General features: G+C 69.5%; 57 protein-coding genes and 1 pseudogene (2 of these 58 only partly in view). 30 read left to right on the top strand and 28 right to left on the bottom strand.

Annotated features, from left to right (window positions below):
• The 19 genes in view from JI746_RS19955 to JI746_RS19865 are tightly spaced (at most 28 nt apart) and all read left to right on the top strand, a layout consistent with a single transcriptional unit that may run on beyond the window.
• On the top strand, window positions 1–638 hold the 3' portion of the coding sequence (locus JI746_RS19955) for a hypothetical protein (RefSeq protein ID WP_201692024.1). Its footprint begins 208 nt before the window's first position; only the last 638 of its 846 coding nucleotides appear in the window; its start codon lies off the left edge, out of view; its stop codon occupies window positions 636–638.
• The gene (locus JI746_RS19950) at window positions 635–1,210 is read left to right on the top strand and encodes a flagellar basal body L-ring protein FlgH (RefSeq protein WP_201692023.1); all 576 of its coding nucleotides are present in this window, start codon (window positions 635–637) and stop codon (window positions 1,208–1,210) included. The genes JI746_RS19955 and JI746_RS19950 overlap by 4 nt, the downstream gene beginning before the upstream one ends.
• Before the next feature lie 2 nt (window positions 1,211–1,212).
• Window positions 1,213–2,328, top strand: coding sequence for a flagellar basal body P-ring protein FlgI (locus JI746_RS19945; protein WP_201692022.1), 1,116 nt, complete (start codon window positions 1,213–1,215; stop codon window positions 2,326–2,328).
• Between the two features lie 11 nt (window positions 2,329–2,339).
• Window positions 2,340–2,723, top strand: coding sequence for a flagellar basal body rod protein FlgB (gene flgB / locus JI746_RS19940; RefSeq protein WP_201692021.1), 384 nt, complete (start codon window positions 2,340–2,342; stop codon window positions 2,721–2,723).
• A gap of 3 nt (window positions 2,724–2,726) precedes the next feature.
• Complete coding sequence (gene flgC, locus JI746_RS19935) at window positions 2,727–3,155, top strand: flagellar basal body rod protein FlgC (RefSeq protein WP_201692020.1); 429 nt, start codon at window positions 2,727–2,729, stop codon at window positions 3,153–3,155.
• Complete coding sequence (fliE, locus tag JI746_RS19930; RefSeq protein ID WP_236599986.1) at window positions 3,152–3,469, top strand: flagellar hook-basal body complex protein FliE; 318 nt, start codon at window positions 3,152–3,154, stop codon at window positions 3,467–3,469. The genes flgC and fliE overlap by 4 nt, the downstream gene beginning before the upstream one ends.
• Window positions 3,470–3,497: 28 nt before the next feature.
• Window positions 3,498–4,958, top strand: a complete 1,461-nt coding sequence (gene fliF, locus JI746_RS19925) for a flagellar basal-body MS-ring/collar protein FliF (RefSeq protein WP_201692019.1) — start codon at window positions 3,498–3,500, stop codon at window positions 4,956–4,958.
• A complete protein-coding gene (locus JI746_RS19920) occupies window positions 4,955–5,494 on the top strand; it encodes a hypothetical protein (protein WP_201692018.1) in 540 nt (179 codons plus the stop codon). Before fliF ends, JI746_RS19920 begins: the two co-directional genes overlap by 4 nt.
• Window positions 5,491–6,225, top strand: coding sequence for a FliH/SctL family protein (locus JI746_RS19915; protein WP_201692017.1), 735 nt, complete (start codon window positions 5,491–5,493; stop codon window positions 6,223–6,225). Before JI746_RS19920 ends, JI746_RS19915 begins: the two co-directional genes overlap by 4 nt.
• Window positions 6,222–7,550, top strand: a complete 1,329-nt coding sequence (locus JI746_RS19910; protein WP_201692016.1) for a FliI/YscN family ATPase — start codon at window positions 6,222–6,224, stop codon at window positions 7,548–7,550. Before JI746_RS19915 ends, JI746_RS19910 begins: the two co-directional genes overlap by 4 nt.
• A complete protein-coding gene (locus tag JI746_RS19905) occupies window positions 7,547–8,047 on the top strand; it encodes a hypothetical protein (RefSeq protein ID WP_201692015.1) in 501 nt (166 codons plus the stop codon). Before JI746_RS19910 ends, JI746_RS19905 begins: the two co-directional genes overlap by 4 nt.
• Window positions 8,044–8,616, top strand: a complete 573-nt coding sequence (locus tag JI746_RS19900; protein ID WP_201692014.1) for a hypothetical protein — start codon at window positions 8,044–8,046, stop codon at window positions 8,614–8,616. The genes JI746_RS19905 and JI746_RS19900 overlap by 4 nt, the downstream gene beginning before the upstream one ends.
• The gene (locus tag JI746_RS19895; protein WP_201692013.1) at window positions 8,607–9,005 is read left to right on the top strand and encodes a flagellar hook assembly protein FlgD; all 399 of its coding nucleotides are present in this window, start codon (window positions 8,607–8,609) and stop codon (window positions 9,003–9,005) included. Before JI746_RS19900 ends, JI746_RS19895 begins: the two co-directional genes overlap by 10 nt.
• 11 nt (window positions 9,006–9,016) lie before the next feature.
• Complete coding sequence (locus tag JI746_RS19890) at window positions 9,017–10,195, top strand: flagellar hook protein FlgE (RefSeq protein WP_201692012.1); 1,179 nt, start codon at window positions 9,017–9,019, stop codon at window positions 10,193–10,195.
• Window positions 10,192–11,007: a FliM/FliN family flagellar motor switch protein gene (locus JI746_RS28250; RefSeq protein ID WP_201692011.1), complete on the top strand. Its 816-nt coding sequence runs from the start codon at window positions 10,192–10,194 to the stop codon at window positions 11,005–11,007. The genes JI746_RS19890 and JI746_RS28250 overlap by 4 nt, the downstream gene beginning before the upstream one ends.
• 12 nt (window positions 11,008–11,019) lie before the next feature.
• Entirely contained in the window at window positions 11,020–11,376 is a 357-nt protein-coding gene (locus tag JI746_RS19880) for a FliM/FliN family flagellar motor switch protein (RefSeq protein ID WP_201692010.1), read from the top strand.
• Between the two features lies 1 nt (window position 11,377).
• Window positions 11,378–11,788 (top strand): flagellar biosynthetic protein FliO, encoded by a 411-nt coding sequence (locus tag JI746_RS19875; protein ID WP_201692009.1) that lies wholly within the window; start codon window positions 11,378–11,380, stop codon window positions 11,786–11,788.
• The gene (fliP, locus tag JI746_RS19870; RefSeq protein WP_236599985.1) at window positions 11,785–12,543 is read left to right on the top strand and encodes a flagellar type III secretion system pore protein FliP; all 759 of its coding nucleotides are present in this window, start codon (window positions 11,785–11,787) and stop codon (window positions 12,541–12,543) included. Before JI746_RS19875 ends, fliP begins: the two co-directional genes overlap by 4 nt.
• A gap of 7 nt (window positions 12,544–12,550) precedes the next feature.
• Window positions 12,551–13,336 carry a sigma-70 family RNA polymerase sigma factor gene (locus JI746_RS19865; protein WP_201692008.1) on the top strand — a complete coding sequence of 262 codons (786 nt, stop codon included), beginning with the start codon at window positions 12,551–12,553 and terminating at the stop codon, window positions 13,334–13,336.
• A 22-nt stretch (window positions 13,337–13,358) separates the two neighbouring features.
• Here JI746_RS19865 and frdD read toward each other — a convergent pair whose 3' ends face one another.
• The 9 genes from frdD to JI746_RS19820 form a co-directional block, all read right to left on the bottom strand.
• The gene (gene frdD / locus JI746_RS19860) at window positions 13,359–13,724 is read right to left on the bottom strand and encodes a fumarate reductase subunit FrdD (RefSeq protein WP_201692007.1); all 366 of its coding nucleotides are present in this window, start codon (window positions 13,722–13,724) and stop codon (window positions 13,359–13,361) included.
• The gene (locus tag JI746_RS19855) at window positions 13,721–14,119 is read right to left on the bottom strand and encodes a fumarate reductase subunit C (protein WP_201692006.1); all 399 of its coding nucleotides are present in this window, start codon (window positions 14,117–14,119) and stop codon (window positions 13,721–13,723) included. Before JI746_RS19855 ends, frdD begins: the two co-directional genes overlap by 4 nt.
• A 1-nt stretch (window position 14,120) precedes the next feature.
• A complete protein-coding gene (locus tag JI746_RS19850) occupies window positions 14,121–14,876 on the bottom strand; it encodes a succinate dehydrogenase/fumarate reductase iron-sulfur subunit (RefSeq protein ID WP_330893044.1) in 756 nt (251 codons plus the stop codon).
• Window positions 14,860–16,689: a fumarate reductase (quinol) flavoprotein subunit gene (gene frdA / locus JI746_RS19845; protein ID WP_236599984.1), complete on the bottom strand. Its 1,830-nt coding sequence runs from the start codon at window positions 16,687–16,689 to the stop codon at window positions 14,860–14,862. Before frdA ends, JI746_RS19850 begins: the two co-directional genes overlap by 17 nt.
• A gap of 119 nt (window positions 16,690–16,808) precedes the next feature.
• On the bottom strand, window positions 16,809–17,288 hold the full coding sequence (locus JI746_RS19840; RefSeq protein WP_201692005.1) for a Csu type fimbrial protein: 480 nt from the start codon (window positions 17,286–17,288) through the stop codon (window positions 16,809–16,811).
• Window positions 17,281–19,734, bottom strand: a complete 2,454-nt coding sequence (locus JI746_RS19835; RefSeq protein WP_201692004.1) for a fimbria/pilus outer membrane usher protein — start codon at window positions 19,732–19,734, stop codon at window positions 17,281–17,283. The genes JI746_RS19840 and JI746_RS19835 overlap by 8 nt, the downstream gene beginning before the upstream one ends.
• Entirely contained in the window at window positions 19,709–20,458 is a 750-nt protein-coding gene (locus JI746_RS19830; RefSeq protein WP_201692003.1) for a fimbrial biogenesis chaperone, read from the bottom strand. Before JI746_RS19830 ends, JI746_RS19835 begins: the two co-directional genes overlap by 26 nt.
• Before the next feature lie 27 nt (window positions 20,459–20,485).
• Complete coding sequence (locus tag JI746_RS19825; protein ID WP_201692002.1) at window positions 20,486–20,989, bottom strand: spore coat protein U domain-containing protein; 504 nt, start codon at window positions 20,987–20,989, stop codon at window positions 20,486–20,488.
• A gap of 59 nt (window positions 20,990–21,048) precedes the next feature.
• The gene (locus JI746_RS19820) at window positions 21,049–21,528 is read right to left on the bottom strand and encodes a spore coat protein U domain-containing protein (RefSeq protein ID WP_201692001.1); all 480 of its coding nucleotides are present in this window, start codon (window positions 21,526–21,528) and stop codon (window positions 21,049–21,051) included.
• Between the two features lie 402 nt (window positions 21,529–21,930).
• Here JI746_RS19820 and JI746_RS19815 point away from each other — a divergent pair, with 402 nt between their 5' ends.
• From JI746_RS19815 to JI746_RS19805, 3 genes are read left to right on the top strand one after another with little or no spacing between them, the layout of a single operon-like run.
• Window positions 21,931–22,260: a cupredoxin domain-containing protein gene (locus JI746_RS19815; protein WP_201692000.1), complete on the top strand. Its 330-nt coding sequence runs from the start codon at window positions 21,931–21,933 to the stop codon at window positions 22,258–22,260.
• A gap of 10 nt (window positions 22,261–22,270) precedes the next feature.
• Window positions 22,271–23,089 carry an FTR1 family iron permease gene (locus JI746_RS19810; RefSeq protein WP_201691999.1) on the top strand — a complete coding sequence of 273 codons (819 nt, stop codon included), beginning with the start codon at window positions 22,271–22,273 and terminating at the stop codon, window positions 23,087–23,089.
• Between the two features lie 43 nt (window positions 23,090–23,132).
• Window positions 23,133–23,885, top strand: a complete 753-nt coding sequence (locus JI746_RS19805; RefSeq protein WP_201691998.1) for a hypothetical protein — start codon at window positions 23,133–23,135, stop codon at window positions 23,883–23,885.
• A 21-nt stretch (window positions 23,886–23,906) separates the two neighbouring features.
• Here the strand turns inward: JI746_RS19805 and JI746_RS19800 are convergent, their stop codons facing one another.
• Window positions 23,907–24,095 (bottom strand): hypothetical protein, encoded by a 189-nt coding sequence (locus tag JI746_RS19800; RefSeq protein WP_201691997.1) that lies wholly within the window; start codon window positions 24,093–24,095, stop codon window positions 23,907–23,909.
• A gap of 169 nt (window positions 24,096–24,264) precedes the next feature.
• On the opposite strand from JI746_RS19800, the gene htpG reads away from it, so the two are divergent.
• Window positions 24,265–26,172 (top strand): molecular chaperone HtpG, encoded by a 1,908-nt coding sequence (htpG, locus tag JI746_RS19795; protein WP_201691996.1) that lies wholly within the window; start codon window positions 24,265–24,267, stop codon window positions 26,170–26,172.
• 110 nt (window positions 26,173–26,282) lie between these two features.
• Here the strand turns inward: htpG and JI746_RS19790 are convergent, their stop codons facing one another.
• Genes JI746_RS19790 through JI746_RS19780 form a run of 3 tightly spaced genes read right to left on the bottom strand, consistent with a single transcriptional unit; the run spans window position 26,283 to window position 28,944 of the window.
• Window positions 26,283–26,978: a molybdate ABC transporter substrate-binding protein gene (locus tag JI746_RS19790; RefSeq protein WP_201691995.1), complete on the bottom strand. Its 696-nt coding sequence runs from the start codon at window positions 26,976–26,978 to the stop codon at window positions 26,283–26,285.
• Complete coding sequence (locus JI746_RS19785; RefSeq protein ID WP_201691994.1) at window positions 26,978–27,958, bottom strand: Bug family tripartite tricarboxylate transporter substrate binding protein; 981 nt, start codon at window positions 27,956–27,958, stop codon at window positions 26,978–26,980. The genes JI746_RS19790 and JI746_RS19785 overlap by 1 nt, the downstream gene beginning before the upstream one ends.
• Window positions 27,959–27,978: 20 nt before the next feature.
• Window positions 27,979–28,944 carry a tripartite tricarboxylate transporter substrate binding protein gene (locus JI746_RS19780; protein ID WP_201691993.1) on the bottom strand — a complete coding sequence of 322 codons (966 nt, stop codon included), beginning with the start codon at window positions 28,942–28,944 and terminating at the stop codon, window positions 27,979–27,981.
• Between the two features lie 74 nt (window positions 28,945–29,018).
• Between JI746_RS19780 and JI746_RS19775 the strand changes: the two genes are divergently transcribed.
• Window positions 29,019–29,894 carry a fumarylacetoacetate hydrolase family protein gene (locus tag JI746_RS19775; RefSeq protein WP_201691992.1) on the top strand — a complete coding sequence of 292 codons (876 nt, stop codon included), beginning with the start codon at window positions 29,019–29,021 and terminating at the stop codon, window positions 29,892–29,894.
• 131 nt (window positions 29,895–30,025) lie between these two features.
• Here JI746_RS19775 and JI746_RS19770 read toward each other — a convergent pair whose 3' ends face one another.
• From JI746_RS19770 to JI746_RS19760, 3 genes are all read right to left on the bottom strand, one after another.
• Entirely contained in the window at window positions 30,026–31,033 is a 1,008-nt protein-coding gene (locus JI746_RS19770) for a serine/threonine protein kinase (protein WP_201691991.1), read from the bottom strand.
• Window positions 31,034–31,058: 25 nt separating this feature from the next.
• Complete coding sequence (locus JI746_RS19765; RefSeq protein WP_201691990.1) at window positions 31,059–31,478, bottom strand: organic hydroperoxide resistance protein; 420 nt, start codon at window positions 31,476–31,478, stop codon at window positions 31,059–31,061.
• 91 nt (window positions 31,479–31,569) lie between these two features.
• On the bottom strand, window positions 31,570–32,379 hold the full coding sequence (locus tag JI746_RS19760) for a crotonase/enoyl-CoA hydratase family protein (RefSeq protein ID WP_201691989.1): 810 nt from the start codon (window positions 32,377–32,379) through the stop codon (window positions 31,570–31,572).
• Between the two features lie 71 nt (window positions 32,380–32,450).
• Here JI746_RS19760 and JI746_RS19755 point away from each other — a divergent pair, with 71 nt between their 5' ends.
• Entirely contained in the window at window positions 32,451–34,106 is a 1,656-nt protein-coding gene (locus tag JI746_RS19755; RefSeq protein ID WP_201691988.1) for a GMC family oxidoreductase, read from the top strand.
• Here JI746_RS19755 and JI746_RS19750 read toward each other — a convergent pair.
• On the bottom strand, window positions 34,046–34,837 hold the full coding sequence (locus JI746_RS19750; protein ID WP_201691987.1) for an ABC transporter permease: 792 nt from the start codon (window positions 34,835–34,837) through the stop codon (window positions 34,046–34,048). The genes JI746_RS19755 and JI746_RS19750 overlap by 61 nt on opposite strands.
• A gap of 172 nt (window positions 34,838–35,009) precedes the next feature.
• Window positions 35,010–35,936, bottom strand: coding sequence for an ATP-binding cassette domain-containing protein (locus JI746_RS19745; RefSeq protein ID WP_201691986.1), 927 nt, complete (start codon window positions 35,934–35,936; stop codon window positions 35,010–35,012).
• Between the two features lie 126 nt (window positions 35,937–36,062).
• Here JI746_RS19745 and asd point away from each other — a divergent pair, with 126 nt between their 5' ends.
• Window positions 36,063–36,926 (top strand): archaetidylserine decarboxylase, encoded by an 864-nt coding sequence (gene asd, locus JI746_RS19740; protein ID WP_236599997.1) that lies wholly within the window; start codon window positions 36,063–36,065, stop codon window positions 36,924–36,926.
• A gap of 36 nt (window positions 36,927–36,962) precedes the next feature.
• Here the strand turns inward: asd and JI746_RS19735 are convergent, their stop codons facing one another.
• On the bottom strand, window positions 36,963–38,456 hold the full coding sequence (locus JI746_RS19735) for an AMP nucleosidase (RefSeq protein ID WP_201691985.1): 1,494 nt from the start codon (window positions 38,454–38,456) through the stop codon (window positions 36,963–36,965).
• Window positions 38,457–38,630: 174 nt separating this feature from the next.
• On the opposite strand from JI746_RS19735, the gene JI746_RS19730 reads away from it, so the two are divergent.
• Entirely contained in the window at window positions 38,631–38,888 is a 258-nt protein-coding gene (locus JI746_RS19730; RefSeq protein WP_201691984.1) for a hypothetical protein, read from the top strand.
• On the opposite strand, the gene JI746_RS19725 is transcribed toward JI746_RS19730, so the two are convergent.
• Together JI746_RS19725 and gorA are read right to left on the bottom strand one after the other, a co-directional pair.
• Window positions 38,881–40,593, bottom strand: a complete 1,713-nt coding sequence (locus JI746_RS19725) for a hypothetical protein (RefSeq protein ID WP_201691983.1) — start codon at window positions 40,591–40,593, stop codon at window positions 38,881–38,883. The genes JI746_RS19730 and JI746_RS19725 overlap by 8 nt on opposite strands.
• Before the next feature lie 114 nt (window positions 40,594–40,707).
• Window positions 40,708–42,075 (bottom strand): glutathione-disulfide reductase, encoded by a 1,368-nt coding sequence (gene gorA / locus JI746_RS19720; RefSeq protein WP_201691982.1) that lies wholly within the window; start codon window positions 42,073–42,075, stop codon window positions 40,708–40,710.
• A gap of 99 nt (window positions 42,076–42,174) precedes the next feature.
• Here gorA and JI746_RS19715 point away from each other — a divergent pair, with 99 nt between their 5' ends.
• Genes JI746_RS19715 through JI746_RS19705 form a run of 3 tightly spaced genes read left to right on the top strand, consistent with a single transcriptional unit; the run spans window position 42,175 to window position 44,722 of the window.
• Window positions 42,175–42,978, top strand: coding sequence for an MlaE family ABC transporter permease (locus JI746_RS19715; protein WP_201691981.1), 804 nt, complete (start codon window positions 42,175–42,177; stop codon window positions 42,976–42,978).
• Between the two features lie 2 nt (window positions 42,979–42,980).
• Window positions 42,981–44,039, top strand: coding sequence for an MlaD family protein (locus JI746_RS19710; protein WP_201691980.1), 1,059 nt, complete (start codon window positions 42,981–42,983; stop codon window positions 44,037–44,039).
• Window positions 44,036–44,722 carry a hypothetical protein gene (locus tag JI746_RS19705; protein ID WP_201691979.1) on the top strand — a complete coding sequence of 229 codons (687 nt, stop codon included), beginning with the start codon at window positions 44,036–44,038 and terminating at the stop codon, window positions 44,720–44,722. The genes JI746_RS19710 and JI746_RS19705 overlap by 4 nt, the downstream gene beginning before the upstream one ends.
• A gap of 185 nt (window positions 44,723–44,907) precedes the next feature.
• Here JI746_RS19705 and JI746_RS27805 read toward each other — a convergent pair.
• From JI746_RS27805 to JI746_RS19670, 7 genes and pseudogenes are all read right to left on the bottom strand, one after another.
• Window positions 44,908–45,303 (bottom strand): annotated as a pseudogene (locus tag JI746_RS27805) (alpha-ketoglutarate-dependent dioxygenase AlkB); the annotation flags it as partial.
• A gap of 247 nt (window positions 45,304–45,550) precedes the next feature.
• Window positions 45,551–46,183: a histone H1-like repetitive region-containing protein gene (locus JI746_RS19695; RefSeq protein WP_201691978.1), complete on the bottom strand. Its 633-nt coding sequence runs from the start codon at window positions 46,181–46,183 to the stop codon at window positions 45,551–45,553.
• Window positions 46,184–46,374: 191 nt separating this feature from the next.
• Complete coding sequence (locus tag JI746_RS19690) at window positions 46,375–47,664, bottom strand: ribonucleotide-diphosphate reductase subunit beta (protein ID WP_201691977.1); 1,290 nt, start codon at window positions 47,662–47,664, stop codon at window positions 46,375–46,377.
• A gap of 187 nt (window positions 47,665–47,851) precedes the next feature.
• Window positions 47,852–50,767, bottom strand: a complete 2,916-nt coding sequence (locus JI746_RS19685) for a ribonucleoside-diphosphate reductase subunit alpha (RefSeq protein ID WP_201691976.1) — start codon at window positions 50,765–50,767, stop codon at window positions 47,852–47,854.
• A 370-nt stretch (window positions 50,768–51,137) separates the two neighbouring features.
• Entirely contained in the window at window positions 51,138–51,719 is a 582-nt protein-coding gene (gene ampD / locus JI746_RS19680; RefSeq protein ID WP_201691975.1) for a 1,6-anhydro-N-acetylmuramyl-L-alanine amidase AmpD, read from the bottom strand.
• Complete coding sequence (locus tag JI746_RS19675) at window positions 51,712–53,211, bottom strand: sigma-54-dependent transcriptional regulator (protein WP_201691974.1); 1,500 nt, start codon at window positions 53,209–53,211, stop codon at window positions 51,712–51,714. The genes ampD and JI746_RS19675 overlap by 8 nt, the downstream gene beginning before the upstream one ends.
• Window positions 53,211–54,020: the end of a sensor histidine kinase gene (locus JI746_RS19670; protein ID WP_201691973.1), read on the bottom strand. Its footprint extends 894 nt past the window's final position; 810 of the gene's 1,704 nt are visible here — the last part of the coding sequence; its start codon lies off the right edge, out of view; its stop codon occupies window positions 53,211–53,213. The genes JI746_RS19675 and JI746_RS19670 overlap by 1 nt, the downstream gene beginning before the upstream one ends.

Genomic DNA, 54,020 nt, shown 5'->3' with positions numbered 1-54,020 from the left:
AGCCCGCCTTCGTGCGCCGTGAATCGCTCGCCCGATGGGTGCAGCGCGAGACCGGACTCGGCGAGGGCGAGCTCGCGTGGCAGGGACCGGAGCTCGTGCGCGTAAACCGCGCGACGCGCCAGGTGCGGGGTTCCGAACTCGCGCAGGCGGCGACCGAGGCCTTGCGCGCCTGGCTGGCGCAGCATGGCTGGGGCGCGCAATTGCGGGTCGCCCGGGCACCGCATGACCTCGCAGTGCCCGCCGGCGAAGTGCAGTTCCGCCCGCGACCGATGGGAGATGCGGCCCTGCGCAACCGCATGCTGGTGTGGGTCGAGGTGTGGTGCGAGGGGGCCTTCGTGCGCGCCGTGCCCGTGCCGCTGGAAATCGAAGCGACGCTGCTGGCCGGATCGCCGGCGGCAGCCCCTGCGTCCGCCGCGCCCCCGCTGGAAAGGTCGCCGGCTGCGCAGGCGCAAGTGCTGGTGGAACGCGGTGGCTGGGCGACCTTGCGCAGCAGCGACGGGGTCGTGTCGCTGGAAAGCAAGGTGACGGTCCTGCAGGATGGGCGCGCCGGCGAGCACGTGCGGGTGCGCGCCCCCGGCGGCGGCGGCATCGTGTTCGCGCGGGTCGTCGGGCCGGCCCAACTGGAGCTCGCGCCGTGAGCCGGTGCCGCACGATCCTCGCCGCCGGACTCGCCGCGATCGCGTTCGCGGGCCAGGCGCAGAGCCTGTTCCGCGAAGAGTCCTTCCGCGGCCTCACTGCCGACAACAAGGCGTTCCGCCCCGGCGACGTGCTGACCGTGCAGGTGTTCGAGAACTCCAGTGCCACCAGCAGCGCCGAGACCGGGACGCGCCGCAGCAACCACCTGCAGGCGGATCTCGCGCACGGCAGCAACAAGGCGGCCCAGGCAGCGCTCTCGGTGGCGGGCGACTTCGACGGCGGCGGCCGGACGCAACGCGCCAGCCGGCTGCTCACCACCGTGACAGTCACGGTGCAGGAAGTCCTGCCGCAAGGGCAGTTGCGCATTGCGGGCACACAGGCGGTCACCGTCAACGAGGAGGCGCAGCGTGTCACGCTGGAGGGCATCGTGCGGCCGGTGGACATCAGCGACGGCAACGTGGTGCAGTCCACCCGCATCGCCCAGGCCCGCATCACGTATGTCGGCGAAGGCGACCTCAGCGACCGCAATCGCCGCGCCTGGTGGCGCCGGTTTCTCGACGCGGTGGGCCTGTAGCCATGCGTTGCCCTCGCCCCTTCCTCTTCGCTGCCGCCCTGCTGCTGGCGCTCGCTTGCGCCGCCAAGGACGCGCCGCTGCGGGTGAAGGACCTCGGGAAGGTCCAGGGCTGGCGCGACAACGTGCTGGTCGGCACCGGCATCGTGACCGGGCTGGCCGGTACCGGTGACTCGCCGGCCAACCGGGCGACGCGGCAGGCGCTCTCCAATGTGCTGTCGCAGTTCAACCTGGGCGTCGCCCCGGAGCAGGTGAACAGCCGCAACGTGGCCGTCGTGATGGTGAGTGCCTCGCTGCCGGCCCTGGCCCGGGAAGGCGATGGGCTCGACGTGACGGTGAGTTCCAGCGGCGACGCGCGCAGCCTGCTCGGGGGCAACCTGCTGCTGACGGCGCTGCGCGGGCCCGACGGCCGCATCTATGCGCTGGCGCAGGGGCCGCTTTCCATCGGCGGACACCGCTACGACGCGAACGGCAACGTGGTGCAGAAGAACCACCCCACGGCCGGTTCCATTCCCAACGGTGCCACGGTGGAGGTCGGCATGGCGAAGCGCATGGCCCCGCCCGCGCAGGTGACCTTCGTGCTTGCCGAGCCGGACTACACGACGGCGAGCCGCGTGGTCGCCGCCATCAACAGCCAGGTCGCGCCCGGCATCGCCCACGCGCGGGATGCCTCCGGCGTGGAGATCGAGGTTCCCGAGGGTCTGCGCGACGAACTGGTCGGCTTTCTCGCCCGCGTCGAGAACGTCGCGGTGGAGCCGGACCGGCGTGCCCGCGTCGTCATCAACGAACGCACCGGAACGGTGGTGGCCGGCGGCGACGTGCGCATCTCGCGCATCGCCATCTCGCACGGTGACCTGAAGATTTCCATCGCCAGCCAGAACAGCGTGTCGCAACCTTCCTTCGCCGGCCGTGCCGGACCGGGCGTCGTCAGCGCGCTGGTGACGAACACGCAACTGGAGGTGGAAGAGCCCGTCGGCGTCGGCTTCCTGGCCAGTGCCGGCACCGTGTCCGATCTCGTGCAGGCGCTGGCGCGCATGAAGACCGGCACGCGCGACATCATTTCCATCCTGCGCGCCGTGAAGGCAGCCGGCGCCCTGCATGGCGAGCTGGTCGTCCAGTGAGGAGCACCTGCATGCCGATGCCCATCGAGACCATCACCACGGCGGCCCTGTCGGCGGCGCTGGAGACGGCCAGCCGCCGCCAGGCCGCAGTGGCAGCCAACATCGCGAACGCAAGCACCCCGGGCTACGTGCCCCAGAGGGTTTCGTTCGACGCGCACTTGGCGCAGGCGCGCAGTGCGCTGGCGGAAAGAGGCGCGCTGGATGCCGCCGCCGTCGACAGCCTGCGCGCCGAAGCCGAACCGGCATTCGATGCCAGCGGCCAGGCCGCCGTCGTGCAGCTGGATGCCGAGATGAGCGAGCTCGCGCGCAACGGGGTGGAGTACCAGGCTCTCGTCCAGGGGCTGTCCCGCCATCTTGGCTTGCTGGCGCTTGCCGCCGGCGACGGGAGGAAATAGCCGATGGATTTCGCGCAAACCTTTGCGATCAGTGCCGCGGGCATGTCGGTGCAGCGCATGCGGGTCGAGGTCGCTGCCCTCAACCTGGCGAACGCACACAGCGTGCAGGGGCCCGGCGCGCCCGCGTACCAGCCGCTGCGCGTCCTCGTCGCGCCCTCCGTTCCGTTCGAGTCGATGGTCGACACGGGTCTGCAAACGGGCGCGCTCCCGGTAGCCACCGTCGAAGCCACGGTCGCCGCGCCGCGCATGGTGCACGACCCCGGCCATCCGCTCGCGGACGCGCGCGGCTTCGTGCACCAGGCGAACGTCGATCCCGCCACCGAAATCGTGACCCTCATGAGCGCGATGCGCTCCTACGAGGCCAACGTGGCCGCCCTGAACAGCGCACGGTCGCTGGCTCTGAAGACGCTGGAGATCGGGAGGGGATCATGAACATCGAGGCGATCCAGGCCATGGGCATGCACGACGAAGTGCCTGCCAGCGCCGCGGCTGCAGCGGGCCCAGCGGCAGCCTCCGCCACCGCGGGCACCGGCTTCGGTGCGCAGGTGGCGCAGGGCCTGCAGGACCTGAACCAGCAGCTGCTGGCCAGCCAGGTCGACCTGCAGCGGCTCGCGGCCGGCGAGACGGCGAACCTGCACGAGGTGATGGTGCGGCTGGAGGAAAGCCGCATCGCGCTGCAACTCGCCCTGCAGGTTCGCAATCGCGCCCTGGAGGCCTACCAGGACGTGATGCGGATGCAGATCTAGCACGGCCACGAACACCCATGGAGGATGCATGAAGAGCTGGTGGGAGACCCTGGCACCCGCTGCCAGGCTCGGATTCGTCGCCGCTTGCGCAGCCGTGCTGCTGCTGTGCGGCGTGGCAGGCTGGTGGCTGTTGCGCAGCGAACCTGCGGTGCTGTTCTCGGACCTGCGCGAGCAGGATGCAGCCACGCTTGCCGGTGAACTGGACAAGCTGAAGATCCCCTACTCGGTGGCGGACCAGGGACGCACCCTGCTTGTCGACCGCTCGCAGGTGCACGCCGCGCGCATGAAGTTGATGGGGCGCGACCTGCCGCTGCATGGTTCCGTCGGCTTCGAGGTGTTCAACACCAGCGACTTCGGCATGACCGAATTCGCGCAGAAGATCAACTACCAGCGCGCGCTGCAGGGCGAACTCACCCGCACGATCCTCGCGTTCCCCGAGGTGCGCGACGTGCGCGTGCACCTTGCCCTGCCGGAGCAGGGTCTGTTCCGCCAGAACACCACCCGTCCCAAGGCGGCCATCACGCTCACGCTGCGGCCGGGGCAGTCCTTGCGCGGCGAGCAGGTCAGCGGCATCCAGCGCCTGGTGGCCGCCGCAGTGCCGGGACTGCAGGCCGCGGAAGTGACGATCGTCGACCAGCGTGGCGTGGCGCTGACGCGGGCGGTGGACCCGGACGCCGACGCCGCCGGAGGCACAGGCGCGGCGCGCCTGGAACTGAAGCGGGAAATGGAGAACTACCTGGCGCGCAAGGCGGCGGCCGTGCTGGAGCAGGCCTTCGGCGCCGGCCAGGCCCTGGCCAGCGTGGATCTCGTGCTGGACATGGACCAGGTCCGTGTCACGACGGAAGACGTGCTCGCCACGCCGGATGCGCGGGGCGGCCCCGCGACCGGCGTGCTGGTGCGGGAAAAGGAATCGGCGCGTGACAGCGCCAGCCCCGATCTGCGCAATGCGGAGGCACGCGCCGCGCGCGGCAGCAGCATGCAGAGGGACGTCGAGTACCAGACGGGGCGGCGGGTGGAGCAGGTGGTCAGCCAGCCGGGGGCGGTGCGGCGCATCCAGGTCGTCGCCGTCGTGCGCCAGCCGCTCGCGGCGGAACAGCGCGAGCAGGTGCAAAGACTGGTCGCTGCCGCCGTGGGCGCCTCCGCCGAGCGCGGCGACACGGTGGTCGTCCAGGCGCTGCAGCCGGCGGCCACCCCGGTGCCCGTGGCGGCAACGCCCGCACCGCTGCCTGTCACCACGCCGGCCAGCGCGCATGCCATGGACCTTCCCGATTGGGCGCTGCCGTTGGCGGTCGGGGTGGCGTTGCTCGCGCTGCTGCTGCTGGTGCTCGGGTGGCGGCAGCGCCGACCGGTCGCGCCCTTGCCCGATGTGCCGCGCCTGTCGCAGGCGCAGCGCGAGGCCGCGCTGCAGCAGGTGCGCGCATGGATGCTGCAGACCCCCATGCCACCCGTTGCGGCGCCGTCCGCTCCCGCGCGCGGGAGGCACGCATGACGCCGGCCACGCCGCTGCCCACTCCGGCCCATCACGCAGCGTTGACCCTGCATGCGCTCGGGGGTGCCGACCGGCAATGGGTGCTGAACGCGCTCTCCGGCGAACAGCAGGCCGCCCTGGGCCCGCTGTTGCAGGAACTCGAGGAACTCGGGATTCCGCGCGAGCCGGAGCTCGCCCGCACCCTCCTCCCTGAGGACGCACACGAGGATCGCAGCGCTGTCGGTGCCCTGCCGGCGCTCGATGCCGCGGGTGTGCGCAGGCTCGCAGCGCTCCTGTGCGCCGAGCCGCCGCGCATGGCGGCTGCCCTGCTGGCGAGCCAGCCCTGGCCGTGGCGCGACCAACTGCTGGCGGAGCTGCCCCCTGCATTCGCGCGCGGCGTCGATCGCACGGCTGCGGGTGTGAGCCAGGCCGGCGGCCTGCAGGCTGCAGCCGTCGCGGAGCTTGCCCCCTGTGTGTGGGAAGCGGCAAACCCGCGCACCCCTTCACTGTGGCAAGCCATGCGGCGGCGACTCCGTGCGATGCGGGGGCGGCGATGAGCAGCGGATCTTCGAACGCGGCGGAGGTGCTGCGCGGCATCCGCTTCGACAGTGCGCCCTTGCGCCTCGGGCGCGCGAGAACCGGCGGCGCTTCGGCGCCGGCGGCACAGGCTCTGATGGACGAAGCGGAGGAGGACCAGGCTCTGCGTCAGGCGCACGCGCAGGCCCTGCGGCAAGGGCGTGAGCAAGGCCACGAGGAAGGCCTGCGCGCCGGCCGTGCCGAGGGGCTGCGCGAAGGCCGTGCACAGGCAGCGGAGGAAGTCCGGCAGGCCGTGCAGCGCGCGCTGGCGCAAGCCGAAGCCCAGTGGGTCGCCGAGCACGAGCGGCTGCGCCGCATCGCGCAGCATGCGCAGGCCGCAGTCGCCGATCTCCTGTGGAGTGCCCAGGACGAGATGGTGGTCCTTTGCCACGAGACGCTGTGCCGCGTGGTCGGCGCCAGTGCCGTGCAGCCGGCGTTCGTGCGGGCGCAACTCGCGCACCTTCTGGCGCAGCACGGTGCACCGGACGTGGTGCTGCACGTGCATCCCCAGGATGCGGAACTGCTCCAGCGCCCGGGGTCGGGCGCCGTGCCCGTCATCGGCGACGCCCAGGTGGCGCTGGGTGGGTGCATCCTGAAGTCCACCTCCGGCGCGCTCGATGCGCGCCTGGACGCCATCCTCGAGGCCTGCAAGGCGGCCTTGCTCGAAGCGAGAGCGAGCAGCAGCCAAGACAGCGCAGGAGAGACGGCGTGAGCGTCCTCTCCGGCTATCGCGAGGCGCTGCGTTCGGCGCAACTGGTGCAACGCATCGGCTGGGTGCGCCGGCTGCAAGGCCTGGCGATCGAGGCCGAGGGCCCGCGGGCCGACCTGGGCGAGATGTGCCGTGTGCTGCCGGACGATGAAGGCTCGGCTCCGCCCGTTCTCGCGGAAGTCGTCGGCCTGGAGCAGGGCCGGGTCGTGTTGCTCCCTTACGCGCCGCTGCGCGGCGTAGGCGCGGGTTGCAAGGTGGTCGCGCTGGGGCATGCATCGCGCATCGGGGTGGGCCCGCAGCTGGTCGGACGCGTGATCGATGGCTTCGGTGAGCCGCTCGATGGCCGCCCCCGGCCTGCCGTGGGTAACTGGGCCGACCTGTACCCGCCGGCCACCAATCCGATGGAGCGGCCGCGGATCGAACGGGTGCTGGAAACCGGCGTGCGCGCGATCGACGTCTTCCTGACTTTGGGAGAAGGCCAGCGCATGGGGATCTTCGCGGGCAGCGGCGTCGGCAAGAGCAGCCTGCTCGGAATGATCACGCAGCATGCGCGGGCCGACCTCAATGTCGTGGCGCTGATCGGCGAACGAGGCCGCGAGGTGCGCGAGTTCATCGAGGAACAGCTCGGGGAGACCGGCCTTCGACGCTCCGTGGTCGTGGTGGCCACCTCCGAGCAGCCGGCGCTCGCCCGCATCCGGGCCGCCCATGCGGCCGTCGCGATCGCCCGCCATTTCGCGCAGGAGGGCCGCAAGGTCCTGCTCACCATGGACTCCATGACCCGGCTCGCCATGGCCCGGCGCGAGGTCGGACTGGCGGCCGGCGAGCCGGCCACGGCGCGCGGCTACACGCCCTCGGTCTTCGCGGAACTGCCGCAACTGTGCGAGCGTTGCGGCACCTTGCCCTCCGGCGGTTCCGTCACGGCCTTGCTCACGGTGCTGGTGGAGGGCGACGACCTCAACGAGCCGGTGGCGGACAGCATGCGCTCCATCCTCGACGGCCACATCGTCCTGTCGCGCGATCTGGCCCAGCAGGCCCACTTCCCGGCCATCGACCTGCTGCGCAGCGCGAGCCGCCTGCTCAAGGATCTCGCGACCGAGCCCGATCGGCTGCGTGTGCGGGAAGCCGTACGCCACCTTGCCGTCCTGGAACGCAACCGGCAGCTGGTGGAACTAGGCGCGTACACCAAGGGCGCCCATCCGGCGCTCGACGCGGCGCTCGCCCTGGAGGCACCGCTCTTTGCCTGGTTGCGACAGGATGCCGGGGGCGTGCCGCGTGCCCTGGCGCTGCAGCAGCTCGGCGCGATCCTCGCCCAAGGGGGTACGGCATGAAGCGCGGGCCGGTGGGGGCGGTCGACCTGCGCGGCTTTCGCTGGCGCCTGCTGCCGGCGGAGCGCAGGCTCGAAGCCGAGGTCGAAAGCGCCCGCCTCGCCCTCGCCCGCCTGCAAATGCAGTCGTGCGATCTGGACCAGGCCGAGCGCCGCCGCAGCGCGCAGCAGATCGAGCAGCAAGCGCTGGCGCTGGCAAGCGCCAGGCACGACGTGTTCGCCGGCGCGCAGGCGATGCGCTATCTCGCGCACCTCGAAGGCGAACGCATCGCCGCCGCTGCCGCCAGCCTGGCCATGCAGCAGCGCGTGGCCGAGGCGCGCGAAGCCTGCGCGCAACGCCAGCGCCAGCTCGAATCGGTGCAGCTCTTGCGCGACGCCGCGCAGCGGGAGCACCTGCAGGCGCGACTGCGCCACGAGTGCCGGGAGGCCGACGCAGCGTGGCTGGCGCTCACGCAACTGCGGCGTTGCGCCCAACTGCGCAAAGGCAGGGAGTCCGAGTGAAGCTGCCCCTGCTCGACCTGCCCAACGCGATCGCCGCCCCGCCTGCGGCGGCGCTGGCCGCGCGTGCCGCGCACGGCATGCTGTGGCAACTGCACCTGCAGCGCGCCGCCTCGAGCCTGGAGGCAGCGGAGCCGGCGCAGCGCCCGCAGGATCGCGGCCGCGACGACGAGGGCAGGGACCTCGAATCGTGTGGCGGCCCCGTCGTGCCGGGCGAGCCGGCCACCCCGCGCCCCCATCCGGTCTCCTCCCAGACCGCATGCGAACCAGAGCCCCTGCCGCCGAGCGGCGGCAGGGAACGCGAGAGCGAACGGGCGCTCGTGCGGCTGCACGTCCAGGTCGTGCCTGCGCAAGGCGTCAAGGTGTGGCTGGGGATCGACGGCGATGCGACGCTCGTGGCGCAGCGCGCCGCCGTCGCCGTGGCCGACCTGCGCCGCGGCCTGCACTCCAGCGGCGAGCGGATCAGCTCCCTCGTCTGCAACGGCGTGCCGCTGGATCCGCAGGCGCCTTCCTCCGCCGCGCCCCTGGCGCGCACACCTTCCCCCTTCCTCAAGGAATCACCATGGCCATAGGCTCGATCGCCGCGCCTGCCGCCGGCGCGGCATCCAGCGCGCTCGGATTGCAGGACTTCATGAAAGTCCTGCTGACGCAGCTCACGTTCCAGGACCCGCTCAAACCCATGGACAACCAGGCGTTCATGGCGCAGATGGCGCAATTCACCGCGCTCGACCAGACCCAGCAGCTCAATCAGCGCGTGCAGCAGATGCTGGAGAACGAGGCCGCCCTGCAGTCGGTGGGCCTGCTCGGGCGCAGCGTGGACGTGGAGTCGAACGGGGTGCGCAACACGGGCACGGTCAGCGCGATGGCGCTGCAGGGCGACGCGCCGCTGCTCACCGTGACCCTGCCGGGCGGCGGCGTGCTGAACGACGTCAGCCTGTCCCAACTCACTGCCATCCGCTGAAAGGCACCTCCATGCTCGATTCCATCCACGTCGGCTTCACCGGCCTGCAAGCCTTCCAGCAGGGGCTGCGCGTGATCGCCAACAACACCACCAACCTGAACACGCCCGGCTTCAAGGCCTCCAACCTGCAGTTCTCCGACCTCATGGACGCGAGCAGTTCGGGGACGAAGGGAGGCGAAGCTGCTCTGGGCCATGGCGTGGACGCGCTGGCCAGCCGCGTCGACTGGCGGCAGGGCGACTTCCGCCAGACCGGCAACGACTTCGACCTGGCGCTCGATGGCCAGGGCCTGTTCGTGCTGCGCGACGGGCAGGGCCAGACGCGCTACACGCGCTCCGGCCAGTTCCAGTTCGATGCCGCAGGCGTGCTGCTGAACCGCGCCGATGGCAGCAAGGTGCTGGGTCGGTCTGCCGACGGCACGTTGGGCGAGATCTCCATGGCGGGCCTGCGCACGAATGCCGGCAAGGCCACCGAGGTCGCGCGCTTCACCGGCAACCTCTCCAGCACGGCGACCGAGCAGACCGTCGGGTCCGTTCAGGTGCACGACGGGGCAGGGGGCGAGCACAACCTGCAGGTGCGCCTCACGAGCCTCGCTCCGGACAAGGAGGGTCGCTGGAAGGTCGAACTGCTCGATGGCAGCACCTCGGTCGGCGAGGCGGAGCTCGCTTTCGAGGACGGCCTCCCGACGGCGGCGACGAGCAAGCTCTCCTTCTCCTACACGCCGGCCGGCCGCAGCGCCCAGCCGCTCACGCTGGATTTCTCCAGCGACGTGACGTCCTTCGCATCGGGCAGCCTCTCCACGCTCGCCATGACCTCGCAGGACGGCTTCGGGCCCGGCGCACTCACGAAGCTGGCTTTCGACGCCACGGGGGTCCTGGTCGCCACCTACTCCAATGGCCAGACGAGCAAGGGCGTCCGCCTCGCGCTGGGGCGCTTCTCCACCCCGGATGCCGTGCGCGATCTCGGCGACGGCTTGTATGCCGAAACAGGTGGTGTTCCGTGGCTTCTGGGCGCGGCCGGCGATGCCGGCTTTGCGAGCGTCCGCGCGGGATCGCTGGAGATCTCGAACGTCGACCTCTCGCGCGAGTTCAGCGACCTGGTGATCATGCAGCGCGGCTACCAGGCCTCCTCGCAGATCGTCTCGACCGCGAACGACATGCTGCAGGAACTCTTCGGGATGAAGCACAAGTGAGCGCAGGCAGCCTTCCGGCGCCGTGGCGACGCAACGGGGAAAGCCGCCCGCTGGTGGCATGGCGCGAGGCGCAGCTTTCGGCGCTGGGGCGCACGCTCGAATCTGCGCTGCAGGCTTGGTGCCAAGCGTGGGGCTTGCCGCTGGTTGCCCAGGGCGTGACGTGCGGCCCGGCGAGCGCGGAGCACTCGGAGGGAGCGTGGCAGTCGGCGGGCGCGGCAGGCACCGGGTCGGTCTGGCTCGCGCTGCCGTCGTCGTTCGAGCAGAAGCTGGCAGAGGCGCTGTGGGGCAGTGATGCCACGATGGGGCCGATCGCGCGCCGCATCGCGCAGGCGTGCAGCACGGATTGGCACGAGCGCCTGCGCGCCGCACTGGGCGTCGTCGCACCGGACTCCGCGGCGCCCGCGCGGCCGAAGGCTGCGGGCCCCTGGTCCGGGCTGGTGTACGTGTCGCTGCCCGCCGATGCACGCCTGCTGCTGGATGCTGCGGCGGTGGAGCACGCGCTGCGCTGCTGCGCGGCTGAACTCCCACGCCCTGTTGCGGCGCCTGCAGCCACGGGCACGCTCGCGCCCGTGAGCACGGCGCTCGCCGCCCTGCGTCTTGCGCTGCAGGCCCGCCTCGCCGATTGCGAACTGGACCTCGCCAGCCTGCAGGACCTGCGCATCGGCGACGTCGTTCCCCTGCCGCATCGGCTGGATGCCCCGCTCCTCGTGCGCGATGCGCAGGAGCAGGTCGTGTTCGCCGGCTACCTCGCACGCGCCGGCGGGCGCAAGGCGCTCGAGCTCGCCCGCCCCGCCGCCCTCCAGCCCGATTGAAAGGTGCAGTCCATGAGCCAGATGATCGAATCCTTCATGCAGCCGGCAGCGCACCCGGCGGCTGCCGCGCGCACCATCGAGCTGGAAGAGCCGGGCGCACCGGCCGCCGGCGCCGCACCGCTGCTGCGGCAGGCCCACCTGCTGCACGCCGTCCGGGTCCGCCTGCAGGTCTGCGTCGGCGAGGCGGAGATGAGCGTGGGCGAGTTGCTCGGCGCCCGCGAGAGCGAGGTCCTCGTGCTGCAACGCGGCCTCGAGCAGCCGGTGGACCTGATGCTGGAAGGCAAGGTGGTGGCGCGCGGCCAACTGGTCGCCGTCGACGGCTCCTTCGCGGTCCGCATCAGCGAACTGCCGCTGCCACTGAAGCTCTGAGATGAACGCCGTCCTTGCCCGCCACCTCGGGGCCATGCTGCTGGCGTGGCTGCTCGGGCTCTCGGCCGCCGCCGCCAGCGCCGAGGCGCTGCCCGGCACGCTGCCCTTGCGGCGCGATGTCCAGCCTGCCGTGGAGGGTGGATCCTGGATGCCTTCGGTGCTGTTGCTTGGGCTGGCCGTTGCGGCCGGTGGCTATGCATGGTGGCGCCGCGGTGCCGGCGCGCAGGCGCAGTCCGCCACGCGCCGGGGACCTGCCGCCATCGTCCGCCGTTCGAGCCAGCCATTGACGCCGCACGCCAGCGTCCACGCGGTGCAGTGGAACGGCGAGGAGTTCCTGCTCGCGTGCACCCCGCAGCAGGTCACCTTGCTCGCAAGGCGCCCGCTGGACGCGGCCGAGGGAGGAGCTCCATGACGCGCGCTTGCTGCAGCACCATCGCCAGCGGGGTGGCGATGGTGCTGGCGTTCGCCTGGCCGCTGGACCTGCTGGCCGCGACGCCGGTGGCCACCACCGCCAGCGGCGCCTTCGGGGCGGCATCGAACGACACTGCCCAGGCCCTGCGCGTCGTGCTGGGGCTGAGCGTGCTGGCGGTGCTGCCGGCCCTGCTCGTGTGCGTGACCTCGTTCCTGCGCATCATCATCGTGCTGTCGATGCTGCGGCAGGCGATCGGCATGCCGGAGACGCCGCCCAATCCCGTGCTGATCGGGCTGGCGCTGTTCTTCACGCTGTTCACCATGTCGCCAGTGCTGCAGTCGCTCAACGACCAGGCCTTCCAGCCCTTCATGAACGGCGCGCTCGGCATGGAAGCCGCCTACAGCAAGGGCAGCGCGCCGCTGCGCGAGTTCATGGTGCGGCAGACGCGCGAGCAGGACCTGGCGCTGATGATCGAGCTGTCGAAGGCGAAGATGCCGCAGGGCATCGAGGATGTCGGCAACGTGCAGCTCATTCCCGCCTTCATGCTGTCCGAGCTGCGGGCAGCGTTCCAGATCGGTTTCCTCGTCTTCCTGCCCTTCCTGCTGATCGACCTGGTCGTCTCCTCGGTGCTGATGGCCCTGGGCATGATGATGATGCCGCCCACGACCATCGCGCTGCCCCTGAAGGTGCTGATGTTCGTGCTCGTCGACGGCTGGTCCCTGGTGCTCAAGGCACTGGTCGGATCCTTCCATTGAGGTGGCCATGCAAGCCCTTGCATCCCATGCCACGGACCCGGCAACGCACGGCGCAGACGAAGCGCTCCTGTGGCAGCAACTGCGGCAGGGCGGGGATGCCGGCTCCAGGGAGCGGCTGCTGAAGTTGCACATGGGGTACGCGCGCATCGTCGCCGGTGCGTACTATGCCCGCCGCTTCCACGACGAGATCGAATACGCGGACTACCTGCAATACGCCTCGGTCGGGCTGCTGGAGGCGATGGAGCGCTTCGATCCGGGGCGCGGGGTGCAATTCCGCACCTTCGCCGCGCGCCGCATGCACGGCGCGATCCTCAATGGCCTGGAGCGCTTCACCGAGAAGCAGCAGCAGATCGCGGCGCGGCAGCGCCTGCGTGCCGAGCGCATGGCGGACGTGAAGGCGATGGCCGGCGAGCGCAGCGGCGCCGGCACTGCGCCGCCGCAGGAGCCGGAGCAGCTGCTGGCGTTCGTGTCGGAGGCGGGCATCGGGCTGGCGCTGTGCTGGCTGCTGGAAGGCAGCGGCATGGTCGACGACGGCGCGGCCACGGTCTCGCAGCCCTTCTACCGCAGCGCGGAGCTGCGACAGCTGCGCGAGCGCCTGGTGCTGGCGATCGAGGGGCTGCCGGCGCAGGAACGCGCGGTGATCCGCAGTCACTACCTGCAGGAAGTGGCGTTCGAGGACATCGCGGCGACGATGCAGCTCACCCGCGGCCGCATCTCGCAGGTGCACCGGCGCGGGCTCGCGCGCCTGCGCGGCGTGCTGGCCGAACAGGGCGACTGGAGCGCCCTGTTCTAAGGGGCTTGGCCGGCAGGCGCCCTCACATCCGCAGCAGCGAGACGAGCGCCACGACGCTTCCCAGCGCCGCCACGCCATAGCAGCACAACCACCAGAAGGCGTTCAGGTGGATGCCGAAGTCGTGCAGCGTGTGGTAGATGCGGTGCGCTGCATGCCACAGGAACAAGGCGATCACCGCGAAGATGAACAGGGCGCCGAGCGGGTTGCGCGCGAAGGCCAGCAGGTTCTCGTAGCCGATCGGGTTGGCTGCACCGAACAGGCCCAGCGGCCCGGCCAGGCCGGTCATGAACACCAGCGCGACGCCGATCAGGGCCGAGACCATGCCGCCGGCGCCGAACAGCATCCAGAACGGAGCCTGGTTCGAGTGCTTGAGTGTGGACGGTTTCATCGTGCGAGCCCCCATGCGACGACGAGGACGAAAGCCGAGGCGGCCGCGGCCGCCGCGATGCCCAGGCTGGTGATCGTCTGCGGCGCGAGCTTCTTGCCGCCAACGACCACCGGTGGCATGGTCTTGGGCATGATCTCGAACCAGCTGTAGGTGTGATACGCGAACACGAGCAGCAGCACCACGTGCAGCGCGATGGACCAGCCGCTGCGCAACTGGTCGAGCCACTGCGCGAAGGCCGCGGGCCCCTGCGACAGCCGCACCAAGCCGGCCAGCATCAGCAGGCCGTAGACGGCGACGAAGAAGGCCGTCACCTCGCGCGCCATGTAGCGCTTGAAGAACGGAACGCGGGTCCACCACCCGTCCATGTCGCGCACATAAGGTCTTCGTGCAGCCATGTCAGCGCCTCCCTCCGGGAATCATGCGGGCGAACCAGCCGAGCGCGCTCGCCGTCTTGTTCTGGTTCACCGCGTTGGCCGGGTCCACGTGCTTGGGGCACACCTCGGAGCAGTAGCCCACCGCGGTGCAGTTCCAGACGCCCTCCGTCGAGTGGATCAGCTCGTCGCGCCCGGGGTGCCCGCCGTCGCGGGAGTCCGCGTTGTAGCGGTGCGCCAGCGCCGTCAGGCCCGGGCCCAGGAACTTCTGGTTCAGGCCGTACTGCGGGCACGCCGCGTAGCACAGCATGCAGTTGATGCAGTGGCTGAAGGACTCGAACTTCTCCAGCTGCTCGGGCATCTGCAGGTATTCGCCTTCGGCCAGCGGCTTCTTCAGCTGGGGCTGGATCCACGGTTCGATGCGCGGCAGCTTGTCGATGAAGTCGGTCGCGTCCACCACCAGGTCGCGCTCGATCGGGAAGTGCGCCAGCGCCTCGACGCGGAAGCCCTTGGGGTAGTAGTCCCGCATGAAGGTCTTGCAGCCCAGGCTGGGCACGCCGTCGATCATCACGCCGCAGCTGCCGCAGATCGCCATGCGGCAGGACCAGCGGAAGGTCAGCGAGCCGTCGAAGTGGTCCTTGATGTACTGCAGCCCCTGCAGCACCGACATGTCGTCGGTGAAGGGGACCTCGAACTTCTCCACGTAGGGCGCTTCGGCCTTGTCAGGCTGGTAGCGCAGCACCTCGACGACGATGGTGCGGGTCTCAGGCAACGACGACACGCTGCTTCTCCTTGGTCTGTTGGTGGGCCTTGTCCGCCTTTTCGGCGGCCTCGCCGGCCGCTCCATAGGCGCGCGTGCCCGGCGGCGAACGGGTGATGACCACGTCGCTGTACGAGATGACCGGCGCGCCGTCGGCGCCGATGGTGGCGAGCGTGTGCTTGAGGAAGCGCGCGTCGTTGCGCTCGGTGCAGTCGGCGTCCAGCCGCTGGTGCGCGCCGCGCGATTCCTCGCGGGCGACCGCCGAGTGCGCCATCGCCTGCGCCACATCGAGCTGGTATTGCAGTTCGAGCGTGGCCAGCCACTCCGTGTTCCAGGCTTCCGCCTTGTCCTGCAGCTTCACGTGCTGCGCACGCTCCTTGAGGACGGCGACCTCGCGCACGGCCTCTTCCATCTCGGGACCGGTGCGGTAGATGCCGCAGCCGCGCTCCATGGCCTTGGCCATGGCGTTGCGGATGTCGGCCAGCTTTTCCGTGCCGTGCCTGCGTTGCAGCGGAGCCAGGGCGCGCTCGCGCGCTTCGCCGGCCTGGGCCCTGAGGTTCGCCGCATGGCCGAAGCCATGCCCCTTGGCGAAGGCCGCGGCCGATTCACCCGCGACCTTGCCGAACACGCACAGTTCCGCGAGCGAGTTGGATCCGAGCCGGTTGGCGCCGTGGATGCCGCTGGAGGCGCATTCGCCGGCGGCGAACAGTCCGGGCAGCGGCGCCGCCGCCAGCACGCTGGTGGGGATGCCGCCCATGGTGTAGTGCACGGCGGGCCGCACCGGGATCGGCGTGTCGGCCGGATCGATGCCCATGAACTCCTCGGCGAGTTCGCAGATCTGCGGCAGGCGTTCATGCAGCTTGGCCTTGCCCAGCTGGCGCAGGTCGAGGTTGACGTAGGTGCCGTGCGGCCCTTCGAGCGTGCGGCCCTTGCGCTCCTCGTGCCAGAAGGCCTGCGAGAGGCGGTCGCGCGGGCCGAGCTCCATCGCCTTCTTGCGCGGCCACGGGTCGGCCGGGCCGAGCCCGTAGTCCTGCAGGTAGCGGTAACCGTCCTTGTTGGTCAGGATGCCGCCTTCGCCGCGGCAGCCCTCGGTGAACAGCAGCCCCGTGCCCGGCATGCAGGTCGGGTGGTACTGCACGAATTCCATGTCGCGCAGCGGCACGCCGTGACGGTACGCCAGCGCCATGCCGTCGCCGGTGACGATGCCGCCGTTGGTGTTCTGGCGGAACACGCGGCCGGCGCCGCCAGTGGCGATCACCACGGACTTGGCCTCGATCAGGCGGAAGTCGCCGGTGGCGATCTCGATCGCCAGCACGCCCTGCGCGCGGCCGTCCTCGACGAGGAGGTCGCAGCAGAAGTGTTCGTCGAACCTCTTGATGCTGGGATACTTCAGCGAGGTCTGGAACAGCGTGTGCAGCATGTGGAAGCCGGTCATGTCGGCGGCGAACCACGTGCGTTCGATCTTCATGCCGCCGAAGGCGCGCGTGTTGATGTGGCCGTCTTCCTTGCGGCTCCACGGGCAGCCCCAGTGTTCCAGCTGCACCATCTCCTCGGTGCAGTGGGCGACGAAGTAGTCGACCGCGTCCTGGTCGCACAGCCAGTCGCCGCCGTGCACCGTGTCGTCGAAGTGGTGCTGCAGGCTGTCGTCCGGCCGCACCACCGCCGCCGAGCCGCCCTCCGCTGCGACGGTGTGGCTTCGCATCGGATACACCTTGGAGACCAGCGCGATGCGCAGCGCCGGATCCTTCTCGGCCACCGCGATGGCGGCCCGCAAGCCGGCGCCGCCTCCCCCCACGATGACGACGTCGCATTGATGAACAGGTATGGCGCTCAAGAGACCCCCCGCCTTTGTCGGAACCAGTTTGGTTCCTGCTACTTTGCGAGCTTGGCGGGACGCCGTGTTGACTCCGGTCAAGTGGCGACCAGACGCGCCAGGCCGACAGGTTCGCGGGCTCAGGGCGTCAGCGTGATCGAGACGCTGTCGCCGTAGGTGCCGGCGCTGACGTCCTGCAGGGGCCGGATGCGGCCGTAGATGGTGAAGATCGTGGACTGGGTCGCCCTGTTGGGAATCGACAGCGTCTGTGTCACGGTGTCCACGCTGTTCGTCTGGCCCCACGCGCTGGAGCGCGTGACCTCGCGGTACAGGCCGTAATCCAGGAAGTCGAGCCGGCCTCCCAGCTGGCGCATGCGCCGCGACTGGACCGATGTGCCGTTCACGCCGGGCCCGAGCGCCATCGTGAGCGCCACGTTCTGCGGCCCGCCATCGCGCTCGCAGGTGACGCGGATCGCCGTCAGGCTGTCGGTGGGCACCGCCGACAGCGTGTCGTAGCTGCCGAAATCGATGCCCGGCGTGGAGATCATGCGGCAGGTCGTCTCGGCACCCGCCGTGCAGGCGGCCGTCGCGATCGCCAGCCCGAGCAGCACCTTATTCACACCGGATCCCCTCTTCGAGTTCCCGCACCGCCTCCGGAAAATCGGGAATGTCGACGCGGCACGCCAGCGCGCGGTCGCCGACGTCGAGGGCCCCAGCATAGTGACCCGGCTCGACGTTTTCCAGGTAGAAGTCGCCGGCCCGCCCGGTCTCGATCTGCAGCGTGCCGGCGGGACCGCGCAGGGACCACGAGCGGCCGCCAATGGCCACGCGCTGACCGCCCGTCAGCTGCCAGGCGGTGCCGGCGACGGCGCGCACGCGCGCTCCGCCGAAGTCCACCGCCGTGCCGCTGCGGAACACGGGCAGCACCGTCCGCTGGCGGCGCTGCAGGTTGTATTGCAGCGGCACCTGCCTGTCGTTCAGCGACACGTCCTGCCGCCCGAAGGAACCCACGTCCGGCAGGAACAGCTTGCCGTCGGCGTCGGTCTTGCCCTGCAGCTGGCTGTTCAGGAAGACGTCAATGCCGGGCAGGGGGACACCCACCCGCGCGAGCACGAAGCTGTCGGACACCTGCCGCGTGAACCCGAAGGCGCCATCGACGCCGACGACGGCGCCGGCCATGGCGACCTCCGTGAACGAAGTGCCGTCGCCGTGCAGCGGCGCGCTGGTGCTGGCCTCGAAGGAGGTGGAGCGCAGGTTCCAGTTGGCCGAGGCCAGGGCCAGCGTGCTGGCCGAGCCGGGGGCCACCACCGTGGTGGTGCCCACGCGGTAGCCGAAGCCCTCGCCCGGCTCGAGCGTCTTGCCGGTCTCGAGGTCGAGGCCGTGGTTGCCGGAGGCCGCGCGCGCGGTGGCCGAGACCCAGTACGGCCCATCGAGCTGGGTGCGCAGGAAGATGCTGGCGGACCAGCCGTCCTGGCCATTGATCCGCGTCGTCTGGTATTCCGCTCCCAGCAGGGTGCGGGGGGTGAGCTGGTGCGAGATGCGGGCGATGCGCGTGTCCCGCACGTCGCGCTCGTCTTCCGTGCGCACGAAGTCGGCCGACACGGTGGCCCCGTAGATGCGGGTGCTCAGGCCGATGGTGGTCTCGCGCCGCGGGAAGGGCAGTTCCGCGCTGGTGGTGAAGGTGCGAAAGCCTTGCTCGAACTGGCGGCGCCCCAGCAGCATCGCCCAGGCGGGCGAGAAATAGGTATAGCGTGCGGCCCAGCCCCGGGCCGTGGACCCGCCGCGGCGATCGTGGCTGCCCAGGAGGTCGGCGGAGAACAGGCCCAGTCGGTCGCTGCGCAAGGTGAGGCCCGCACCGGCGTTGGTGAAGTCGGCGTTCCCCTCGCCGCCGCCGGACACCGTCAGGTTGTCGTTGACGCCGTAACGATGGAAGCCCTGCCAGGCTGGTTCCAGGTAGCGCCAGTGCCCGTCGGGTGCGAGTTCGGAGCGCTTGCCCAGGAAATAGCCGTATTCGTGCAGGCCGGCGGCCAGCACGGATTCCGTGAAGAGGAAAGGCTGCTCGATCACTTCGCGCCGGCCGCTGGCGTCCACCACCGTGATCCGCACGTTGCGCGTCCCGCCATTGAGCAGGAGGTTGTTGATGTTGATGGGGCCGGGGCCGACGGAAGTGCGGCTGAGGACGGCGCCATCGACCGCGACCTCCACTTCGGCCGGCAGAGCGCTGCTGGCGCGGAAGCTGGCCGTGGGTTGCGTGATCAGGTCCGGCGTCAGGTCGTACAGCTTCAGCAGCTGCAGCCCGGCGCCGGTGATCGTGCTGCCGTAGGCACCGGCGTTGGAGATCGTGTCACCGGCGAGATAGCGGCGCGCCCGCGCGATGTCGTCGTAGAGCGCCTGGCTGCGCCCCCGTGCCAGGTGGCGGCCGGGCGATGCGGTGTCCAGTTGCGTCTCCTGCCGCAGCAGCAGGCCGCCGAAGCGCAGATCGAGCTGCGTGTTGGCGACGAACTGGCGCGGCAGCACGCCGCCCTGGCTGCGCGTGGCCAGGCGGTAGCTGAGGATCAGGCTGCGCCCGGGCGGCTCCGGGGCGACGGCCGGCGGGCGGTTGGACAGGTCGATCTGGCTGCCCACCAGTTCCTGGGCGGGGAAGTTGACCGCCAGGCTCAATTCGGCTTCGTTGAGTTGCAGGGCGGTGCCGCTCAGCGCGCGGACCGAATAATAGGCCGCGCCGCCCGCCTGCCGCCTTGCCTGCGGGAGGGGCTGCACGTTCAGGCGCGGGAAGTCCGCCTCCGCGACCCAGAAATCGCCATCGGGCTGGCGCAGCAGGGTGAACAGGCCCCGCTCGACACCGTTGGCACGCACGGTGAGGATCAGCGCTTCCTCAGCTTCGGCCGCGGCCGCGGGCCGGGTGGGCTGGGCGAGGCCGGGTGCGGGAGCGAGCGCCAGGGTGGCGGAAAGCGCGGCGCATCCGAGCGCCCGCGGCCATGCGCCGGAACGGGGGAACCGGACCGGCGGATCCGGCAGGAAGCGAAGCAGGGCCGCTGGTTCAGGCGCAGTTCGCAGGATCGACATCGAGCTTGCGGTCGATCCGCAGCCCCTCTTCGCCTTCGAGCGTCAGGTTCAGGCTGCGGGCACGCCGGCAGACTTCGCTGGGCACCTCCAGCGTGTAGGTGCGGGTGCTGCCGGCCAGGGAATACCAGCCGGGGATCTCGGTGTTGAAACTGGCGCCGTCCGACAGCGCGACGCGCGAGAGCCGGAAATGCTCGTTGCCCGCGTTCTTCACTGCCACGCTGAGCTTGCCGCCGGCGAGCTTCGGCTGGCCGACTTCCGGCTGCGGCTTCGGAACCGCGGGCGCCAGGAACACCGCCACGCCGAAGCGCAGGTAGAACGAGACTTGCGGACGCTCGACGCCGGCCGAGGGCTCCCGGTCCTCCTCGATGTAGAGGCGGTACGCCCGTTCCACCACGCCAGCCGGCGTCTTCAAGCCGACGCGCACCAGCCGCTTGGCCTGGGGCTCCAGCTCCAACTGGCGCGGGAAGTACACCAGGTCATTGCTGTCGGTGTAGACGTCGACGCCGTTGGCGTCCTGCGTCCATTCCTGCAGCTTGATCGAGACCCGCAGCTTGCTGTTCGCGTTGTTGGTGACGGTGATCGTTTCCGTCAGCACACCGGGTTTGAGATCGACCCGGATCGGGGTGACGGAGAATTCGGCAGCCCAGGCCGCGGGGAGCGCCAGCAGCGCCGCGGCCACGAAGGCAAACCGGAAGCGGCGCAGGGTGGACGCAGGTTGGATCATGGCAGGCAGGGCGCGAGCCACCGCGCGTCAGGGGTTGAGGGTGATCGCGACGGTGTCCGAGTAGGCCCCGAAGCGCGCGTTCTGGAACTGTGCGGGCGTGATGGTGCCGGTGATCGTGACCGGCGTGGTCCCAAGGCTGGTCGCGATCGTCCCCGATGCCGGCGAGATCGACAGGGAATACGGCAGGAATGCGGTCGCCGCGGTCGTGTTCTGCATCCGGGGGTTGCCGGCCCCGAACTCGTGCAGGCCGCTGTCGGTGCTGATGGCGAAGGTCGACGTCCGGTTGCCGATGCAGAAGATGCTGGTCGTGACGCTCTGCGTCTTGGTCGCGGTCGACGCCGGGTCGATCGCGCCGAAGTCCATCGTCATGGTCCGCCCGCCGGAGATGAAACACAGGCTGCGCGACAACACGGTCGCGCGCACGGCAAGCGTGCCGGTGTCGGCCTGGCTTGCCGTGCCGAAGCAGCAGAGGAAACCGGCAAGGACCACGCGGATGCGCATGGCCTTGCGGGGGTCACCGATGGAGCTCACGTTGCCCGGATTTCAAAGCAGGGAGGTGCGGGCTGGCAAGCGCTGCCGCCCGCGAGGCCTCAGGGCTGGACGCTGACCTGCACGCTGCCGGTGTAGCTGCCGACGACGGCGTTCACGTAGTCGGCGTTCAGGATCGAGCCGTTGAGCGTGACCAGCTCGGCGGTGGCGGCGTTGAGGCCCTTGCCAGCGGTGGTCGGATTGGTCCAGGAGATCGAGAACGGGATCTTGGCGCCGCCGGGGCCCGTCAGGGCATTGGCCGCACCCGAGTTGAAGGTGGTGGTGCCCACGGCCACGCCGCCGACCGTGACGGTCGGCGCGCTGATGCCGTTGGTGCAGCGGTACGTGACGCCGGACTGGGCCGCGCCGGGCTGCGTGCTGGTGGGGTCCAGGTCGAACGCCATCTCGGGGATGTTGGCGATCTTGCACGAGGCGGTGATCGTCGCCTTGACGGTCAGAGTGCCCTGGTCCGCGAACGCGGTCGTGCCGGCGAAGGCAGCGGCGCAGACCAGCGCGCCGAGAATCCACTTCGGTTGAAACATGCGAGCTCCTTAACGATACGTCCTTATGGGACCTAGGGGACTCCCCTAAGCCGGATGACAAGGCAACTGTAGGGCAGGCGGTAAGCGATTGCAATTGGTGGAGCTGACGCCTGTCCTATTTCGGACCGAGATTCCTTGCCAAAGGTCAAATTTGGCACGCGTATCCGCGCTTTAAGGAGCTGATAAGCCCGCGCTGATCGCCGAACGGTGTGAAGGATTCGACGGGCGGGCTGCAGGCACGCAGCATTTTGGGGCTTACGGGCAATCCCTAATGGCGCATTCACATGTTTCAGTCGTTGCAGCCATGGCGTTTCCGGGTTGCAGGCCTTCGCCGCCTGGGTGGCCCTGTACAAATGCGAGTGATTTGCATTACTATGGCCGCAACCTCAAGAAGAAATCGCCATGCGCACTTCTCGCCTGCTTGCCTGCCTTGCGCTTTTCTCTGCGTGCGCGTTGGCCGCCGCCGCCGAACCCGAGTTCGCGCTGGCGATCAAGAACCACCGCTTCGAGCCGACCGAACTCAAGGTACCCGCCGGCCAGCGCGTGAAACTGGTCGTGCACAACCAGGACAGCACCCCGGAAGAATTCGAGAGCCACAGCCTCAATCGCGAAAAGGTGATCCCGGGCGGCGCGAAGGCCACGATCTTCATCGGCCCGCTGAAGCCGGGGCGCTACACCTTCTTCGGCGAATTCAACGAGAAGACGGCACAGGGCGCCGTCGTCGCCGAATAGGGCGGGCAGGATGTTCGCCGCCGCCTTGATCGTCTTTCGCGAGTCGCTCGAGGCGGCGCTGTTCGTGGGCATCGTCGCCGCCGCCACGCGCCAGCTGGCGGGCCGCGGCCGCTGGCTGGCCGGCGGCGTCGGCATCGGGGTGTTCGGCGCCATCCTGCTGGCGCTTTCGGCGCAGCAGATCAGCGAGCAGTTCGAAGGCACCGGGCAGGACCTGGTCAACATCGCCGTGCTGTCGGTGGCGTTGGTCATGTTGCTGTGGCACTGCATCTGGGTCAGCACCCATTCGCGCGAGATGGCGCTGCAAGCCCGCCAGCTCGGAAGCTCCGTGCAGCAGGGAAGCCGCGCGCCCTGGGCGCTGCTGGTGGCCGTGGCGCTCGCGGTGCTGCGTGAAGGGGCCGAGACGGTGCTGTTCGTCGGCGGCGCGCTCACCGGTGCGTCCAACGTGCGCCCCGGCGAAGTCGTCGTGTCGTGCCTGCTGGGCGTCGTCTCCGGTGTCGGCGCCGGCGTCGTGATCTACGGGGGCCTGTCGCGCCTGCCCACGAAGCACGTGTTCGCAACGACCAACGCGCTGATCGCGATCCTGGCCGGATCGATCGCCAGCCAGCTGGTGAAGGCGCTGGCGCAGGCCGGCCTGCTCGAGCGCGGCACGACGCCGCTCTGGGACACCTCGGCCGCCCTGGCGCCGGACTCCGCGCTCGGCACCTTCCTGCATGCGCTCATGGGATACGACGCACGGCCTTCCGCCGCCCAGCTCGCCTCCTATGTCGGCGTGCTGGCGTTGATCTACGCCGGCACCCGCCTGCTGCGCCGCACGGCCCACGCGCCCTAGCGGCCTGCGCCCTTTCCCCCCAACCACAACTCCAGGAAAAAACATGAAGAACGCTGTGCATGCAGCAGCGCTGGGTGCGCTCGCCTGCCTTTGCCTCGCGCCTGCGGCGCCGGCCCTCGCGGGGGCGGCCGAATACGTCTTCCCCGCCACCGTGGAAGAAGGCGAGAAGGAAATCGAGTTCAAGACCGGCACGCGCAAGCTGCGCGACGGCAGCCGCGAGAGCGCAACCATCCTGGGCTTCGGCCTGGGCGTGAACCGCTGGTGGTTCACCGAGCTGTCGGCCAAGTGGCACAAGGAGCCCGGCGAGCGGCACGACTTCGACGCCTGGGAATGGGAGAACCGCTTCCAGCTCACCGAGACGGGCCGCTATCCAGTCGACGTGGGATTCCTGCTGGAAATCGAGCGGCCTCGGGACCGCAGCGAAGGCTACGAAGTGAAATGGGGGCCGCTGTTGCAGGCCGACCTCGGCACCAGCGTCACGGCCAACCTGAACCTGCTGATCGAGAAGCACTATCGCGCCGACAACGCCGAGCGGGCGGAGCTGGGCTACCAGTGGCAGTTGCGCTATCGCTGGCGGCCGGAATTCGAATTCGGCGCCCACGGCTTCGGCGAATTCGGCCCCTGGGACCACTGGCTGTCGACTTCGGACCAGTCGCACCGCTGGGGACCCGCCGTGTTCGGCCGATTCAAGGTCGGCCGGGCGCAAACGCTCAAGTGGAATGCCGGCGTCCTGTTCGGGCTCACCGACGGCTCGCCGCGCAACCAGCTGCGGCTGCAGGCCGAATACGAATTCTGAGCGGAAGAGGGCGGCGCGCCCTCAGAAACTGAGCGTGATCGTCACCGCGGGCGATGCTTCCACCTGCAGGCGGAAGGTGGGCGCGGGCTCGCTGCCCCACTGCCAGGGTGCCCATTCCACGGGAGCCGGCGCGACGGTCAGCGTATGCGCGTCGTCGTCGGCGCGCGGCAGGGTGTCGGCCCAGGAGGGAAGGGGAAGCTCGATCCGCATGTCTGCACTGTAACCAGCCGTTGCGCCACCGAAAAGCCGCGTGTCGCCGATACTCGGCAGGAAGCGTCAAAAAGTTCACATTCCCTCGACGCGGAGGCCAGCCGGCTTGAAAAGTTCACGACCGGCCCTCATTTGCCCGGCGCCGTTCGTCACCTCAGAACAACACGTCATGACCCAGAAACACTCCTTCCAGGCCGAAGTCGCCCAGCTGCTGCACCTCGTCACCCACTCGCTGTACTCCAACAAGGAGATCTTCCTGCGGGAACTGGTCTCCAACGCCTCGGATGCCTGCGACAAGCTGCGCTTCGAGGCGCTGAACCACCCTGAACTCTACGAGGACGCACCCACGCTCGAAGTGCGCGTGAGCTTCGACAAGGAGGCCCGCACGCTGACGATCGCCGACAACGGCATCGGCATGTCGCAGCAGGAGGCGATCGACAACCTCGGCACGATCGCCAAGAGCGGCACGCGCGAATTCGTCAGCCGCCTGTCGGGCGACCAGAAGGCCGACACGCAGCTGATCGGCCAGTTCGGCGTCGGCTTCTATTCCGGCTTCATCGTCGCCGACCGCATCACCGTGGAATCGCGTCGGGCCGGCCTGCCGCCGGAGGAGGGCGTGCGCTGGGTGAGCGCCGGCGCCGGCGACTTCGAGGTCGAGACGATCACCCGGCCGCAGCGCGGCACCAGCGTCACGCTGCACCTGCGCGACGACGCGCTCGACTACCTCTCCACCTGGCGCCTGAAGTCCATCATCGGCAAGTACTCGGACCACATCTCGCTGCCGATCCTCATGCGCAAGGAGGAGTGGAAGGAGGGCGAGGAAGAGGGCAAGGCTGGCGAGCACGTGCTCAGCGACGAATGGGAGACCGTCAACCAGGCCACGGCCCTGTGGAGCCGCAACAAGAAGGACATCACCCCGGAGCAGTACCGCGAGTTCTACAAGGCGATCAGCCACGACTACGAGGACCCCCTGGCCTGGAGCCACAACCGGGTGGAAGGCAGCACGGAATACACGCAGCTGCTGTTCGTGCCGTCGCGGGCGCCGTTCGACCTCTGGAACCGCGAGAAGGCCGCCGGCGTGAAGCTCTACGTGAAGCGCGTCTTCATCATGGACGAAGCCGAGGCGCTGCTGCCGGCCTATCTGCGCTTCGTGAAGGGCGTGGTCGATTCCGCCGACCTGCCGCTGAACGTGAGCCGCGAGCTGCTGCAGGAAAGCCGGGACGTCAAGGCGATCCGCGAGGGCAACACGCGCCGCGTGCTGCAGATGCTCGAGGACCTGGCGAAGACGGAGAAGGACGAAGCGGCCAGCGACGAGGACAAGGGCCGGTACGCGAAGTTCTGGAGCGAGTTCGGTGCCGTGCTCAAGGAAGGCCTGGGCGAGGACTTCGCCAACCGCGACCGGCTCGCGAAGCTGCTGCGCTTTGCCTCCACGCAGAGCGACGGCGTGAGCGTCTCGCTGGCCGACTACAAGGCCCGCATGAAGGAAGGCCAGGAGGCGATCTACTACATCGCCGCCGATACGCAGGCCGCCGCGGCGAGCAGCCCGCAGCTCGAGATCTTCCGCAAGAAGGGGATCGAGGTGCTGTACATGACGGACCGCGTCGACGAATGGGCCATGTCGTACCTCACCGAGTTCGACGGCACGCCGCTGCAGTCGGTGGCCAAGGGCCAGGTCGACCTGGGCAAGCTGCAGGACGAAGCCGAGAAGAAGGCCGCCGAGGAGGCCGCCGAATCCTTCAAGCCGGTGCTCGCGAAGCTGAAGGAGGCGCTCAAGGACAAGGCGCAGGACGTGCGCGTCACCACGCGGCTGGTCGATTCACCGGCCTGCCTGGTGGTGAACGAGGGCGGCATGAGCCTGCAGCTCGCGCGCCTGCTGAAGCAGGCGGGGCAGAAGGCGCCGGAGACCAAGCCGGTGCTGGAGGTCAATGCCGCGCACCCGCTGGTCCGCAAGCTCGAAGGCTCGCCGAACTTCAACGACCTGGCCCACATCCTGTTCGACCAGGCGCTGCTGGCGGAGGGGGGATTGCCGGAGGATCCGGCGGCGTATGTGAAGCGGGTGAACGCCTTGCTCTCCTGACCGTCATCCCCGCGCAGGCGGGGACCCAGAGAAGGAAAAGCGGCCAGCGGCCGCTTTTCTCCTTGGGAGCCCTGGATTCCCGCCTCCGCGGGAATGACGGGGGGCGGCGCCTACTCGAACCCGCACTCCCTGCGCACCGGCGCCGCATCCGCGGCCGTCAGCGCCTCGATCAGCGCGCGCGCCAGCTCCGGCTCCTGCGCACCGCTGGCCACCGCCGCCGTGTACGTCGTCGTCAGTTCATGCGGGGCCGGCAGCAGGCCCGTGAGGTGCACGCCGTTCGTGATCAGGATTTCCGTCACCTGCGTGCAGCCCACCGCGTCCATCTCCGGCGCCTTGGCCAGTTCGGCCATCGCCGTCGCGCCGTTGGGGAAGGTCCGCAGCTTGCGCGCGTCGTCCGCCAGGCCGAGCGCCTGCAGCACCTTCATGAAGTGGATGCCCGCCGTGGCCTTGGCAGGATCGGGGAAGTAGATCGCGCCCGCCGCCGAGAGCAAGGCCTTCAGGTCCTGCTCCGAGCGGATCGCGACGGGCTCGCGGCCGACCTTCAGCGCCACGCCGGTCTTCACCTGGCCGACGGGCCGCGCCGAGGACGCATCGGCCTTGCCTTGCGCGGCGAGATCGTCGATGAGTTTCTGGCTCAGGATCAGCACGTCGCAGGCGGCGCCGGCGAGCAGCTTGTCCTTCATCGCGCCGACCGCGCCGAACGTGCCGGCGAGCGCGCAGCCGTGCTTCGCCTCGAACGCGACCTGCAGCCGCGAGACCAGCCCCTGCGCCGCGCCCCCACTCAGGATGTGCAGTGAACGCGCCATCAATCCGCCTTGATGTGCGCGGAGTGGATCACCTTGGCCCACTTCTGGATGTCCTGCTGCACGTACTTGTCGAAGGCCTGCGGGCTCATGACCATGGGAACCGCGCCCTGCTTCTCCCAGGCCTGCTGCAGCTCGCGCTCGCCGACGATCTTGCTCACGGCGGCATTGAGGCGGTTCACGATCTCCGGCGGCGTGCCCTTGGGCGCCATCAGCCCGAGCCAGATCGTCGCCTCGTAGTTCGGCACCCCCGATTCATTCACCGTCGGCACCTCGGGCAGCACCGCGGAACGCGTCTTGCCAGTGGTCGCGATGGCCTTCACCTTGCCGGCCTTGATCTGCTCCGTCATGGTGGTGACGGCATCGAACATCAGGTTGACCTGGCCGCCCAGGACATCCGTGCGCGCCCCCGAACTGCCCTTGTACGGGATGTGCAGGATGCTGGTGCCCGACATGCTCTTGAACAGCTCGCCGGCCATGTGGTACGGCGTGCCGGTGCCGGAAGAGGCATACGTCAGCTTCCCCGGCTTTTCCTTGGCCGCCTTGATCAGTTCACGGATGTTGTTGGCCGGCACCGAAGGGTGTGCCACCAGCACGAGGTCGGAAGAGTTGATCGGCGCCACCGGAACGAAATCGCGCAGCAGTTCGTACGGCTTGTTGGGCACCAGCGTCTCGTTCACCGTGTGGGTGTTGGACATCAGCAGCAGCGTGTAGCCGTCCGGCGGCGACTTCGCGACCTGGTCGGTGCCGATCACGGCGCCGGCGCCCGGCTTGTTCTCCACCACGAAGGTGCCGCCGAGGACGTCGGGCAGGCGCTGCGCGATCGCGCGCGCGAACACGTCGGCCGGACCGCCGACGGCGAACGGCACGATGATCTTCACGGGGTGGGTGGGATAGTTCTGCGCCGCGGCGGGCAGCGCGTGCAACAGGCCGGCCGCGCAGGCCGCGGTCACGAGCGAACGGACGAACAGGTGACGCTTCATCGCGGCCTCCGGTGGGTTGGTTATTCGACCTTGCCGATCTTCTTGACGACCTCGCCCATGCGGCGCACGTCGCCCTGCACGTACTTCTCGAACTCCGGCGCATCCTGGTACAGCACGGGGCTGCCGGCGTTCAGGATCACGCTCTTGACCTTGGCGTCGTTGGCGGCGAAGCGCGCGGCGGCGCGCAGGCGCTGCACCACGGGCTCCGGCGTGCTGGCGGGCACGAAGATCCCGGACCATTGCGCATACTCGGCGTTGAAGCCCGCCTCCTTCAGCGAAGGCACCTCGGGCAGCGTCTGCAGCTTGCCGTTGCCCCAGTGGCCCAGCACGCGGACCTTGCCGGACTTCACGTGCTGCAGCACCGTCGCCGGGCCGGTGGCCAGCGCATCGACCTGGCCGCTGAGCAGCGCCACCACCGCCGGGCCCGCACCGGTGTACGGGATGTGCGTGATGTGCGTGTTGGTGACCTGCTTGAGGATCTCCATCGGCACATGCATCGTGCCGTAGTTGCCGGAGGAACCGAAGTTGATCGCGCCGGGGCGCCTGCGGGCGTCGTCGACGAAGTCCTTCACGCTCTTCCACGGCGCATCGGCGCGCACGGCCAGCACCACGGGATCCGCGGTGATGCGCGCTATCGGACGCAGCGCGTTGTACGCGTACATCTGCTGGCGGCCGAGGATCTTGTCGGCCTCGGGCAGCACGCTGTACGAGGAAAGCGCCATCAGGATGGTGTAGCCGTCCGCCGGCGCCTTCGCCACCTGGGCCATGCCGATGCCACCGCCGGCGCCGCCGCGGTTCTCGATCACGACGGGTTGGCCGAGATCCCTGCTCATCGCTTCCGCCACGGGGCGCCCGACCGTATCCGCGAGCCCGCCCGGCGGGAAGGGAACGATCATGGTGATGGGCTTGGTGGGAAACGCTCCCTGCGCAAAAGCCAGCCCGGCTGCGGCAAGAAGAGCCGCAGCACACAGAAAACGACGCAACATCGGGGGAACTCCTGAGAGGTGTTTTGTTAGCATGCTATAGAGCGCCAATTGTGGCGCGAAAGAGAGTTTTCCCCATGAAAATCGCAGCTTATCGTCACCAGGGCCAGCCCGGCGTTGGCCGCTTGTCAGCCGATGGCAAGCAGGTCGAACCCTTCCAGCTTCCCGCCGAGGAAGCCGCGCGCGGCGCGCTGCCCATCGTCGAAGCGCAGGCGGCCGGCCGTGCGCTTCCGCCCACCGGCGCGGCGATCGCACTCGACCAGGTCGAACTGCTCGCGCCGATCCCGCGACCGCGCCGCAACATCTTCTGCGTCGGCAAGAACTATCACGCGCACGCGAAGGAATTCGCCGGCAGCGGCTTCGACTCGAGCGCCAAGTCGCACGGCGACATCCCGGCGGAACCGATCTATTTCAGCAAGGTGCCCGAGTCGGTGATCGGGCACAAGGCGGACATCCTGTTTCCCGGCGAAGTGTCGACCGCGATCGACTACGAATGCGAGCTGGGCGTGATCATCGGCAAGGGCGGCAAGGGCATCTCGCGCGCCGATGCGATGAGCCACGTGTGGGGCTACACGATCATCAACGACGTGACGGCGCGCGACTGGCAGAGCCGCCACCAGCAATGGCTGCTGGGCAAGTCCTTCGACACCTTCTGCCCGATGGGTCCGTGGATCGTGACGGCCGACGAGATGGATGGCCAGAACACCAACGTGAAGCTGTGGGTCAACGGCGAGATCCGCCAGGACGCCAACACGAAGGACTTCATCTTCGACATCCCGAAGATGATCGAGACGCTCGCGGGCGGCATCACGCTGTACCCGGGCGACATCATCGCCACCGGCACGCCGGTGGGCGTGGGCATCGGCTTCAAGCCGCCGAAGTACCTGAAGCCCGGGGACGTGGTGCGGCTGGAGATCGACGGGATCGGGGTGCTGGAGAACACGCTGCGGTGAGCGTGGCGGCGCGGGTCTCGTAGGCTGGCGGTGACGCGCGTCAGCGCCGGAACCCCGGCGCTGAGCGCATCGCTGGGGTTCGCGCTTCGCGGCTCACCGCCAGCCTACCAGTCGTCCGCTAGCGACTTACTTCAAACCACCAGCGCCGGCTCCTCCATCGCCTCCAGCTGCTCTTCCAGCATCTGCACCTGCCCGCGCCAGTAATCGCTGGTCCCGAACCACGGGAAGGCGTGCGGGAACGCCGGATCGTCCCAGCGCCGGGCCAGCCACGCGCTGTAGTGAACGAGCCGCAGCGTGCGCAGCGGCTCGATCAGCGCGAGCTCCGCGCGATCGAAGTCGCGCAGCTGCTCATAGCCGTCGATCAGCCCACCCAGCTGGCGCTGGCGCTGCGAGCGCTCACCCGAACACAGCATCCACAGGTCCTGTACCGCGGGGCCGGTGCGTGCGTCGTCCAGGTCCACGAAGTGCGGGCCGCCGCCCGGCGTCCACAGGATGTTGCCGGGGTGGCAGTCGCCGTGCAGGCGCAAGGTGCGCACGCCGGCCTCCTGTGCCTGCTCCAGTGCCACGCGGATGCGCGCCAGCGCCTGCGCGCACAGCCGCGACCAGTCGCCCTGCACGTCCAGCGGGATCGCTTCATGCGTGAGCAGCCAGTCGCGCGGCTCCTCCCCGAAGGATTGCAGGTCGAGCGCGGGCCGCGTGCGGAACGCATGCTGCGCGCCGACGGTGTGCAGGCGCGCGAGATAGCGCCCGATCCACTCCAGCACCTCCGGGTCGTCCAGCTCCGGGGTGCGGCCGCCGCGCCGCGGCGAGACGCTGAAGGCAAAGCCGGCGTGATGGTGCAGCGTCTGGCCGCCGGGAGCGAGCGGCGCCACGGCAGGCACTTCGGCGCGCTGCAGTTCGGCGGCGAAGGCATGCTCCTCGAGGATCTGTTCGTCGCTCCAGCGGCCCGGGCGATAGAACTTCAGGACCACCACGTCCGAGCCGTGGAAGGCCTCCTCCAGGTGCACCTGGTACACCCGGTTCTCGTAGGAGCTCAGGCCCAGCAGGCGACCGTCGCCGTAGAGCCCGAGCGGCAGCAGCGCGTCGAGCACCACGTCGGGAGTGAGCGCCGCATACGGATGCCGGGTGTCGTCGTTCATGCGGCATTGTCGCCGCCTCGGACCCTCAGACGATGTTGAGCTTGACGTCGATGTTGTTGCGCGTCGCGTTGGAGTAAGGGCAGACCTTGTGCGCTTCCTCGACCAGCTTCTGCGCCTGGTCGCGCTCCAGGCCCGGCAGCTTGATGTTCATGCGCACGGAGACGCCAAAGCCGAGCGAAGTCGGCCCCAGGTCGACTTCACTGTCGATCGCTGCATCGTTGGGCACCTGCACGCCGACCTTGGGCGCCACGGCCTTCATCGCACCCATGAAGCAGGCCGCATAGCCGATGCCGAACAGCTGCTCGGGATTGGTCCCCGGGCCACCTTGCGCCGGCGGCGAGAGGCGCACCTCGAGCTTGCCGTCGTCGGAGCGGCCGTTGCCGTCGCGGCCGCCCGTCACGTGGGTCTTCGCGGTGTAGAGGACTTTGTCGAGCGCGGTGGCCATGCTTGTTCCTTGAAGATGACTTGGGGGCTGGATTATGGGCGCGCAGCGATGCCCTCACGGCGGCCGGTGTTCCTCGCGCCCGGCCGTGCTCTCAGCGGCCGGTGAAACGCGCTGCCCGCTTCTCCACGAACGAGCGCACGCCTTCGGCGGCATCCTCGGTGCGCGACAGGCGCTGCTGCACGGCCACGAATTCCGCCAGGGCCTCCAGCGGCCCGCGCTCGATCGCCTGGCGCGCATTCAGCCGCGTGGCCACCACGGCCTGCGGGGCCTGCGCCGCGATTGCTTCGGCGATGCGGATCGCCTCGTGCAGTTGCTCGCCCGCAGGCACCACCTTCTGCACGAAGTTCAGCCGCAGTGCCTCGGCCGCGTCGAACTCGTCGCCGGTCAGCAGGTGCAGCATCGCGTTGCCGAAGCCGGCGCGCTGCGCCATGCGCAAGGTGGCGCCGCCGGTGGCCATGATCCCGCGCTTGACTTCCAGCTGCGAGAACCGGCAATCGTCCGCCGCCACCACGATGTCGGCGGCCAGCATCAGCTCGATGCCCAGCGTGAACGTGATGCCCTGCACCGCCACCACCAGCGGCTTGCTGCGGCGACGGTAACCGGGGCTGGCCAGGTCCGGCGGTTCGACGCTGCCTTCGGGCCACAGCTTCTCTCCGCGCTGCATGAAGGGCGCGATCGCGGGCAGGTCCAGGCCCGCGGTGAAATGCGCACCGTGCGCATGCAGCACGCCCACGCGCAGCGCCGGATCGTCTTCCAGCAGGGTGTACGCTTGCGCCAGTTCGCGCAGCATCCGCGGCGTGAAGCCATTGCGCTTGGCGCTGCGGTCGATGCCCATGAGGAGCAGCGCGTCGCGCCGCTCGGTGCGGATGGTGCCCTCGGCGGGCGGCGGGGTCGGGTCCATGCGCGCGATTAGAGCAGCCTCCCGGCCATCCGGGCGAGCGCTTCCGTAGACTGGCGCAGGAGGACGAATCGATGGTTCCCGGCGATGCCGCAGTGGATTACGTGATCGTCGGCGGCGGCTCCGCCGGCTGCGTGCTGGCCGCGCGCCTGAGCGAAGACCCGGGCGTGCAGGTGGCGTTGCTCGAGGCGGGGCCGCCGGACGCCAGCGTGCTGATCCGCTGCCCGGCGGGCCTGGCGGTGCTGGCGAAGAACGGCCAGGCGAACTGGAAGTTCGGGACCGTGCCGCAGCCGGGGCTCGACGGACGCCGCGGCTACGTGCCGCGCGGCAAGGTGCTGGGCGGCTCGAGCTCCATCAACGCGATGATCTACGCGCGCGGCCACCGCGCCGATTACGACGCCTGGGCGGCCGAGCGCAACGCCGGCTGGTCCTTCGACGAGGTGCTGCCGTACTTCAGGCGCGCCGAGCACAACGAGCGCGGCGCCGACGCCTTCCACGGCACCGGCGGGCCGCTCAACGTGATGGACCTGCGCAGCCCGCATCGCTTCGGCTCCATCTTCGTCGAGGCGGCGCGGCAGGCCGGCTACCCCGAGAACCGCGACTTCAACGGCGCCACGCAGGAAGGCGTGGGCCTGTACCAGGTCACGCACAAGGCGGGCGAACGCTTCAGCGCCGCCAAGGCCTATCTCGCGCCGAACCGCCAGCGGCCCAACCTGCACGTCCTCACCGGGGCGCAGGCCACGCGCGTGCTGCTGGAAGGCCGGCGCGCCACCGGCGTGGCGTACCGCCAGGACGGGCAGGACAGGACGTTGCGCGCCCGCCGCGAGGTGATCCTCAGCGCCGGAGCGCTGCAGTCGCCGCAGCTGCTGATGCTCTCCGGCGTCGGGCCGGCCGCGCACCTGCGCCAGCACGGCATCCCGCTCGTGCACGACCTGCCGGGCGTCGGCCGCAACCTGCACGACCACGTGGACGTGGTGCAGGTGATCGACGCCCCGCACCTCACCGACCTGTTCGGCCTGTCGCCGCGCGGCCTGGTGAATGCGTTCAGGGGCATCCTCGAATGGCGCCGGGAGCGCAAGGGCCTGCTCACCACCAACTTCGCCGAAGCGGGCGGCTTCATCCGCAGCACGCCCGAGGAGCCGCTGCCCGACCTGCAACTGCACTTCGTGATCGGCAAGCTGGTGGACCACGGCCGCAAGACGGTCTTCGGCCACGGCTATTCCTGCCACGTCTGCCTGCTGCGGCCGAAGAGCCGCGGTACGCTGGCGCTGGCCAGCGCGGACCCTTTCGCCGCCCCGCGCATCGACCCGAACTTCCTGCAGGACCCCGACGACCTGCGCCGGCTGGTGCTGGGTTTCCGCGCCATGCGCCGCATCCTGCAGCAGCCGGCGCTGGCGGGGCATGGCGGCCGCGAGCTCGCCGCCTCCGCCGCGGCGCGCGACGACGCCGCCATCGCCGCCTTCATCCGCAGCCACGCCGACACGATCTACCACCCGGTGGGCACCTGCCGCATGGGCGGCGGGCCGCTCGACGTCGTCGATGCGGAACTGCGGGTGCACGGCATCGAGGCGCTGCGCGTGGCCGACGCGTCCATCATGCCCGGCATCGTCGCCGGCAACACCAATGCGCCGGTGATCATGATCGGCGAGAAGGCGGCCGACCTGGTGCGTCAGGCCGCGAACCGCCGCCGCGTGAGCGCCAGCGCGGCCCAGAACGCGATCACCGTGTAGACCGCCAGCACCAGCAGGTGCCGCAGCGTGCCCTCGGGCCAGCGGTCCATGAACATCGGCCGCACCAGTTCGATCGCGTTGGTCAGCGGCAGCCAGTCCGAGATGACGCGCACCACCTGCGGCAGCTGCTCGCGCGGGAAGAACACCCCGGACAGGAACATCATCGGCGTCAGGAACAGGGTGAAGTAGTAGGTGAAGAAGTCGTAGCCGCTGGCCAGCGCGTTGAAGATCAGCGCGATGCAGGAAAAGGTGATCCCCACGGCCAGCAGCACGAGCCAGGCCACCAGCAGCTTCGGGCTGTGGCTGATGTTCAGCGCCAGCATCACGAGCAGGATGGCGGTGGCGGTGAAGATCGCCTTGTACGCCGCCCACAGCATCTCGGCCAGCACCACGTCGTCCAGGCTGACCGGCGCGTTCATGATGCCGTCCCAGGTCTTCTGCACGTGCATGCGCGAGAAGGCGGAATAGAGCGCCTCGAAGCTGGCCGCGTTCATCGCGCTCATGCAGACCGAGCCGCTGGCCAGGAACAGGATGTAGGGTACTTCCGCGCCGGCCATGCGCACGCTGCCCACCAGCGCGCCCATGCCGTAGCCGAAGGCCACCAGCCAGATCAGGGGCTCGGCGATGTTGCCGATCAGGCTGGGCACGGCGAGCTTGCGCCACACCAGCAGGTTGCGCCGGAACACGGGCCAGAAGCGCATCGAAAGCGCCGGGGCGCGCCAGTGGTTCATGCAGCCTCCGCGAGCGCGGGAGTCGGCAGAATTCGGACAGCCGAACGCAAAGGACGCAAAGGTTGCGCAAAAGGCGCAAAAGGAAGGCAGGGCATCCTGGAGGGATTCATCGGTTGTTCCTTCGCGTCCTTTGCGAAACCTTTGCGTCCTTCGCGTTCGGATGTCCGGCTGTTCATGCCTCTTCCCGGATCTGGCGGCCGGTCATCTTGAGGAACAGGTCCTCCAGGTTCGCGGGCCGGTGCAGCGTGCGCAGCTTCGGGTGTTCGCGCGCCAGGGCATCGAGCAGCGGCCGCGCGTCCTGCGTGTAGAAGAAGACCGTCTCGCCGCTCACCTCGGTGCGGCCGGCCAGCGTGCGCAGGGGCGACTCGGCCAGGGCCAGCGCGCCGTTGCCGTAGGCCTCCACCACGTCGGGTTCCAGGTGTTCGGCGATGAGGTCGCGCGGGCGGCCTTCGGCGATCTTGCGGCCGTGGTCCAGCACCAGCAGGCGGTTGCACAGGCGCTCGGCTTCGTCCATGAAGTGCGTCGTCAGCAGGATGGACTTGCCCTGCTGCAGCAGGACCTGCAGCCGTTCCCACATCAGGTGGCGCGCCTGCGGGTCGAGCCCGGTGGTCGGCTCGTCGAGCAGGAGCAGGCGCGGATCGTTCACCAGGGCGCGCGCGAGCGACAGCCGCCTGCGCATGCCGCCGGAGAGTTCGACCGGCCGGGCGTCGGCCTTGTGCGTGAGCGCCGCGAATTCCAGCAGCTGCGGGATGCGGTCGCGGATCCACTGTTCCGGCAGCCCGAAGTAGCGCCCGTACACGAGCAGGTTTTCGGCGCAGCTGAAATCCGGGTCGAGCGAGTCGAACTGGCTCACCACGCCGAGCTGCGCCTTGATGGCCAGGGCATCGCGCGGCATGCGCAGGCCCAGGGCCGTGATCTCGCCGCTGTCGGGCTCGGTGAGGCCGAGGCACATGCGGATGGTGGTGGTCTTGCCGGCGCCGTTGGGGCCGATCACCCCCAGGCATTCGCCGGACTCGATCCGGAAGGAGAGCGCATCGACGACGGTGCTGTCGCCGTAGCGCTTCGTCAGGGCGCGGGCGTCGAAGAGCGGCTCGGTCATGGGCGGCGGCTATTGTGCCGTTGCATGGCCTTCGCGGGAATGACGGGGGGGGGACGGCGCGTGCCCGGTCACGCATCCGCAGCCGTAGAATTTCTTTTTACCGACGAGGTCCCACGCTTGTTCCCGTTGCTGCCGCCGCTTCCCATCACCCAGCAGTACCTGCTGCCCAAGAAACTGCTGACGGTGCTGGCGGGCAAGTTCGCCTCGGCACGGCTCGGAAGCCTCACGCAGTGGACGATCCGCCGCTTCGTCGCCCACTACCGGGTCGACATGCAGGAAGCCGCCGATCCGCGGATCGAGAGCTACGCCAGCTTCAACGACTTCTTCACCCGGCCGCTGAAGCCCGGCGCGCGGCCGATCGCGGCGGCGCCCTTCGTCTGCCCGGTGGACGCCGCCATCAGCCAGTTCGGCCCGATCGAGCACGACCAGTTGTTCCAGGCCAAGGGCCACAGCTATTCGACGCGCGCGCTGGTCGGCGGCGACCAGGCGCTGGCGCACAAGTTCGAGCATGGCCACTTCGCCACCCTGTACCTCGCGCCCAAGGACTACCACCGCATCCACATGCCTTGCGACGGCCGCCTCAAGCGCATGATCTACGTGCCGGGCGACCTGTTCTCGGTCAACCCGCTGACGGCGCGCCACGTGCCCAGCCTGTTCGCGCGCAACGAGCGCGTGGTGTGCGAATTCGAGTGCGCGCACGGCGCCATGGTGATGGTGCTGGTGGGGGCGACGATCGTCGGCAGCATGGCCACCGTCTGGCACGGGGTGGTGAATCCGCCGCGCACGCGCGACGTGCGCGAGTGGCGCTACGACGACCGCGAGATCACCCTCGCCAAGGGCCAGGAGATGGGACGCTTCCTGCTCGGATCCACCGTCGTCATGCTGTTCCCGCAGAACGTGCTGACCTTCACGCCGGACTGGTCGCCCACGCGGCCGGTGCGCCTGGGCGAGGCGATGGCGACGGTGATCGAGACGGAAGCTGCGCTCTGAAAACCGTCATCCCCGCCTTCGCGGGGGTGACGGAATCTACTGGAACGCCACCTCGTCGAACGCCCGCAGCTTGCGGCTGTGCAGCCGCTGCGGCCCGCCCTGGCGCAGGATCTCGATCGCCCGCATGCCGATGCGCAGGTGCTGGTCGACCCGCTCGCGGTAGAAGTGGTTCGCCATTCCGGGCAGCTTGATCTCGCCGTGCAGCGGCTTGTCGCTCACGCACAGCAGCGTGCCGTAGGGCACCCGGAAGCGGAAGCCGTTGGCGGCGATGGTGGCGCTTTCCATGTCCAGGGCCACGGCGCGGCTGATCGAGAAGCGCCGCTGCGGCTCGTTGCCGGGCAGCAGTTCCCAGTTGCGGTTGTCGGTGCTGGCCACGGTGCCGGTGCGCATGATGCGCTTCAGGTCCGCGCCCTTGCACTGCGTGACGTCGGCCACGGCGTGCTCCAGGGCGACCTGGATTTCCGCCAGCGCCGGGATCGGCACCCACAGCGGCAGTTCCTCGTCCAGCACGTGGTCCTCGCGCACGTAGGCGTGCGCCAGCACGTAGTCGCCCAGTTGCTGGCTGTTGCGCAGCCCGGCGCAGTGTCCGAGCATCAGCCAGGCATGCGGGCGCAGCACCGCCACGTGGTCGGTGATGTTCTTCGCGTTGGCCGGCCCGACGCCGATGTTGATCATCGTGATGCCGCCATGGCCCGGCCGCACCAGGTGGTAGGCCGGCATCTGGGGCAGCCGCGGCGGCGGCGCGCCGAAGCTGTCCATCGCCTCGCGCGGCAGGCCGACGCGGCGCGTCACGACGTTGCCCGGCTCGACGAAGGCGACGTACTCGCTGTCGGCGCGGTTCATCTCCTCGTGGCCGAGGCGGATGAACTCATCGATGTAGAACTGGTAGTTGGTGAACAGGATGAAGTTCTGGCACCACTCGGGCGCGCTGCCCGTGTAGTGCCGCATGCGGTGCAGCGAATAGTCCACCCGTGAGGCGGTGAACAGCGACAGCGGCAGCGGATGCTCCGGGTCGAACTGCAGGGTGCCGTTGGCGATGCCGTCGTCCATGCGACCGAGGTCGGGCAGGTCGAACAGGTCACGCATCATCATGCGCCGCGCCGGCGCGAGGTTGCCCTCGATGTGGTCGTGCTCCGCGAAGGAGAAGTGCACCGGGATCGGCTCGTTGCTCACGCCCACCTCCAGCGGCACGCCGTGGTTCTGCAGCAGCAGCCGGAACTGGTCGAGGTAGTAGCTCGCGTACAGGTCGGGGCGCGTGAGCGTCGTCTCGTAGCGGCCGGCGCTGGCCACGAAGCCGTACGAGAGGCCCGAATTCTCCAGGGCCGCCTGCGGCATCACGCTCTCGGTCTGGATCCGCACATACGGATAGCAGGCGCGCACGCGCCCCGGCAGGCCCTCGCCGGCGACGAAGCGCTGCATCGCTTCGCGCAGGTGGTTGATCTGCTGCGCGTAGATGGCGCGCACCTCGTTCAGGGCGCTTTCGGGCTCGGTGTGCAGGCTCGGGGCAATGAACGGGGGCATGAACGGCATGTGCATATTGTGCAACTGCCGTTCCACCGTCCCGCACACCGCTGCGCCGATGGGCTCCGTCCTACAGCGCTAAACGCAGCCGGCTGACCTTGCCTCTGGCGGCCAGGGCCGACAGTCTGCGTCATCCAGAACAAGGTCGCAGATCACACCAAAGCGAATCAAGGAGTCCAAGAAATGACGACAGCGTTGGCCGCCAATCCCTTTGCCCTCATGGTCGATCCGGCCCAGGTGAAGCAACACATCGAAAGCTCGGAAGAACTGAGCAAACTGAGCCAGCGCCAGTGCCACCCGCTCGATCGCGCCGTGATCCGCTGCGCCAGCGCGGAGATCGCCGCCTTCGATGCCAAGATCGATCGCACCACGATCTACCTGCCGCCCGAAGAAGAGAAGGCGGCGACCGTCACGCGCACCTACACCCGGCGCGTCAACTGATCCTGCGGGCGGGCACGCCCATCGGCTGCGGCCGCACCGGCTGGTAGGCTGGCGGCTGCTGCTGCCGCAGCCACACGTCTTCATCGCGGCGCGCCTGCTCGCGCCGCACCTGCTCCGCCAGGGCGCGCTGGCGCCTCTCGTAGTCTTCGCGGCGCGCCTGTTCTTCCCGGCGCGCTTCTTCCTCGCGACGCGCCTGCTCGGTGCGACGCGCGAGTTCCTCCCGGCGATCCTCCTCGGCACGGCGGGCGGTTTCCGCGCGGCGCACCTGCGCGGACTGTTCCTCGCGACGGGCCTGCTCCTGCAGGCGTGCGAGATGCTGGCGGCGGGCGACTTCCGCCGCGACCTTCTGCTGCTGTTCGAGCTTGCGCAGCGCGGCCAGCCGCTTTTCCTCGGCGGCGTGGCGCGCCAGGGCGAGCTTCTTCTGCTTTTCTTCTTCCGCGCGCTTGAGGGCGAGCTGGTGCCTGTGTTCCTGTTCGCGCCGGGCGGCGACCTGGCGGCGTTCCTCCTCGGCGCGCCGGGCAGCGACGCGGCGGCGCTCGTCGGCACGCCTGGCCTCGGCGGCGGCGAAGGCACGGCGATCCTGTTCGGCGCGGGCGGCGGCCGCGGCACGGCGCTCCTGCTCCACGCGCGCGGCCGCGGCCTGGCGCTCTTCCTCCGCGCGCTGCTGCGCGAGGCGTTGCTGCTCCCGCGCGGCCTGCGCCTGGGCCTGTGCTTGCGCAGCGGCCTGCGGCCGGGGCGCGGCCTGCGGCTGCGGCTGCGGCGCGGGGGCGGCGGGCAGGGCGGCGGACTGCAAGGATGCGGCCGGCGGCAGCACCGGCGCTGCGACACGCAGCGTCGGCGGCGAGGACGGCATCACCTTGGGGGCCGGCTGCGCCAGCGCGGCCGGTTGCGCGATGGCGGGAGCGACCGGCGCGGCAGCCTTGGCGTGCGGCGCCGGCGGCTTGAGGCTGGCCGCGGAGCCGGAGATCACGATGTCCTTGCCCCGGGTGATCGTGTTGGGGATCGGCTTCTCGGGAGCGGCGGCGACGATGGGCATGCGCACCGTCGGCTCGCCACGCTTGCGCGCGCCCGCCCAGCGGTCGAAATCGTCGGTGGCGGCGAACGCCGGCTGCAGCAGGCGCGTGAGGTTGCGGTCGCGGAACGTCAGGCGCTGGCCGTTGCGCACTTCGAGCGCTTCGCCCTTCTCGCCGTACACCACGGCGCTGCCGCTCAGCACCACCACGCGCGTGACACCCTTCTTCGTATCGACGTCGATGCGGTAGTCGCCCGGCTGGCGGGCGCGGAAGGCCAGGTTCGGCGTGCCGATCTCGAAGCTGTCGCCCGGATTCACGCGCGTCACCGTGGCGGCGATGCTGCCCTGCGTGAGGCTCAGCTGGGTGGCGGTCTCGCCGACGTTCTCGAGGATCAGCTGCGTCTGGTCGTTCATGCGCAGGGCATGGCCGCCGGCCTGCACCTCGGCGCGCGAGCCGCGGTCCGTCCACAGGCGGTCGCCGCGCTTGAGCAGCCGGCGCGGCTCCACGTCGTGCCACTCCTGGTCGCCTTGCGGGGCATAGGCGATCGAGCCTTCCGCGTGGTTGAGGTGGGCTGCCGGCACCGACACCACCTGGGCGAACGCGCCCGAGCCGAGGGCGACCGCGAGGGCTGCGATGCCGGGGCTCCACCGACGGCAGCCCTGCCCGCGGGTGGTTCTGGTGTTTGCGCTCATGCGTTATTGAACGCCTGAGGCACAGCAGCAACCGCAAAGGGCGTGTAAATCCTGTAGTCCGAGTCCGGCGGAGCGCGACATGCGTGAAGTTGTCACGCGTGGCTTGGCCACGGCTCAGCGCGTAACCGCTTCACGCATCGTGACGAACTCTTCCGCCGCAGTAGGGTGGATTCCGATGGTGCCGTCGAACACGCTTTTCGTCGCGCCCCCCTTCATGGCGACGGCGAAGCCCTGCACGATCTCGCCCGCATCGGCGCCGACCATGTGCAGGCCGACCACGCGGTCGCTGGCCGCGTCCACCACCAGTTTCATCAGCGTGCGTTCGCTGCTGCCGCTCAAGGTGTGCTTGAGCGGCCGGAACTCGGAGCGGTAGATGCGCACTTCGCCGCAGCGTTCGCGCGCCTGCTCCTCGCTCAGTCCGACGGTGCCGATGTTGGGGTGGGTAAAGACCGCGGTCGGCACGAACTCGTATTCCATGCGGCGCTCGCCGCTGCCGAACAGCTGGTCCACCACCACCATGGCTTCGGCCAGGGCCACCGGCGTCAGCTGCAGGCGCGAGCACACGTCGCCGACCGCGTGGATCGAAGGCACCGTGCTGCGGAAGCGCTCGTCCACCACGATGCCGCCGTGCGGCGTGAGCTTCACGCCCGCGGCGTCGAGGCCGAGGCCCGCCACGTTCGGCACCCGCCCCGTCGCATAGAGCACGGCGTCGGCCGCGAGCACCTCGCCGTTCTCCAGCGTGGCGGCGAGGCCGTCCTGCCCCCGCGCGACCGCCGCGACGTTGCTGTGCAGGCGCAGGTCGAGGCCGGTCTTGATCATCTCCTGCGCGACGAAGGCACGCACGTCTTGGTCGAATCCGCGCAGCACCTGCTCGCCCCGGTAGAGCTGCGTCACCTGCACGCCCAGCCCCTGGAAGATGGACGCGAACTCGCATGCGATGTAGCCACCGCCCACGACAACGAGCCGGCGCGGCAAGGGCTCGAGGTCGAACATCTGGTCCGAGGTGAGCACATGCTCGCGTCCGGGGAAGTGCGGAACCGAAGGTGTGCCACCGGTGGCCACGAGGATGTGGGCCGCGCGCCATTGCCGCGTGGTTTCGCCGGTGGCCACCTGCACGGTGTGCGGGCCGAGCAGCGTCGCCCAGCCCTGCACGATCGCCACGCCGGCGCCTGTGAGCAGCTGCCGGTACACGCCATTGAGCCGCGCGATCTCCGCTGCGCGGTTCTTCTTCAGGCGTGGCCAGTCGAACTGCGGCGGCGGCACGTCCCAGCCGAAGCCGGCGGCATCCTGGAAGTCGTGGGCGAAGTGCGCCGCGTAGCTATAGAGCTTCTTGGGGATGCAGCCCACGTTGACGCAGGTGCCACCCAGCGCCGCGGCTTCCGCCAGCACCACGCGGGCGCCGCGCTGGGCCGCCATCCGTGCCGCGCGCACGCCGCCGCTGCCGCCGCCGACGACGAACAGGTCGCAATCGAAATCGCTCATTCCGCAGTTCTCCTTGCAGGCCGACGCCCTCGGCCATGGCTCTGCTGTAGGCGCCGCCTTACGAGCCGCGCGCTCCGGCGCCCTTACCATTCGCTGGCTATGACCCATCTGTCGACGTGGTACCGCAGGGTGAGCCACACCAGCCTGGCCCCGGTGCGCTGGCTCGCCGCCTGGGCCCGCATCACCTTCTTCGGCGCCGTGATGGTGGTGCGCGCGCTCTCGCCGCGCAGCTACGGCCCCGAGACGCGCTACAACCTGGCGCGCCACATGTACGTCGACACGGCCCCCATTCTCGGCTGGTTCACGGTGCTGATCGCGCTGTTCACGCTGATCATCACGCGCATCGTGATCGTCACCTCGGAAAGCTACGGCCTGTCGCAGTACGCGCTGGAGATGGTGGTGCGGGTGCTGGTGGTGGAACTGATCCCGCTGACGGCGGCCCTCTTCGTCGCGCTGCGCTGCACGATCCCGAGCGGCGCCGCCCTGGTGGAGATGCGGCGGGTGGGCCACTTCCGCACGCTCCGGCGCCGCCGGCTGGACCCCATCGCCGTGGAGGTGCTGCCGCGGCTCATGGCCGGCATCTTCGCCTGCATCACACTCGCCGCCCTGAGCTGCGTCGTGGCGGGGCTGCTCGCGTACTTCGCGGTCTGGGGCATCACCAGCGCGGGCATGGACGCCTACATGCACACCACCGGGCGGGTCTTCTCGCCGATGTTCACCTTCATCTTCTGCATGAAAACCCTGTTCTTCGCGATCGCGGTCTCGGTCATCCCGATGGCCTCCGGCCTGAACAACATCGAGGACGACGGCTCGCGAGAAAGCGCCGCGCTCCAGGGCCTGGTGCGCATGTTCGGCGTGCTGCTGGTGCTGGAGGCGCTGTCCCTGGTGGGCAACTACATCTGACCATGGCCGACACGCCCAGCCCGCCGCCCCCCGCGCACGAGCCGCCCAAGCCGCCGCCGAAACCGCCGGAAACTCCGGTATCGAAGTCCGAGCCGGCCGCGCGCAACGTGCCGGTCAAGAACCTCGAGCTCAAGGCGATCATGCTGCTGGCGTTCACCATCGCCCTGATCCTCGCCGCGGCCATCTTCCTCATGCGCTCGCGCGGCTACTTCGAGCCGAAGCAGCAGCTGTACCTGATCGCCGACAACGCCGAAGGCGTGGTCGCGGGCATGGACCTGACCTTCTCGGGCTTCGCGATCGGCACCGTCAAGAAGGTATCCCTCAACGACCAGGGCCAGGTGCGCATCGAGGTCGACGTGATCCGCAAGGACGCCAAGTGGCTGCGCACCTCCAGCGTCTTCACGCTGGTGAAGAACATCTTCGGGCCGGCGCAACTGCGCGCCTACAGCGGCGTGCTGACCGATCCGCCGCTGCCGGACGACGCCGAGCGACCGGTGCTGCGCGGCGACTTCAACGAGGAAGTGGGCCGCGTGATCGGCGCCACCAAGGACGTCCTGGACAACCTGAACCAGATCACGTCCGAGAACTCCGAGCTGAACCGCTCGATGGCCAACCTGCAGGCCTTCACGCAGAAGCTGCAGGGCAAGCGCGGCGCGCTGCACGCCATCTTCGGCAACGAGCAGGACGCGCAGAAGCTGGTGGCGGCGGTCGAGCGCGCCAATGCGGCCATGGCGGAGATCCAGCGCCTGGCCCGGCGCGGCGACAACTTCGTTCAGCACGCGGACACGCGCGTGTTCGGCACCAACGGCATCGCCGACGACACCCAGGCCGGCATGCGGCAGCTGCAGGGCCTGCTGACCGACGCGCGCGGCAGCCTGCAGCGTGTCGACGCGGTGCTGAAGGAGGCCCAGGGGGCGGCGAGCAACGTGCGCGAGGCGACGGCCGACCTCGGCCCGCTGCGCGCCGAGGTGGAGACGAACCTGCGCAAGGTGGAGGACATGATCAACGACCTGCAGCGCAAGTGGCCCTTCGCCAAGGACCGGAAGATCGAGCTGCCATGAGAGGCCTACTTGCCAAGCACCGGCGGCCCGGCAAGGCCGCATCCGCCGTCGCCGCCACCCTGGCGCTGGCCTTGCTGGCGGCCTGTGGCAGCAAGCCGCGCCAGCCGGACTGGCTGGTCAACGCCGACGGCGCGCAGGACCGCTTCGAGCGCGCCTACCTCTCCGGCCGCGACAACGTGGCGGCCAAGGAGTTCCAGCACTTCCGCGACGAGGTGGCGAGCACGGCGCAGGCGTCGCTCGTGGCGCGCGCCGAACTCACGCGCTGCGCGGTGCGCGTGGCGAGCCTCGACTTTGCGCCCTGCGCGGGCTTCGAGCCGCTGCGCGAGGACGCCGGCGACGCCGAGCGCGCCTACGCCGATTTCCTGGCCGGCCGGCTGGCGCCGGAGCAGGCCAAGGCCTTGCCGGAGGATTACCGCGGCATCGCCGGCGAGGGCGGCGCCGGCCGGCTGGAGAAGATCAAGAACCCGCTCTCGCGCGTGATCGCCGCCGGCGTGCTGCTGCGCACGGGCAAGGCGGACCCGCAGGTGTTGGAGATCGCGACCAGGACGGCCTCCGACCAGGGCTGGCGCCGCGCCGTGATGGCCTGGCTGGGCGCGCAGGCGATGCTGGCGGAGAAGAATGGCGACCGGGAAGAGGCGGCGCGGCTGCGGCGGCGGATGGAGATTGCGGCGGAGGAGCGGTGAGGGGGCGACGTCGAGCGTGACGTTGCAGGCTGATGGTGACGCGCGTCAGCGCTGGAACCCCAGCGCTCCGGAAGCCCCGGCGCTTCGCGCATCGCTGGGGTCTCGCTGCGCTCCACCGCCAGCCTACGAAGCCCGCTTCGCCTCGCCGTCCGCAAGGTGATCGAATACCGCAGCACCTTCGCCGGCGCCACGCTGTGCTGCCAACCCCAGCGGGCGGCACCGCGCAGCAGGTAGATCGAACGCGGCGCCAGCGTGAGCTTCACGACATCCGATCTCCTGGGTGCATCCGGCGGGTAGGGACGAAAGCGCATCACCGCCTCGTCCAGCAGCGAGATGCCGACGATGTCCTCGAAGTCGGGCACGTCGCGGTGCCAGCCGAGCGGCGTGCCGGGGCGGTACTCGGCCACCAGCGCCTGGGTGAACTGCGCCGGCTCGACGCCGATCCAGGCGGCGGCGCGCGCGCGCAGCGGGGCCAGCCACTCCGGCAGCGGTTCGGCCTCGTTCAGTTGCCCGGCGCTGAAGTCGTACTGGCCGCCATAGCTCACGACGCGGCGCAGCGCCGTGTACTGCTGGTACTGCATGGCCTGCAGCGGCAGCGCCTGGACGCTGCGCAGCAGCGCGGCTTCCTCCTCGCGCGAGAGGAACTCCTCCTCGTAGCGCAGGCCCTCGGGCAGGGCCGGACCGGGCGCGGCGGGCATGCCGAACAGGTCGCCTTGCAGGTCCTTCATGCCTGCATTCTGCCGCGCGGAAACGAAAACCCGCGCCGGAGCGCGGGTTGGAAAAGGCCAGGCCCCGGAGAAAACGCGCTGCGCTTTCTCCGTCGACTGCTTAAGGCTTGGCCGCGGTCGGAAACGGCCAGGCGGCCTGCGGATTCAGCGTGGTCTGAGCCGCGGGCGCCGGCGCCGCCGTGGAGGACGCGCCGGCGGCAGCAGGCGCTTTCGCCGCCTTCTTCGCGCCGCCCGACGACTTCTTCGCCGCCGTCTTGCGCGCGCCGCCCGTGGCCGACTTCGCCGCGCTCTTGCGCGCCGTGCCGGTGGACGACTTCGCCGCCGTCTTGCGCGCGCCGCCGGTGGCCGACTTCTTCGCCGCCGTCTTGCGTGCACCACCCGTCGCCGACTTCGCCGCGCTCTTGCGTGCGGTACCCGTGGAGGACTTCGCCGCCGTCTTGCGCGCGCCGCCGGTCGACTTCTTCGCCGCCGTCTTGCGCGCACCACCCGCCGTCGACTTCTTCGCCGCGGTCTTGCGCGCGCCGCCAGCCGACGCCTTCTTGGCGGTCGTCTTGCGGGCCGTGCTGGCCGTGGACTTCTTGGCGGCGGTGGACTTCTTGGCCGTCGTCTTCTTGGCGGCCGTCTTCTTCGCGGTGGCCTTCTTCGCCGTCGTCTTCTTGGCGGCCGTCTTCTTCGCGCCCGTGGACTTCTTGGCCGTTGCCTTCTTGGCGGCCGATTTCTTCGCAGTTGCCATTGCTATCTCCTGTTCAAGTTGACTCAAACATCAACCAAAAGAAGCACTCCGCGCCTTGTTGGGGGGGCGCCGAAGCGATCCGTGGGGTTGGGCCGCAGCCCAGCCTCACGAACACCATGACCCGCGCGCCCCGACCTCTTTCGGGTCGTGGTGCGCGCGGGCGCTGTCCGAACTCACTCGCAGTTGCCGTTTCAATCCCAGGAAAGTGCGCCACCCGTCTGGTATTCGATCACGCGGGTCTCGAAGAAATTGCGCTCTTTCTTCAGGTCAATCATTTCGCTCATCCAGGGGAAGGGGTTTTCCTCGTTCGGGAAAAGCGCTTCCAGGCCGATCTGCGTGGCGCGGCGATTCGCGATGTAGCGCAGGTAGCCCTTGAACATGGAGGCGTTGAGTCCCAGCACGCCGCGGGGCATGGTGTCCTCGGCGTAGCGGTACTCGAGTTCGACGGCTTTGAGGAACAGCGCCTTGATGTCCGCCTTGAATTCGGCGGTCCACAGGTGCGGGTTCTCGAGCTTGATCTGGTTGATGAGGTCGATGCCGAAGTTGCAGTGCATCGACTCGTCGCGGAGGATGTACTGGTACTGCTCGGCGGCGCCGGTCATCTTGTTCTGCCGGCCCAGCGCCAGGATCTGGGTGAAGCCGACATAGAAGAACAGGCCTTCCATCAGGCAGGCGAAGACGATCAGGCTCTTGAGGAGGCGCTGGTCGGCTTCCGGCGTGCCGGTGTGGAAGTTCGGATCCATGATCGCGTCGATGAACGGGATGAGGAACTCGTCCTTGTCCCGGATCGCCGCCACCTCATGGTAGGCGTTGAAGATCTCGGCCTCGTCCAGGCCCAGCGACTCCACGATGTACTGGTACGCGTGGGTGTGGATCGCTTCCTCGAAGGCCTGCCGCAGCAGGAACTGGCGGCACTCCGGCGCCGTGATGTGGCGGTAGGTGCCCAGCACGATGTTGTTGGCGGCCAGCGAGTCGGCGGTGACGAAGAAGCCCAGGTTGCGCTTGATGATGCGGCGCTCGTCCTCGGACAGACCGTTCGGGTCCTTCCAGAGGGCGATGTCGCGGTTCATGTTGATTTCCTGCGGCATCCAGTGGTTGGCGCAGGTGGCCAGGTACTTCTCCCAGGCCCACTTGTACTTGAAGGGGACGAGCTGGTTGACGTCGGTCTGGCCGTTGATGATGCGCTTGTCGGCCGCGCTCACGCGGCGCGCGGTGGCGGGCTGCGCGGTCGCCGCGCGCGGCGCCGGCTGCGTGACGATGGGGGCGATCACCACGCCGTCATCCCCGCGCAGGCGGGGATCCAGCGCCGGCGATCCTGGATTCCCGCCTGCGCGGGAATGACCAAGGAGGGCGCCATCGTTCAGCGTGCGAACGGCCGGTTGCGGGACGGAAATGGAAACGGGCGCCTCGCGGTTCGGAAGCAAACCGCTGCTCACGGGCTTTGACGGTGTGGGCGTGACTTCGTCGTCCCAGGTCAACATAGATTTTCCAGTGCTCGGATTATGTGAGCGAGCGTGATGAATTCAAAGTGTCCGTTCACACTCCGCTCGCATTTTGTTGCTTGGTTGCATCGGCGTTTTGTCGGAGAACACCGATACCTCTTTCGATTCCTGCGTGCTTGCGCGCGCACAAGCATTCGTCATCCCCGCGCAAGCGGGGGTGACGCAGTTACTGGCACGCTTCGCAGGTGGGGTCGTCGACGCCGCAGAACTTGATGTCGGTGGCGGGCGTCGCCGCTTCGAGCTGCGCGCGCGCCGCGGCGGCCGCCGCGTCGAGCGCCGACAGGCCGCCGCCGGAGCCCGTGCCGTTGCTCACCGCATTGAGCCGGCCGGATTGCACCGTCGACTTCTCGGCCTGCGTCGCGCTGGTCGTGCGCAGGTAGTAGGTGGTCTTCAGCCCGCGCAGCCAGGCCAGCTTGTAGGTCTCGTCCAGCTTCTTGCCCGAGGCGCCCGCCATGTAGATGTTGAGCGACTGCGCCTGGTCGATCCACTTCTGGCGCCGCGCGGCGGCTTCGACCAGCCACACCGGCTCGACTTCGAAGGCGGTCGCGTAGAGCGCCTTGACGTCTTCCGGCACCCGGTCGATGGGGCGCAGCGAGCCGTCGAAGTGCTTCAGGTCCATCACCATCACGTCGTCCCACAGGCCCAGGCGCTTGAGGTCGCGCACCAGGTAGTGGTTGATCACGGTGAACTCGCCCGACAGGTTGGACTTGACCGAGAGGTTGCCGAAGCAGGGCTCGATCGAGGCGTCCACGCCGATGATGTTGGAGATGGTGGCGGTCGGCGCGATGGCGACGCAGTTGGAATTGCGCATGCCGTCGGCGGCGATCTTGCGGCGCAGCGCATCCCAGTCCAGGGTGGCGGAGCGGTCGACCTCGACGTACTGCTCGCCGCGCTGCCGGGCCAGCAGCTCCAGGGTGTCGGGCGGCAGGATGCCCTGGTCCCACAGCGAGCCCTTGTAGCTGGAGTAGCGGCCGCGCTCGCGCGCCAGCTCGGTGGACGCCCAGTAGGCGTGGTAGCAGACGGCTTCCATCGACTGGTCGGCGAACTGGATCGCCTCGGCCGACGCGTACGGGATGCGCAGTTCGTACAGGGCGTCCTGGAAGCCCATCACGCCCAGGCCGACCGGCCGGTGGCGCAGGTTGGAGTCGCGCGCCTTCTTGACCGCGTAGTAGTTGATGTCGATCACGTTGTCGAGCATGCGCATCGCGGTGGCGACGGTGCGCTTCAGCTTCTCGTGGTCGATCCGGCCGTCCTTGACGTGCTGCAGCAGGTTCACGGAACCGAGGTTGCAGACCGCCGTCTCGGCATCGGACGTGTTCAGCGTGATCTCGGTGCACAGGTTGGACGAGTGCACCACGCCCACGTGCTGCTGCGGCGAACGGACGTTGCAGGCGTCCTTGAAGGTGATCCAGGGGTGGCCGGTCTCGAACAGCATCGAGAGCATCTTGCGCCACAGGTCGTTGGCCTGGACCGTCCTGGACGGCTTGATCTCCCCGCGCTTGGCCTTTTCCTCGTAGGCGATGTAGGCCTGCTCGAAGGCGGCGCCGAACTTGTCGTGCAGGTCGGGCACGGAGGAGGGCGAGAACAGGGTCCACTCGCCCTTTTCCATCACCCGGCGCATGAACAGGTCCGGGATCCAGTTGGCCGTGTTCATGTCGTGGGTGCGGCGGCGGTCGTCGCCGGTGTTCTTGCGCAGCTCCAGGAATTCCTCGACGTCCAGGTGCCAGGATTCCAGGTAGGCGCAGACGGCGCCCTTGCGCTTGCCGCCCTGGTTGACCGCCACGGCCGTGTCGTTGACCACCTTCAGGAAAGGCACGACGCCCTGCGACTCGCCGTTGGTGCCCTTGATGTGGGAGCCCAGTGCCCGCACGCGCGTCCAGTCGTTGCCCAGGCCGCCCGCGAACTTGGACAGCAGGGCGTTCTCCTTGATCGACTCGTAGATGCCGTCCAGGTCGTCCGGCACCGTGGTGAGGTAGCAGGACGACAGCTGCGAGCGCAGCGAGCCGCTGTTGAACAGCGTCGGCGTGGACGACATGAAGTCGAAGCTCGAGAGCACCTCGTAGAACTCGATCGCCCGGGCTTCGCGGTCGATTTCGTTCAGGGCCAGGCCCATGGCCACGCGCATGAAGAAGGCCTGCGGCAGCTCGATGCGGCTCTTGCGCACGTGCAGGAAGTAGCGGTCGTACAGGGTCTGCAGGCCCAGGTAGTCGAACTGCAGGTCGCGCTCGGGCTTGAGCGCCGCGCCCAGGCGCTTCAGGTCGTACTGCAGCAGCCGCTCGTCCAGCAACTCGTTGTCGACGCCCTTCTTGACGAACAGCGGGAAGCTGTCCGCGTAGGCGGCGGCGCGACCGGCGGGCGCGACCTCCTCGCCCAGCACTTCCTTGAAGATCGTGTGCAGCAGCAGGCGGGCGGTGACGAAGGTGTAGTCGGGCTCCTTCTCGATCAGCGTGCGGGCGGCCAGGATGGAGGCCTTGTAGACCTCGTCGAGCGGCACGCCGTCGTACAGGTTGCGCATCGTCTCGGCGACGATGGGCTCGGGCTTGATGTCCGCGCCCAGGCCCGCGCAGGAGGCGACGATGAGCGCCTGCAGGCCGGCGAGGTCCAGCGGCACGCGCTGGCCGTGGTCCAGCACGTGGAACTGCGGCATGGCGGGCGCCTGGTCCTGCCCCTGCTTGGCGCGTTCCTGCGCGCGGCGCTCGCGGTACAGCACGTAGGCGCGCGCGACCTCGTGGTGGCAGCCGCGCATCAGGCCGAGTTCGACCTGGTCCTGCACGTCCTCGATGTGGAAGGTGCCGCCGCCCGGGCGCGAGCGCATCAGGGCGCGCACCACGGCCTGCGTGAGGCCGTCCACCGTCTCGCGCACGCTGGCCGACGCGGCCCCCTGCGTGCCGTGCACGGCGAGGAAGGCCTTCATCATCGCGACGGCGATCTTGTTCGGCTCGAAGGGCACCACCGCGCCGTTGCGGCGCAAGATCTGGTAGTGGTTGAGCGGGCTGTCGGCGGCCGCGGCGGCCGCAGCGGCCTGCGACGTGTGATGGGCGCTGGAGAGCGGCTGGAACGGGGTGGCCAGGCCAGATTGCATCGTCGTTTCTTCCTCGTGCAGTAGTTCTTTGCGCAGGGGCAAGGACTTCGCCCCCTCGACGTGGCAGGCACTATATCTAGTGTCCCGCCCCCTTTCAAGCACTACCTGTAGTGTCCGCCGAGCACAACACGGTGCAGGACCTGTGGATAACGCTGTGGGCGCGCTGTGATGCAGACGAAAGGGTTCAGTGCCTGCGCAGGACGCGTTGCACGTCGGCAACCTGGGGCGAGGAAGGCAGGACAACCAGAACGCAAAGGCCGCAAAGCTTACGCAAAGACCGCAAAAGGAACAGCCTCTTCCTCGAGGGATTTCCCTTTTGCGGCTTTTGCGTAACCTTTGCGGCCTTTGCGTTCGGTTGTCCGAATTCAGCTCACGCGCCCGGAAACCACTCCTGCGGCCAGCCGAGGTCGCGCTTCACGCTCGCCCAGTCGAAGCCCGGGCCCGGATCGTTCTTGCGGCCGGGCGCGATGTGCTCGTGGCCGGCGACGTGGCGGATCGGGTAGTGCTGCGCGATCGCCGCGCACAAGGCCGACAGCGCCTCGTACTGCGCCGGCTCGAAGGTCTCGCCTTCCAGGCCTTCGAGCTCGATGCCGATCGAGTCGTCGTTGCAGTTGGCGCGGCCGCGCCAGTTCGACGCGCCGGCGTGCCAGGCGCGGGCGTCGCAGCTCACGAACTGCAGCAGCGCGCCGTCGCGCCGGATGAAGAAGTGCGCCGAGACCTGCGCGCCGCGGATCTGCTGGAAATAGGGATGCGCGTCCCAGTCCAGCGTGTTGGTGAACAGGCGCTGCACCTCGTCGCCGCCGTACACGCCCGGCGGCAGGCTGATCGAATGCAGCACGATCAGGTCGACCGTGCTGCCCTCAGGGCGCGGGCCGAAGTTCGGCGACGCGATGCAGTGGGCGAAGCGGTACCAGCCCTGCGCCCACAGCGCGTCGTCGGCTGCCTCAGGCATCGCTGGCCTCGTCGACGTCCTCGTTGCCCGGCGTGGGAATGCCCAGGCGCGCGATCCGGTAGCGGATTTGCCGCAGGCTCAGGCCCAGGCGCTGCGCCGCGGCCGTGCGATTGAAGTTCGTCTCGCGCAAGGCCTTGACCAGGATCTCGCGCTCCTGCTGGTCCAGGTAGGCCTGCAGGTCGCTCGGCACGCCGGCCACCTCGGGCACGCTCGAGGCCGGTGCCGGTGCCGGTGCCGGGACGGAGGCCGGTGCCTCGCTGCCGGCGGCCGGCACCAGCGGCGCGCCGTGCGTCGAAGGCGACAGGTCCACCTGCAGCTCCGAGCCGTCGCTCAGGGCCAGCGCGCGGTGCAGCAGGTTCTCCAGTTCGCGCACGTTGCCGGGCAGCGGATGCGCCTGCAGTTGCGCCAGCACCTGCGGCGACAGCTGCGGGGGCGGCAGGCCGGTTTCGCGCGCGATGCGCGCCAGCAGCGCCTGGCACAGGGCGGGTAGGTCCTCGCGCCGGTCGCGCAGCGGCGGCACCAGGATCTCGATCACGTTGAGGCGGTAGAACAGGTCCTGCCGGAAGCGGGCCGCCTGCACGTCGGCGGCCAGGTCCTTGTGGGTGGCGCTCACGATGCGCACGTCCACCGCATCCTCCTGCGTGGAGCCGATCGCCCGCACGCTGCGCTCCTGGATCGCGCGCAGCAGCTTGGACTGCATCGGCAGCGGCAGGTCGCCGATCTCGTCGAGGAACAGCGTGCCGCTGCGCGCCGCCTGGAAATAGCCTTCGCGGTCCGCGTTGGCGCCGGTGTACGAGCCCTTCTTGGCACCGAAGAACTCGGCTTCGAGCAGGCTTTCGGGGATCGCGCTGCAGTTCACGGCGATGAACGGGCCGTCGGCGCGGTGGCTGCAGGCGTGGATCGCCCGCGCGACCAGTTCCTTGCCGGTGCCCGACTCGCCGCGCACCAGCACGGGCGCCATGCTGCGCGCCACCTTGGCGATGCGTTCCTTCACCTGGCGCATCGGCGTCGATTCGCCCACCAGCCGCTGCAGGGCGACGGTGCCGCTCGCGCGCGTCTCGCCGCCGGCGGCCGGGCGGGCCGCACCGGCGCCGTGCTGCCGGCCGGGCGTGCCGGTCTCCTGGATCGCGGAGGCGACCACGGTGCGGAACTGCTTGAGGTCCACCGGCTTGGTGAGGTAGTCGAAGGCGCCGGCCTTGAGCGCCTCCACCGCGTTCTCCGCCGAACCGTAGGCCGTCATGACGATGCAGCGTTCGGGGCGCTGCTGGGCGGCCATGCGGTGCAGCAGGTCGAGCCCGAGGCCGTCGGGCAGGCGCATGTCGGTGATCACGGCATCGAAGCGCTGCTGCTGCAGCAGCGCCCAGCCCTCTTCCAGCGTGCCCGCGGCGTCGACCCGGTAGCCTTCGCGCAGCAGCGTCAGTTCGTAGAGGGTGCGCAGGTCCGGTTCGTCGTCGACGACCAGGACGTGGGGAGCGGCTGCGGGCTGGGGCATCAGGCGCCTATTGTGTCAAACGGCGTGCCTCCCGGCACCATGCTGGCGCGCGTGCGGAATGTCACGGTGAAGGCGTTGCCGTCGCGGCTGCTGCCGTCGGGTGCGCGCACGCGGGTGTAGGCGACGGTGGCGCCATGCCGCTCGCACAACTCGCGGCAGATGTACAGGCCCAGGCCGCTGGAGCGGCTTTCCGAGGAGAAGAAGGGCTCGAACAGGTGGCGCTGCACGCTCGCGTCGAGCGGTGCGCCATCGCTCCACACCTGCAGGCGCGCCCGCGTCGAGCCCATCGCGGTGGCGACCAGGATCGCCCCGGGCCCGCGCGAGGCGTAGCGCAGCGCGTTGTCCAGGAGGTTGACCACCACGCGGCGCAGGTGTTCGCCGTCGAAGGTGACCCAGGCCGTGCCGGATTGCAGCAGCGTCTGCAGGCGCTCGCCGGCCTGCGCCTGCCGCTCCCATTCGCCCACGAAGCCGGCGACCGACTGGTCCAGCTCCAGCCAGTCGGCCACGGGCTGCTGCTGCACGCGCACCAGGTTCAGGATCTCCTCGACGATCTGCGACAGCCGGTGCGTGTTCTTGCCCACCAGGTCGCTCAGTTGGCGCTGCCCGGGCTCCGAGAGCTCCTCCGCCAGGAGCGCGTTGGCCTGCGCGATGGCGGCCAGCGGGTTGCGGATCTCGTGGGCAACCGCGGCCGACATGCGGCCCATCGCGGCCAGCTTCTCGGTGCGGACCTGGGCCTCGGCCTCGCGCAGGTCCTGCAGGAACATGACGCACAGTGCGTCGCTGTACGGGTCCTGCGCGGCGGTCAGGCG

It is taken from the genome of Ramlibacter alkalitolerans (genome assembly GCF_016722765.1).
Taxonomy (GTDB): Bacteria; Pseudomonadota; Gammaproteobacteria; order Burkholderiales; family Burkholderiaceae_C; genus Ramlibacter; species Ramlibacter alkalitolerans.
The sequence above is the reverse complement of the archived record's forward strand: the minus strand, read 5'-3'. Positions and strand labels throughout refer to the sequence as shown.

Bases quoted from the DNA above. Each gene is read 5' to 3' on its own strand.
- JI746_RS19945 (WP_201692022.1), top strand. From the start codon at position 1,213: ATGCGTTGCCCTCGCCCCTTCCTCTTCGCTGCCGCCCTGCTGCTGGCG.
- flgB (WP_201692021.1), top strand. From the start codon at position 2,340: ATGCCGATGCCCATCGAGACCATCACCACGGCGGCCCTGTCGGCGGCG.
- flgC (WP_201692020.1), top strand. From the start codon at position 2,727: ATGGATTTCGCGCAAACCTTTGCGATCAGTGCCGCGGGCATGTCGGTG.
- fliE (WP_236599986.1), top strand. From the start codon at position 3,152: ATGAACATCGAGGCGATCCAGGCCATGGGCATGCACGACGAAGTGCCT.
- fliF (WP_201692019.1), top strand. From the start codon at position 3,498: ATGAAGAGCTGGTGGGAGACCCTGGCACCCGCTGCCAGGCTCGGATTC.
- JI746_RS19920 (WP_201692018.1), top strand. From the start codon at position 4,955: ATGACGCCGGCCACGCCGCTGCCCACTCCGGCCCATCACGCAGCGTTG.
- JI746_RS19915 (WP_201692017.1), top strand. From the start codon at position 5,491: ATGAGCAGCGGATCTTCGAACGCGGCGGAGGTGCTGCGCGGCATCCGC.
- JI746_RS19905 (WP_201692015.1), top strand. From the start codon at position 7,547: ATGAAGCGCGGGCCGGTGGGGGCGGTCGACCTGCGCGGCTTTCGCTGG.
- JI746_RS19895 (WP_201692013.1), top strand. From the start codon at position 8,607: ATGGCCATAGGCTCGATCGCCGCGCCTGCCGCCGGCGCGGCATCCAGC.
- JI746_RS19890 (WP_201692012.1), top strand. From the start codon at position 9,017: ATGCTCGATTCCATCCACGTCGGCTTCACCGGCCTGCAAGCCTTCCAG.
- JI746_RS19880 (WP_201692010.1), top strand. From the start codon at position 11,020: ATGAGCCAGATGATCGAATCCTTCATGCAGCCGGCAGCGCACCCGGCG.
- JI746_RS19875 (WP_201692009.1), top strand. From the start codon at position 11,378: ATGAACGCCGTCCTTGCCCGCCACCTCGGGGCCATGCTGCTGGCGTGG.
- fliP (WP_236599985.1), top strand. From the start codon at position 11,785: ATGACGCGCGCTTGCTGCAGCACCATCGCCAGCGGGGTGGCGATGGTG.
- JI746_RS19865 (WP_201692008.1), top strand. From the start codon at position 12,551: ATGCAAGCCCTTGCATCCCATGCCACGGACCCGGCAACGCACGGCGCA.
- frdD (WP_201692007.1), bottom strand. From the start codon at position 13,724: ATGAAACCGTCCACACTCAAGCACTCGAACCAGGCTCCGTTCTGGATG.
- JI746_RS19855 (WP_201692006.1), bottom strand. From the start codon at position 14,119: ATGGCTGCACGAAGACCTTATGTGCGCGACATGGACGGGTGGTGGACC.
- JI746_RS19835 (WP_201692004.1), bottom strand. From the start codon at position 19,734: ATGTCGATCCTGCGAACTGCGCCTGAACCAGCGGCCCTGCTTCGCTTC.
- JI746_RS19830 (WP_201692003.1), bottom strand. From the start codon at position 20,458: ATGATCCAACCTGCGTCCACCCTGCGCCGCTTCCGGTTTGCCTTCGTG.
- JI746_RS19820 (WP_201692001.1), bottom strand. From the start codon at position 21,528: ATGTTTCAACCGAAGTGGATTCTCGGCGCGCTGGTCTGCGCCGCTGCC.
- JI746_RS19815 (WP_201692000.1), top strand. From the start codon at position 21,931: ATGCGCACTTCTCGCCTGCTTGCCTGCCTTGCGCTTTTCTCTGCGTGC.
- JI746_RS19810 (WP_201691999.1), top strand. From the start codon at position 22,271: ATGTTCGCCGCCGCCTTGATCGTCTTTCGCGAGTCGCTCGAGGCGGCG.
- JI746_RS19805 (WP_201691998.1), top strand. From the start codon at position 23,133: ATGAAGAACGCTGTGCATGCAGCAGCGCTGGGTGCGCTCGCCTGCCTT.
- JI746_RS19800 (WP_201691997.1), bottom strand. From the start codon at position 24,095: ATGCGGATCGAGCTTCCCCTTCCCTCCTGGGCCGACACCCTGCCGCGC.
- htpG (WP_201691996.1), top strand. From the start codon at position 24,265: ATGACCCAGAAACACTCCTTCCAGGCCGAAGTCGCCCAGCTGCTGCAC.
- JI746_RS19790 (WP_201691995.1), bottom strand. From the start codon at position 26,978: ATGGCGCGTTCACTGCACATCCTGAGTGGGGGCGCGGCGCAGGGGCTG.
- JI746_RS19785 (WP_201691994.1), bottom strand. From the start codon at position 27,958: ATGAAGCGTCACCTGTTCGTCCGTTCGCTCGTGACCGCGGCCTGCGCG.
- JI746_RS19780 (WP_201691993.1), bottom strand. From the start codon at position 28,944: ATGTTGCGTCGTTTTCTGTGTGCTGCGGCTCTTCTTGCCGCAGCCGGG.
- JI746_RS19775 (WP_201691992.1), top strand. From the start codon at position 29,019: ATGAAAATCGCAGCTTATCGTCACCAGGGCCAGCCCGGCGTTGGCCGC.
- JI746_RS19770 (WP_201691991.1), bottom strand. From the start codon at position 31,033: ATGAACGACGACACCCGGCATCCGTATGCGGCGCTCACTCCCGACGTG.
- JI746_RS19765 (WP_201691990.1), bottom strand. From the start codon at position 31,478: ATGGCCACCGCGCTCGACAAAGTCCTCTACACCGCGAAGACCCACGTG.
- JI746_RS19760 (WP_201691989.1), bottom strand. From the start codon at position 32,379: ATGGACCCGACCCCGCCGCCCGCCGAGGGCACCATCCGCACCGAGCGG.
- JI746_RS19755 (WP_201691988.1), top strand. From the start codon at position 32,451: ATGGTTCCCGGCGATGCCGCAGTGGATTACGTGATCGTCGGCGGCGGC.
- JI746_RS19750 (WP_201691987.1), bottom strand. From the start codon at position 34,837: ATGAACCACTGGCGCGCCCCGGCGCTTTCGATGCGCTTCTGGCCCGTG.
- JI746_RS19745 (WP_201691986.1), bottom strand. From the start codon at position 35,936: ATGACCGAGCCGCTCTTCGACGCCCGCGCCCTGACGAAGCGCTACGGC.
- JI746_RS19735 (WP_201691985.1), bottom strand. From the start codon at position 38,456: ATGCCGTTCATGCCCCCGTTCATTGCCCCGAGCCTGCACACCGAGCCC.
- JI746_RS19730 (WP_201691984.1), top strand. From the start codon at position 38,631: ATGACGACAGCGTTGGCCGCCAATCCCTTTGCCCTCATGGTCGATCCG.
- JI746_RS19725 (WP_201691983.1), bottom strand. From the start codon at position 40,593: ATGAGCGCAAACACCAGAACCACCCGCGGGCAGGGCTGCCGTCGGTGG.
- gorA (WP_201691982.1), bottom strand. From the start codon at position 42,075: ATGAGCGATTTCGATTGCGACCTGTTCGTCGTCGGCGGCGGCAGCGGC.
- JI746_RS19715 (WP_201691981.1), top strand. From the start codon at position 42,175: ATGACCCATCTGTCGACGTGGTACCGCAGGGTGAGCCACACCAGCCTG.
- JI746_RS19710 (WP_201691980.1), top strand. From the start codon at position 42,981: ATGGCCGACACGCCCAGCCCGCCGCCCCCCGCGCACGAGCCGCCCAAG.
- JI746_RS19705 (WP_201691979.1), top strand. From the start codon at position 44,036: ATGAGAGGCCTACTTGCCAAGCACCGGCGGCCCGGCAAGGCCGCATCC.
- JI746_RS19695 (WP_201691978.1), bottom strand. From the start codon at position 46,183: ATGGCAACTGCGAAGAAATCGGCCGCCAAGAAGGCAACGGCCAAGAAG.
- JI746_RS19690 (WP_201691977.1), bottom strand. From the start codon at position 47,664: ATGTTGACCTGGGACGACGAAGTCACGCCCACACCGTCAAAGCCCGTG.
- JI746_RS19685 (WP_201691976.1), bottom strand. From the start codon at position 50,767: ATGCAATCTGGCCTGGCCACCCCGTTCCAGCCGCTCTCCAGCGCCCAT.
- ampD (WP_201691975.1), bottom strand. From the start codon at position 51,719: ATGCCTGAGGCAGCCGACGACGCGCTGTGGGCGCAGGGCTGGTACCGC.
- JI746_RS19675 (WP_201691974.1), bottom strand. From the start codon at position 53,211: ATGCCCCAGCCCGCAGCCGCTCCCCACGTCCTGGTCGTCGACGACGAA.